Annotated in this window: 35 protein-coding genes and 3 pseudogenes (2 of these 38 cut by a window edge); 22 read left to right on the top strand and 16 right to left on the bottom strand. The window is 73.0% G+C overall.

Going from position 1 to position 57,671, the window contains the following annotated elements; all coding sequences use genetic code 11:
* On the bottom strand, positions 1–486 hold the 5' portion of the coding sequence (locus ACIQTO_RS12055) for an AfsR/SARP family transcriptional regulator (protein ID WP_402386464.1). Its footprint begins 2,445 nt before the window's first position; 486 of the gene's 2,931 nt are visible here — the first part of the coding sequence; its start codon is at positions 484–486; the stop codon falls past the left edge of the window.
* A 491-nt stretch (positions 487–977) separates the two neighbouring features.
* Between ACIQTO_RS12055 and ACIQTO_RS12050 the strand changes: the two genes are divergently transcribed.
* A complete protein-coding gene (locus ACIQTO_RS12050; RefSeq protein WP_402386461.1) occupies positions 978–1,403 on the top strand; it encodes a hypothetical protein in 426 nt (141 codons plus the stop codon).
* Positions 1,404–1,562: 159 nt separating this feature from the next.
* Here ACIQTO_RS12050 and ACIQTO_RS12045 read toward each other — a convergent pair whose 3' ends face one another.
* Positions 1,563–3,299, bottom strand: coding sequence for an amidase (locus ACIQTO_RS12045; RefSeq protein WP_402386459.1), 1,737 nt, complete (start codon positions 3,297–3,299; stop codon positions 1,563–1,565).
* 296 nt (positions 3,300–3,595) lie between these two features.
* Between ACIQTO_RS12045 and ACIQTO_RS12040 the strand changes: the two genes are divergently transcribed.
* Positions 3,596–4,153: a TetR/AcrR family transcriptional regulator gene (locus tag ACIQTO_RS12040; RefSeq protein WP_402386456.1), complete on the top strand. Its 558-nt coding sequence runs from the start codon at positions 3,596–3,598 to the stop codon at positions 4,151–4,153.
* Between the two features lie 178 nt (positions 4,154–4,331).
* Here ACIQTO_RS12040 and ACIQTO_RS12035 read toward each other — a convergent pair whose 3' ends face one another.
* Together ACIQTO_RS12035 and ACIQTO_RS12030 are read right to left on the bottom strand one after the other, a co-directional pair.
* Entirely contained in the window at positions 4,332–4,772 is a 441-nt protein-coding gene (locus tag ACIQTO_RS12035; protein ID WP_402386453.1) for a DUF427 domain-containing protein, read from the bottom strand.
* Positions 4,765–6,255 (bottom strand): MFS transporter, encoded by a 1,491-nt coding sequence (locus tag ACIQTO_RS12030; protein ID WP_402386450.1) that lies wholly within the window; start codon positions 6,253–6,255, stop codon positions 4,765–4,767. The genes ACIQTO_RS12035 and ACIQTO_RS12030 overlap by 8 nt, the downstream gene beginning before the upstream one ends.
* Before the next feature lie 140 nt (positions 6,256–6,395).
* Between ACIQTO_RS12030 and ACIQTO_RS12025 the strand changes: the two genes are divergently transcribed.
* Positions 6,396–6,929: a winged helix-turn-helix transcriptional regulator gene (locus ACIQTO_RS12025; protein ID WP_380575120.1), complete on the top strand. Its 534-nt coding sequence runs from the start codon at positions 6,396–6,398 to the stop codon at positions 6,927–6,929.
* Between the two features lie 127 nt (positions 6,930–7,056).
* On the opposite strand, the gene ACIQTO_RS12020 is transcribed toward ACIQTO_RS12025, so the two are convergent.
* The 7 genes from ACIQTO_RS12020 to ACIQTO_RS11990 all read right to left on the bottom strand — a co-directional run bounded on the left by ACIQTO_RS12020 (position 7,057) and on the right by ACIQTO_RS11990 (position 16,002).
* Positions 7,057–8,058 carry a methyltransferase gene (locus ACIQTO_RS12020; protein ID WP_402386447.1) on the bottom strand — a complete coding sequence of 334 codons (1,002 nt, stop codon included), beginning with the start codon at positions 8,056–8,058 and terminating at the stop codon, positions 7,057–7,059.
* Between the two features lie 49 nt (positions 8,059–8,107).
* Complete coding sequence (locus ACIQTO_RS12015) at positions 8,108–10,048, bottom strand: FAD/NAD(P)-binding protein (RefSeq protein WP_402386444.1); 1,941 nt, start codon at positions 10,046–10,048, stop codon at positions 8,108–8,110.
* Positions 10,045–11,505, bottom strand: coding sequence for a methylaspartate mutase (locus ACIQTO_RS12010; RefSeq protein ID WP_402386442.1), 1,461 nt, complete (start codon positions 11,503–11,505; stop codon positions 10,045–10,047). The genes ACIQTO_RS12015 and ACIQTO_RS12010 overlap by 4 nt, the downstream gene beginning before the upstream one ends.
* A 5-nt stretch (positions 11,506–11,510) precedes the next feature.
* On the bottom strand, positions 11,511–11,978 hold the full coding sequence (locus tag ACIQTO_RS12005; RefSeq protein WP_402386439.1) for a cobalamin-dependent protein: 468 nt from the start codon (positions 11,976–11,978) through the stop codon (positions 11,511–11,513).
* 161 nt (positions 11,979–12,139) lie between these two features.
* A complete protein-coding gene (locus ACIQTO_RS12000; RefSeq protein ID WP_402386436.1) occupies positions 12,140–13,474 on the bottom strand; it encodes a fatty acid desaturase in 1,335 nt (444 codons plus the stop codon).
* Between the two features lie 562 nt (positions 13,475–14,036).
* Entirely contained in the window at positions 14,037–15,026 is a 990-nt protein-coding gene (locus tag ACIQTO_RS11995) for a hypothetical protein (protein WP_402386434.1), read from the bottom strand.
* A 646-nt stretch (positions 15,027–15,672) separates the two neighbouring features.
* Positions 15,673–16,002, bottom strand: coding sequence for an ArsR/SmtB family transcription factor (locus tag ACIQTO_RS11990; RefSeq protein WP_402386431.1), 330 nt, complete (start codon positions 16,000–16,002; stop codon positions 15,673–15,675).
* A 192-nt stretch (positions 16,003–16,194) separates the two neighbouring features.
* On the opposite strand from ACIQTO_RS11990, the gene ACIQTO_RS11985 reads away from it, so the two are divergent.
* From ACIQTO_RS11985 to ACIQTO_RS11950, 8 genes and pseudogenes are all read left to right on the top strand, one after another.
* On the top strand, positions 16,195–17,619 hold the full coding sequence (locus ACIQTO_RS11985) for an MFS transporter (protein ID WP_402386428.1): 1,425 nt from the start codon (positions 16,195–16,197) through the stop codon (positions 17,617–17,619).
* A 93-nt stretch (positions 17,620–17,712) separates the two neighbouring features.
* Entirely contained in the window at positions 17,713–18,687 is a 975-nt protein-coding gene (locus ACIQTO_RS11980) for a quinone oxidoreductase family protein (RefSeq protein WP_402386426.1), read from the top strand.
* Between the two features lie 209 nt (positions 18,688–18,896).
* Positions 18,897–19,544, top strand: a complete 648-nt coding sequence (locus tag ACIQTO_RS11975; protein ID WP_402386423.1) for a pyridoxal-dependent decarboxylase — start codon at positions 18,897–18,899, stop codon at positions 19,542–19,544.
* Between the two features lie 418 nt (positions 19,545–19,962).
* A pseudogene (locus tag ACIQTO_RS11970) lies at positions 19,963–21,177 on the top strand (GH1 family beta-glucosidase); the annotation flags it as partial.
* A 65-nt stretch (positions 21,178–21,242) separates the two neighbouring features.
* The gene (locus tag ACIQTO_RS11965) at positions 21,243–22,760 is read left to right on the top strand and encodes a recombinase family protein (RefSeq protein ID WP_402386420.1); all 1,518 of its coding nucleotides are present in this window, start codon (positions 21,243–21,245) and stop codon (positions 22,758–22,760) included.
* A gap of 1,564 nt (positions 22,761–24,324) precedes the next feature.
* Complete coding sequence (locus ACIQTO_RS11960) at positions 24,325–24,891, top strand: TetR/AcrR family transcriptional regulator (protein WP_402386418.1); 567 nt, start codon at positions 24,325–24,327, stop codon at positions 24,889–24,891.
* An 8-nt stretch (positions 24,892–24,899) separates the two neighbouring features.
* Positions 24,900–25,184: a YciI family protein gene (locus tag ACIQTO_RS11955; protein ID WP_402386415.1), complete on the top strand. Its 285-nt coding sequence runs from the start codon at positions 24,900–24,902 to the stop codon at positions 25,182–25,184.
* Positions 25,181–25,444: a hypothetical protein gene (locus tag ACIQTO_RS11950; RefSeq protein ID WP_402386413.1), complete on the top strand. Its 264-nt coding sequence runs from the start codon at positions 25,181–25,183 to the stop codon at positions 25,442–25,444. The genes ACIQTO_RS11955 and ACIQTO_RS11950 overlap by 4 nt, the downstream gene beginning before the upstream one ends.
* 16 nt (positions 25,445–25,460) lie before the next feature.
* Here the strand turns inward: ACIQTO_RS11950 and ACIQTO_RS11945 are convergent, their stop codons facing one another.
* A complete protein-coding gene (locus ACIQTO_RS11945) occupies positions 25,461–27,341 on the bottom strand; it encodes an NAD-binding protein (RefSeq protein WP_402386411.1) in 1,881 nt (626 codons plus the stop codon).
* Between the two features lie 589 nt (positions 27,342–27,930).
* Here ACIQTO_RS11945 and ACIQTO_RS11940 point away from each other — a divergent pair.
* On the top strand, positions 27,931–29,319 hold the full coding sequence (locus ACIQTO_RS11940; RefSeq protein WP_402386408.1) for an amino acid permease: 1,389 nt from the start codon (positions 27,931–27,933) through the stop codon (positions 29,317–29,319).
* Positions 29,320–29,525: 206 nt separating this feature from the next.
* Positions 29,526–31,034 carry an ISL3 family transposase gene (locus ACIQTO_RS11935; RefSeq protein ID WP_402386967.1) on the top strand — a complete coding sequence of 503 codons (1,509 nt, stop codon included), beginning with the start codon at positions 29,526–29,528 and terminating at the stop codon, positions 31,032–31,034.
* Between the two features lie 476 nt (positions 31,035–31,510).
* Here ACIQTO_RS11935 and ACIQTO_RS11930 read toward each other — a convergent pair.
* The 4 genes and pseudogenes from ACIQTO_RS11930 to ACIQTO_RS11915 all read right to left on the bottom strand — a co-directional run bounded on the left by ACIQTO_RS11930 (position 31,511) and on the right by ACIQTO_RS11915 (position 36,801).
* Positions 31,511–32,488 (bottom strand): annotated as a pseudogene (locus tag ACIQTO_RS11930) (GlxA family transcriptional regulator).
* Between the two features lie 185 nt (positions 32,489–32,673).
* A complete protein-coding gene (locus tag ACIQTO_RS11925; RefSeq protein WP_402386406.1) occupies positions 32,674–33,852 on the bottom strand; it encodes a hypothetical protein in 1,179 nt (392 codons plus the stop codon).
* 325 nt (positions 33,853–34,177) lie between these two features.
* On the bottom strand, positions 34,178–35,842 hold the full coding sequence (locus ACIQTO_RS11920; protein ID WP_402386404.1) for an ABC transporter permease: 1,665 nt from the start codon (positions 35,840–35,842) through the stop codon (positions 34,178–34,180).
* On the bottom strand, positions 35,839–36,801 hold the full coding sequence (locus ACIQTO_RS11915; protein ID WP_402386401.1) for an ABC transporter ATP-binding protein: 963 nt from the start codon (positions 36,799–36,801) through the stop codon (positions 35,839–35,841). The genes ACIQTO_RS11920 and ACIQTO_RS11915 overlap by 4 nt, the downstream gene beginning before the upstream one ends.
* A gap of 117 nt (positions 36,802–36,918) precedes the next feature.
* On the opposite strand from ACIQTO_RS11915, the gene ACIQTO_RS11910 reads away from it, so the two are divergent.
* The 9 genes and pseudogenes from ACIQTO_RS11910 to ACIQTO_RS11870 all read left to right on the top strand — a co-directional run.
* A complete protein-coding gene (locus ACIQTO_RS11910; RefSeq protein ID WP_402386399.1) occupies positions 36,919–37,422 on the top strand; it encodes a GbsR/MarR family transcriptional regulator in 504 nt (167 codons plus the stop codon).
* Between the two features lie 124 nt (positions 37,423–37,546).
* Complete coding sequence (locus ACIQTO_RS11905; protein ID WP_402386397.1) at positions 37,547–38,731, top strand: cytochrome P450; 1,185 nt, start codon at positions 37,547–37,549, stop codon at positions 38,729–38,731.
* A gap of 359 nt (positions 38,732–39,090) precedes the next feature.
* Positions 39,091–41,940: an ATP-binding protein gene (locus ACIQTO_RS11900; RefSeq protein ID WP_402386395.1), complete on the top strand. Its 2,850-nt coding sequence runs from the start codon at positions 39,091–39,093 to the stop codon at positions 41,938–41,940.
* A 148-nt stretch (positions 41,941–42,088) separates the two neighbouring features.
* Positions 42,089–42,592 (top strand): hypothetical protein, encoded by a 504-nt coding sequence (locus ACIQTO_RS11895; protein WP_402386392.1) that lies wholly within the window; start codon positions 42,089–42,091, stop codon positions 42,590–42,592.
* A gap of 90 nt (positions 42,593–42,682) precedes the next feature.
* Positions 42,683–43,192, top strand: coding sequence for a hypothetical protein (locus ACIQTO_RS11890; protein ID WP_402386389.1), 510 nt, complete (start codon positions 42,683–42,685; stop codon positions 43,190–43,192).
* Between the two features lie 41 nt (positions 43,193–43,233).
* Entirely contained in the window at positions 43,234–44,649 is a 1,416-nt protein-coding gene (locus ACIQTO_RS11885; RefSeq protein WP_402386387.1) for a PfaD family polyunsaturated fatty acid/polyketide biosynthesis protein, read from the top strand.
* Positions 44,646–45,512 carry an ACP S-malonyltransferase gene (gene fabD / locus ACIQTO_RS11880; RefSeq protein WP_402386384.1) on the top strand — a complete coding sequence of 289 codons (867 nt, stop codon included), beginning with the start codon at positions 44,646–44,648 and terminating at the stop codon, positions 45,510–45,512. Before ACIQTO_RS11885 ends, fabD begins: the two co-directional genes overlap by 4 nt.
* A 91-nt stretch (positions 45,513–45,603) precedes the next feature.
* Positions 45,604–45,885: pseudogene (locus ACIQTO_RS11875) on the top strand (MaoC family dehydratase); the annotation flags it as partial.
* Between the two features lie 318 nt (positions 45,886–46,203).
* Positions 46,204–57,671 carry the 5' portion of an SDR family NAD(P)-dependent oxidoreductase gene (locus ACIQTO_RS11870; protein ID WP_402386964.1) on the top strand. The gene runs 235 nt beyond the window's last position, so 11,468 of the gene's 11,703 nt are visible here — the first part of the coding sequence; it begins with the start codon at positions 46,204–46,206; the stop codon falls past the right edge of the window.

Below are 57,671 nucleotides of genomic sequence, written 5' to 3'. Positions count from 1 at the left end.
GCTCAGCTCGGCGACCGACTCGGCCCACCGGCCGCCGTCGACCTCCGCCTCCAGGCACGACTCCGTGACGGCGAGCCGCCGTTCGTCCCACTCCCGGCGCTGGCGCTGCGCGTAGGGGCCGGGCAGGCCGGACACCGGCTCGCCGCGCCACAGCGCCAGTGCCGCCCGCAGCGCGGCGGCGGCCTCGGGGTGGCGCCCGTCCGCGCGCAGCGCCCGGGCCTCGCCCACCAGCGCCTCGCACCGCCCGGTGTCGAGGCCCCCGCCGACCGCGAGCAGGTACCCGCCGCCGACCGAGGTCAGCGCCTCCGCCCCGAGCACCCGCCGGAGCCGGTGCACGTACGTCCGGATGACCCCGGTGGCCCTGGCGGGCGGCTCGTCGCCCCACAGGTCGTCGATCAGCTGGGCTCCCGAGACGTGCCGGCCCGACCGGAACAGCAGGGCCAGCAACAGGCTCCGCTGTTGCGGCGAACCGAGTGGGAGCTCCACCTCTCCCCGCCACCCGCGCACCGGCCCGAGCACCGCGAACCGCAGCCCCCCCGAGGTCCCGCCCTCGCCTGTCAACCGACTCCCCCTCCGCCCGACGACACGCCCCCGGTGGCATGATACCGATCGGTAATCACCCTGCTCGGGCCGCGTTCGGGCACGGTTCGGCGACGGAGGATGCCCGGTGGGCGGGGCCCGGCCCACCGGAACCCCCGGGCCCGTGCGGGCACCGGCGGTACGGCGGCGGGCGCGGGCCGGGAGGTGGCCGGTCGGGTTCGGCACCACCGCGTGTCACCCGCGTGTCAGTGCCGGGGTGGCGCCCCCCGGTTGGGCGGGGTGTCGGTCGGCCGGTGGACGGGGGACCGGTGAACTCGATGGGTCGCCGCTCCCGTTGGTACCGGTGAGGGCCCGCCGGGCGGTGCCGGGCGGGCTGCGGCCCGGGTGCCCCGGGCGGCGGCCGGTGAGGCCCGGTCCCCGACCAGTCAGGAGCAGACATGAACAAGATGAAGGCCGCCGTCGTGGCCGCCGCCGTCCTCGCCGGAATCGGGCTGAGCGCGGCCCCCGCGTCGGCGGGTGACATCGACGTCCCCTCGCAGTGCAGCAACAACCAGTTCGGCGGCACGTTCCTGTGCGGCGGCGACTACGGTGGCGGCGCGACCTACTTCACCTTCCGGGACGGCACCAGCGAGATCTTCGTGATCGGGACCGACCACGCCGTGTGGACGCGGTGGACGACCGGCAGCTCGGGCAAGCTGAGCTCCTGGACCTCCATGGGCGGCTACTTCACGAGCAAGGTCGAGATCACCCGCCAGACCCTCGGCGGCGCCTTCACCATCACCGCACGCGGCAGCGACTACAACCAGATGTGGTCCCGCGACCGTGACCAGAACGGGAACTGGAACGGCTGGCACAAGTTCTGATCGTGGTGGGGGAGTCCCGGAGAACCGGTCGCCGGCCGCTCCGGGCCCCCTCGGCCCGCTCGTCCTCCCGGCCGAGCCGGCGGGCGGCGGGGCGGGAAGAGTCCCACCCCGCCGCCCGCCGTCGCCCGTTCGCGCCCGACGTGCCGCTGCGCCGTCACATCACCGGGCCGGCAGGCGCGGGGTGCGCGGCGGCTCCGTGCGCCGGTTTCCGGTGGCCTCGAAGGCCGCGCCGAGGGTGAGCAGGGCGTTGTCGTCGTAGGCGCGGCCGGCGAAGGTCAGTCCGACGGGCATGCCGGTGTCGGTCATGGTGCCCATCGGGACGGTCACCGTGGGGATGCCGAGGTGGCGGGGTACCAGGTTGCCGTTGGCGACCCAGACGCCGTTGCGCCAGCCGAGGTCGGCGGACGCCTCGGAGACGTCCATGTCCGCCGGTCCCACGTCCGCGACGGAGGGGAACACGACCGCGTCCAGGCGCAGTTCGTCCATCCATACCTCCAGGTCGACCCGGCGGGTCTCCTCCAGCCCGCGCAGTCCCTCTTCGAGGTGCGGCATGTCGGTGAAGGAGGCGTACGGGCGCTCGCGCACCAGGCGGGGGTAGTCGCCGATCGTGTCGTCGAAGCCGGCGTAGCGGTCCGGGAGTTCGCCCTGCTGCTTGGGCCAGACGGCGGCGCCGTCGACCTCGGCCAGGGTGGCGAGCGCCGGGTCGCCGTTGGCGCGCAGGAAGTCGTCCCACGCCCAGGCGGACAGGTCCTCGATCTCGACGGTGAGGAAGTCGCTTCCGACCAGGCCGCGGGTGGAGAGCGAGGGCGCGCCGGGGCGGTCGGACTCGTAGTTCGACACGACGGGGAAGTCGACCTCGACGACCTCGGCGCCGGCGGCCTCCAGGTCGCGGCGGGCGGCCTCCCACAGGGCGATCACCGAGGGGCGGGTGTCGATCCGCTGCCCGGTCTGGCCGCCGATGCCGCCGTCGGGGTTGGTGCCGGCGACGGGGTCGGCGTTGATGTACATCGTGGGGACGCCGACGCGCTTGCCGGCGAGCGCGGCGCGCGCCGACGCGGTGTCGGCGGGTGCGAGCGCCGGGTAGGAGGCGGGGCGTACCCGCGAGGGCGCGGGCAGCGGCACCCACGGCTGGGCGCGCCACAGGTCGCCGCGGGTCTCCGGGTCGTCGGCCACGATGACGTCGAGCAGTTCGAACAGGTCGGCCATGGTGCGGGTGTGCGGGACCACGACGTCCATGGTCGGTACGAGCGGCCAGTTGCCGCGCACCGAGATCACGCCGCGGCTGGGCGTGTAGGCGCACAGCGCGTTGTTCGAGGCCGGTGCCCGGCCCGAGGACCAGGTCTCCTCGCCGAGGCCGAAGGCGCCGAACGAGGCCGCCGTCGCGGTGCCCGAGCCGTTGGAGGACCCGGAGCCGTAGGCGCTGGTGAGCCAGTCGGCGCTGTACGGGCTCTCCGCGCGGCCGTACACGCCGCGCTGCATGCCGCCGTTCGCCATCGGCGGCATGTTGGTCAGGCCGATGAGGACGGCGCCGCCCGCGCGCAGCCGCTCGATCGCGAAGGCGTCGCGCTGGGCGACGAGGTGCTCGAACGCCGGTGAACCGGCCGCGGCCGTCAGTCCCTTCGCGAGGTAGCTGTCCTTCGCGGTGTAGGGGATGCCGTCCAGCGGGCCGAGCGTCTCGCCGCGCGCGCGCCGGCCGTCGGAGGCCTCCGCCTCGGCGCGGGCGTCCGGGTTCATCACGACCATCGCGTTGAGCGCGGTGGGGGTGCCGGCCCGGTCGTACGCGTCGATGCGCGCGAGGTAGGCGTCGAGCAGCCCGACCGCGGTGGCCTCGCCCTTCTCCAGCGCCGCGCGCAGGTCGGCGATACAGGTCTCCACAACGTCGAATCCGCGCGTCATGCGGGTGTCTCCTGAGGGTTGGGGCGGACAGGCGAACCGCTGGGCGTCCCGGCCGATCGCGCACACGCGGCCGTCACGCCTTCCGGCGCACTGACTAGATTTTCAGTCTAGACTACTGATCTAGATCCCAGAACCGAGGTGAGGCCGTGCCGATGCCAGAGTCCGAGCCCACGCGGCCGCGGCGCCTCCTTCCGCCCGAGAACGCGCCCGCGGCGAGCGCCCCGCCGGGGACCGCCACGCCGGCCCCGGCCGACCGGAAGCGCCGGCCCAGCGGCGACGAGGCGCGGGGGAGGGCGATGCGGGCCGCCATCACCGCGATCGCCGAGAAGGGCGCCGCCGCCGTGCGGATGTCGGACATCGCCGCGCGGGCCGGGATGAGCACCGGGCACATCCTCTACCACTTCGGCAAGAAGGACCGCCTCCTGCTCGAAGTCCTCGCATGGAGCGAGGCGGACCTCGGGGCCCGGTTCCAGCGGGCGGCGGACGAGGCGGCCACCCCCGCCGAGAAGCTGGCGCTCTTCGTCCGCTTCTACCTGCCCCGCCATCAGGGCGACGAGCGCTACGCCCTGTGGACGCAGGTCCTGGCCCAGCGTCACGACGACGCCGGCCGGCGACTGCTCACCGAGCTCTCCGAGGTCTGGGAGGAGCGCCTGGAAGCCATCCTCGTCGAGGGCCGCGCCCTGGGAGAGTTCGCCGACGTGGACCCTCCCGAGTTCGTCATCAGGGCTGTGGCCATGCTCAACGGGCTCTCCGGGGACGTGATGTTCGGACGGCCGCGCTGGCAGCACGCCTCCGCGAACGCGTTCGCCCTGGCCGCCCTCGCACGCGAACTGCGGCCGACCGGACGGGCCTGACGGCGTGGCCCGACGCCGCTCGGGGGCTGCCGCGAAGCCGCCCCGGTGGTGGTCGCGGATCGCCGTGTCGAGCGCGCGGGACATCGCCGCGGCCCGTCCCCCGGCGGGGACGTGAGATGCCGCCAGGCCCGGCCCCCGGGTGGGGGCGGGCCTGGCGGCATCGGGCGTGACCGGGTGGTCAGTGGGACGGATCGACGTCGATGTCGACGCGTTCCTGGTAGAAGGCGATCAGCCCGGTCAGGGCCTCCATGCCACGCAGCGGGACGGGGTAGGACCAGGCGATGGCGCCGCCGTCGCCGTGCGGGGCGAGCGCGAAGTGCACGGCGTTGCCCTTGTAGGGGCAGTAGGTGGTCTCCCAGGAGGGGACGAGCAGTTCGCGGCGCACGTCCTCGGGCGGGATGTAGTAGCGGACGGGGTAGCGGCCCTCCAGGACCACGATCGGCCGCTGGCAGTCGGCGAGCACGACGCCGCCGGCGCGCACGATGATCCGGCCGCGTCCGGGCTCCACCAGGATGCCGGCGTTGACGTGGCGCACGGGGCTGTCGGAGGGGGCGTCGAAGGCGGCGGCGGGGCGTATCGCGTCGGGCCGGGCGTCGTGGTCGGGTCGCTGGTCAGCCACGGGACACCGCCGGGCGCTGCGCACTGCCCGCCGCGCTGCCGGCGGCGTCCGCGCCACCTGCCCCGCCGCCCGGCGGCGGCGGTGCGGCGGCCGGGGTGCGGCCCTCGGCGATGCGCGCCCACAGTGCCACGCCCGCGCCGACCGCGCACAGCGCCGCGGCGACCAGGACGGCGTGGTCGGTCCCGGCGGCCATCGCGTAGCGCGGCCCGCGGTCGTCGGCGGCCTGGCCGGCGACGGTCAGCGTGATGGCGACGCCGAGGGCCGAACCCAGGTAGCGGGCGGTGTTGTTGGCGCCCGAGCCCATGGCCGCGCGGTCGGCGGGCACGCTGCTGACGGCCAGGCGGGCGAGTGCCGCGTTGAGGACGCCGCTGCCGATGCCGGCGAGGACGAGACCGGGGGCGAAGTGCGTCCAGGAGCCGTCGGGGCTCATGCCGTAGAGGGCGGCCTCGCCGATGCCGCACAGCAGCAGGGAGGCGGCGACCTGGGTGGTGGCGGACATCCGGGTGGCGAGGCGGCGGGCCTGGAGGGCGGAGACGACCGACAGGCCGGACCAGATCGCGAGCACCAGGGAGGCCACCAGGGGGGTTTCCCCGGCGGACTTCTGGAGGGCCATCGGCAGGTAGCTCATCAGGCCGACGATGGCCAGGCCGGTGAACAGGGCGCCGCCGCTGGAGGCGATGAAGCCGGGGCTGCGGAACAGCGCGAGGTCGAGCATCGGTTCGGCGATCCTGGCCTCGACGAGGACGAACAGTACGAGCAGCAGCACGCCGAGGCCGAGCAGGAGCAGGACGGGGGCGCGGCCCCAGCCGTGCCGGCCCTCGGCGAGCCCGGCGATGAGGCAGGACGCGCCGGCGGCGAGGGTGGCGACGCCCAGCAGGTCGAGCTTGCGGGGCCGGTCGTTGCGGGACTCCTGCAGGCCGTACGCGGTGAGCGCGATCAGCAGGGCGGACAGTGCGGAGAGCACCCAGTAGACCGAGCGCCAGCCGCCGGCGCGCTCCAGCAGTGCCGCGTAGACCGGGCCGACGGCGATGCCCAGGCCCACCGAGGCGCCCCACATGCCGAGCGCCCGGACCCGGCCGGGGCCGACCGGGTAGACGTGGCCGATCAGGCCGAGGGTGGGGGCGAGGACGGCGGCCGCGGCGCAGCCCTGGAGGACGCGGCCGATCAGGAACATGGCGGGGCCGGTGGCGGCCGCGGAGACGGCGGTGGAGATCAGGAGCAGGACCGCCCCGGCGCCGAAGACCCGTTTGCGCCCGTAGTCGTCCGCGGCGCTGCCCATGGTGAGGAGCAGGGCGGCCAGGCCGACCAGGGTGCCGGTGAGCACCCAGGTCTGGGCGGAGGAGCCGAGGCCGAGGTCGGCGGCGGTGGGCGACAGGGTGGTGAGCGGGGAGGTGTAGTCGACCAGGACGAGGAGTGTGCCGAACGCGGCGATCGAGAGGGTGAGGGCGGGGCGGCGCCCCTGGGGCGGTGGGCTGGGCGTCATCGGGGTGGTCCTCGCTGCGAGGGGAGGGGGAGAGGGGCTCCGACCGGAGGTCTGTTCTCCGACCTAAGGTCTGTTCATTGAACTCAACTGAATCTATCACGCCGGGTTCGGTGAAGGAACCTTCGGCTAGACTGGCCCGCATGGCGCTGGGAACCGATTACGCACAGCAGGACTGCTCGCTCGCCCGAGCGCTGGAGGTGGTCGGGGAGCGCTGGAGTCTGCTGATCGTCCGCGACGCCTTCTACGGGGTCCACCGCTTCAACGACTTCCTCGCTCATCTCGACATCCCGCGCGCGGTCCTCACCAGCCGCCTGCAGGCACTGGTGGCCGCGGGCGTGCTCCGCAAGGAGCCCTACCAGAGCTCGCCGGTGCGGCACGGCTACGTCCTGACCTCGGCCGGGCGTGAGCTGTGGCAGCCGATCTACGGGCTGGCGCAGTGGGGGGAGCGCAACGCCTCCACCGGCGGGCCGCGCACGGTCTTCAGTCACGCGGCCTGCGGGACGCGGCTCGACCCGGTGGGCGCCTGCCCGCTGTGCGGCGGGGCGGTGGCACCCGAGAACATCACGATGCAGCCGGGCCCGAGCGCGCAGGGCCGGCTGCGGCAGGACCCGGTCTCGCGCGCGCTGGCCCGTCCGCACCGGCTGTTGACGCTGGTGTCGCCCGACGCGGACTGACCCGCCCGCCCGGGGCGGACGGACACACCCGCCCGCCCGGCCCGGGGGCAGGGCAGGCGGGTCAGGTGCCGCTCCGCCCGGCCGCGTGTCCGCGGCCGGGGCTGGGGTCGGGGTACGGGGTAGGGGGTCAGCGGGGTTCGGCGACCAGCAACTTGCTGTCCAGCGGCAGGTCGTGGACCGCCGCGAGGGTGAAGCCGGCGCGCTCCAGCAGACCGGCGTACTCGGCGCTGGTGCGCTCGAAACCGCCGGCGATGGTGAGCATGTGGACGTCGAACCAGGCGGCCAGGGACGGGGTGCCGTCCTCGGAGATGACGCGTTCGATGATCAGCAGGGCGCCGTCGGCGGGCACGGCCTCGCGGATCCGCTCCAGTACCCGGACGCACGCCTCGTCGTCGCGACCGTGCAGGACGCGGGAGAGCAGGTAGACGTCCCCGCCGGCGGGGACCTTCTCGTAGTAGTCGCCGCTCTCGTAGCCGATGCGCCCGGCGTCGGGGGACTGCGCGAGGTCGGTGCGGGCGGCGTCGACGACGTGCGCGGTGTCGAACAGGACGCCGGACAGCGCGGGGTGGGCGCGCAGCACGGTGGTGAGCAGGGCGCCGTTGCCGCCGGCGATGTCGACGACGGTACGGGCGCGGGAGAAGTCGTACAGGGCGGGGACGGGTTCGAAGAAGGAGGAGCTGGCGGCCATCGCGCGGTCGAAGCGGGCGGTGAGTTCGGGGGTGCGGGAGAAGTAGGGGTACATGGCGGCGCCGTGGACGTGTTCGAAGGCGTTCTCGCCGGTGCGCACGGTGTGCAGCAGCTGCCCCCAGCCGGCGTAGAACTCGTCGCCGTAGAGCAGCGCGAGGTCGCGCATGGAGCCGTGTTCCTCGGTGCGCAGGGTGCGGCCCAGCTCGGTGGTCCGGTAGCGGCCGTCGGGGTCGGTGGCCAGCACGTCGAGCTCGACGAGGAAGCGCAGCAGCCGGGTGAGGGAGGGCTGGTGGGTACCGGTGCGGTCGGCGAGTTCGGCGGCGGTGGCGGGCTCGGCGGCCAGGAGGTCGGCCAGGCCCAGGGTGGCGGCGGTGTGGACGGCCTGGGTGGCCCAGGGGCCGATGAGCAGGTCCATCATGCGGCGGGCGGCGGTGTCGGTCATCGTGGGACTCTCCTGCGATCGGGGGGACGGGGGCCGAAGGGGTGTGCGGTCAGGCGAGGGCGAGGGCCTGCCGGCGCAGGTTCTCCACACCGGTGTGCAAGCAGCCGCGGGCGATGGCGTCGCCCTGGATGAGGGTGCGGGAGCCGACGTGGGGGCGGGCGCCGATGGCGGTGACCCATTGGACGGATTCGACCGGGGGGCCGTAGGAGAAGCGACCGCGGTGGGCGGTGCCCCGGGTGTCGAGCAGGCGGAAGGAGACCTCGGCGACGTCGAGGCCGCCGGTGGTGTAGGGCTCGCCGTGGGCGTCGGGGATGACGTGGGGGCGGGCCGCGCCGGAGTCGAGGATGTGGCGCAGCAGCGGGTCGGTGGCGCGGCGCACGTCGGTGAGCGCGAGGTGGGCTTCCAGCAGGGCCTCGGCGGCCAGCGGCGCCTCGTCGACGAGGGGGGAGGAGACCAGGAAGCGCCCGGTGGCCTCGTCGGCCTCGACGCGCATGCTCGGGCCGACCAGGTGGACGGTGCCGGCGCGCACCAGGGCGTCGAGTTCCTCGACGCGGGCGGTGGGGGGTCCGCTGGCGATGTAGTTGTTGAGGCCGCTGAACCAGCGGTCGACGTGGTCCCGGTAGGAGCCGCCGCGCAGGCCCTGATGGGATATCACCTGGCGGATCTCGTCGCGCAGGTCGCGCATGATGGCGGCGGTGGCCTTGAAGGGGCTGCGGGCGGGGCCCGCGGCGGACTGTTCGAGGTCCCAGCCCAGGCGGCCGGCGATCCAGTCCCGGTAGGCGGCGCGGTCGGTGAAGCGGCGCTCCAGGCTGGGGCGGTCGACCTGGTCCCAGTCCCAGTGCTGGTCGGGGTCCTCGAACCGGTCGGTGATCAGCTCCCGCATGGCGGGGGTGTCCCAGTCCAGGTCGGCGTAGGCAGCCAGGAAGCTCTCGCGCTCGGCCTCGGGGGCGTCGGCGAGGCGGCTGCGGTAGTAGACGTAACCGACCTCCTTGGCGATGTAGGGCCACAGGTCGGCGCGGAAGTCGAGTTCGCCCTGCCCGGCGGTGCGGCGCAGGCGGGCGATGACCTCGGCGGTCAGGAACCGCGGCTGGTAGCGGGGGACGACCTCCAGGTGCACCTCGGCGCGGGCGAGGTAGGGCACGCCGCGTCCGGAGCCGGCGTACAGCAGCGGCTCGCGGCCGGAGGAGTGGTAGTGCAGGCGGCCGTCCTGGTCGCGGTCGAAGCGTCCGCCGCGGCCCTGGGTGAAGAGGGTGACGTAGTCGTAGAAGCTGAGGCCCAGGCCGCGCAGGACCAGGGGTCGGCCGGCGGGGAAGGCGTCGAGGTCGCATTCGGCGGGGCTGAGGGGTTCGCGGTAGAGCAGGCCGTGGCGGTCGGCGAAGTCCTTCAGATGCTGCTGGCCCTTGGTGGGGGAGACCTCGAAGTGGCCCTGGGCGAGGATGACGGCGTCGCACTCCAGGGGCTCGTCCTCGCCGTCCAGCCGCAGGAGTTGGGTGCCGCGGTCGGTGTCGTCGACGGCGGTGGCGCGGGTGGTGTGGACGTGGACGGAGACCTGGGCGGGGGCGGTGCGGATGATCTCCTGCAGGGCCCAGCGCAGGTAGGCGCCGTTGAAGGCGCGGCTGCCGTAGGACCAGGGCAGCATGCCGGTGGCCTCCTGGCGTTCGGCGTCGGTGACGTCGGTGACGCGCCCGTCGGAGACCATGCGGGCGAACTGGTACTGGGTGGGGCCGGGCAGGATGGGGCCTTCGCAGGGGACGGACTCGTCGGTGAAGACGGTGACGTCGGAGGCGACGGTGTTCATGAGCAGGGAGCGGTCCTGGTCGCGTCGCCAGACGCGGCCGCCGCCGGCGGGGTACGGATCGACGAGGTGGACCTCGACGGGGATCGCGGGCGCCACCAGCGCGGCGTTGGCGCACAGCCGCTCCAGGGCGACGACGCCGCGTGGTCCGGCGCCCACGATCCCGACACGGAGGATGGCTCGGCTGGTGGTCACAGGGCGGGTTCCTTTCCCGGGGTGGAGGTGGCGCTGTCGGCGGTGGTGCTCCCCGGGGTGGTGGTGCTTCCCGGGGCGGTGGTGTCCGGGGGGAGTTCGCCGAACAGCAGGGGGAAGTAGTCGATGTCGCGGCGCAGGGCCTGGAAGAGGTCCGCGCCGGGCAGGCCGGTGGTGCCGGTGCCGCCGCCGGTGCGGGTGGGGCCGTCGAGCAGGCGGCGGTTGCGTGCGGTGCTGGCGCGTGAGAGCGGCAGGCGGCCGGCGGAGTGGTAGCGCACGGCGCCGTCGCCGTCGCGGCGGGGGATGACCTCGGAGCGGGCGTGCCGGCTGGCGCTGAAGGGGATGTCGAGGCGGCCGGCGGCGAAGGCGGTGACGATCGCGGTGTCCAGCCGCGGGGCGGCGAGGACGGGTTCGACGATCTCGGCGGTCTCGCGCAGGATCCACTCCAGTTCCTCGGCGACGGCTTCCTCGTCGACGGTGATGAAGTCCAGCAGGGGGGAGCGGGCGACGGCGGCCAGGCGCAGTCCGGCGGCGTTGGCGGCGGCATCGGGGATGCCGTGGGCCTCCTGGTGGGTCTTGGTGATGAGTTTGGAGGCGCCGCCCAGGCGGGCGGTGAGGGCGCCGTAGAAGATGAGGTCGTCGGCGTGGTGGCGCCGGCGGGGGAAGACGCCCATGAACTCGTGGAGCACGGCGTGGACGTCGGTGCCGGCGGGCAGGTAGCGGGCGGCCAGGACGGGAACGGCGCGCAGCGCGGCGATGTCCTGGGCGAGGTGGCCGCTCTGCGGGTAGGAGACGCTGATGCAGCGCACGCCCGCGGCGGCCGCGGCGACGGCCTCCAGCACGCTGACCGCCAGGCTGATGGACGGCGGGACCAGGACGGCGGTGAGGGTGCCGAACAGCTCCCGGTCCATGACCACGCCCAGGCCGGCGAGTTCGCCGCAGACCTGGTCGACCTCGGCCCAGGCGGCCAGCGAGTCGGCGAGGGGCACGTCCTTGGAGTAGGGCAGGTTGTAGGAGATGCCGCCGCCCTCGAAGGAGGTGATGCCGCAGGCCACGGCGGTGGCGAAGAGTTCGCGCGGGTCGGGGGAGCCGTGCCGGATCTCCAGCGGGACGGCGACCAGTTCGTTCAGCTCCCGTCCGCGCTGCCAGCCGTGGGTGACCAGCGGGTAGCCGTTGAGGGTGCGGTGGTCGGTGCGCAGGGCCCGGGCGGCGTGCTCGAAGCGGCGCAGCCGGGTGTGCGAGTCGATGGTGAGGGTGAGCAGGTCGGGGCGGCCCTCGGTCTCCAACTCCTTGAGCAGGAGGGCCATCTCGCGGTGCCCGCCGACCCCGCAGCGCGGCTGCAGGGCGGTGCGTCCGCTCTCCCGGGCGCGGGTCAGCACCTCGGCGGCGGTGGGCTTGCCGAGTTGGGTGATGTAGGCCGCCGACTCCTTGAGCGTGGGCGGGGCGGGGGCGGGGGGCACGGGGGTCACCGGGCGGCGGCGGCCGGGACGCAGTCGGGCGCGGTGGTGGTGTGCAGGGCGTCGAGGGTGGGGACGAGGTCGACGGCGCTGGCGAGCACCCGGTCGACGCCCAGGTCGTAGAGGCGGGTGACGGAGGCCTCGTCCTTGACGCTGCCGACCGAGAGGTTGCCGCCCACCAGGACCGGGCAGTGGATGCGCCCGGAGCGCTTGGCGTCGGCGAGGTCGTGCAGGTCCTCGTGGATCTGTCCGTTGAGGCTGCCGATGAGGACGGCCTCGGCGTGCGGGTGACGCTCGCACGCGTCGGCGAACTCGGCGACCGGGGTGCAGGTGCCGAGGTTGACGACGGTGAAGCCGTCGGCGCGCAGCGCGTGGGCGATCAGGTGGTTGGCGACGGCGTGGCTGTCGCTGGCCGCGACGCCGAGGATCACCAGGCGGCCGTCCCGTTCGGGTGCGCCGGTCGGACGGGTGGGCATGGGCGCGGGTATCGACATGGGCGCGGGTATGGACATGGGCGCGGGCGTAGGCATGGGCGTGGGCATGGGAAACCGCCTATCCGTGGAGTACGGGCGGGTACGGGGTGTGGTGGTACGGAGTGACGCGATGACCTGACGGACCGTCACCCAGGGGTGGACGGTCAGTCGTCGAAGGCGGCGAACAGCTCGCGCTTGCTGACCGAGCGGATCCGGGCGACGTCGAACTCCTCGGGGTCGGCCGCCGAGAGCGAGTCGAAGACCCGGTTGATCGCGGCGACCAGGCCCCACTCGGCCGTGTAGGCGGGCCAGTTGCGGTGGCCGTCCACGAGGTCCTGCTGGCGGGCGAAGATGTAGTCGTGCCACTGCCGGCTGGCGGGGTAGCGGTGGTGGAAGTCGTGGACGACGGTGTCGCCGGTCAGCACCAGGTAGCGGGTGGGGAAGTGCACCAGCGCCATCCGGGCGCTCCAGCGCAGCCAGCGCAGCGGGGCGGTGGCGGCGGGCAGGCCCGGGGCGGGTGCCGCCTCACCGATGAAGATCGCGTTGGTCAGGCTCCCGAAGTACTCGCGGCCGCGGCGCACCGTGGTGCCGGGCGCGGGGAAGGTGTGCTTGACGCACAGCCGCAGGGTGTTGCTGATCTGGTAGAGCACGCCGATCGGCACGAACCAGACCACCAGCACGGCCGGCCAGGCTCCCAGCAGCACGGCCGCAGCCCCGCCGCCGCCGTACAGGGCGAGGGCGACGGCCTTCTCGGCGGCGGCGCTGTCGTGCCAGAAGGAACGCACCCGGGAGATCGCGAAGGCCAGGTGGAAGCGGGGGGAGAGGGTCTTGAGCAGTACCCGCCGCCACATCCGGCGCCGCGTCATGCCCGGGTGCAGGTCGAGGCTGATCAGGAAGGCCTGGACAGTGGGGTCGCGCAACGTCATGTGGTGGACGGCGTGGTGGTCGGCGACATGTTCGCGGCTGTAGCGCTCGAAGTTCTGGATCACCAGGAGGGCGGAGATGGTGTGGCCGACGGCGGCGTCCAGCCGGCGGTGCCCGAACATGTTCCGGTGCGAGCACTGGTGGTAGACCATCATCCGTAGATTCCGCTGGCCGTGCAGGGTCATCGCCCAGCCGGGCAGCAGCAGGAACAGGAACCAGGAGCCCAGGACGAACCCGATGGCGGACACGGCCGCGCCGGCCAGCACGGACAGCGAGGCGGTGGCCAGGTGGAAGCCGGGCGACAGGGTCACGGGGCGCTGACCGGCCAGCGGGCGCCCGGTCAGGAAGGTGAGCGGCAGTTGGAGCGGGCCGGGCAGGCGCCGCATGCTCTCCCGCACCGGGTCGGCGGCGGTATCGGCGCCGGCCGGGTCCGGTGTGGCGGCCGGGTTCGCGGTGGCTGTGGTGGTGTGCGGTGCGGTGGTGGCTGTGGTGGTGTGCGGTGCGGCGTCGGGGGCGGTGTCGGAAGCGGCGTCGCGCGTCGTCGGAGAGTGCGACGCGGTGTTGCCAGGTCTCATGGCGGGCGTGCCTTTCTGCTGGGCGGCAGCACGACGCGTCGCCCGCCCCGCTCCGTGGCGTACGCGGGCAGGGCGGAGCGGGGCAGGGCGGTGGTCGTGAAACCGCTGTTCGAACAGCACACAGGTCTGGACAACGGGTGGCGCGAGGGAATGCCCGGCCCACGGCCGCTCAGGCCGGATGGTCCGGGAAGAACATGGGGGCGGCCCGAGGGTGGACGTCCCGGGCGGCGAGCGGCGGGCGGCGCGGCGCCATAGTGGCGCAACCTTGTCATGTCGCCTGCGGTCAGTGCGGCTTCACGCTAACCACGCCTATCGGATCAAGTCAAGCGGCAGCCGAGTGGCGAGTGACATCCCGTCAGCTCTGGCCAGTGCGAACGCGAATGGGTTACGCTCCCCAGAACTGGTGAACGAACCTGACTGGCAGTCAGGAGGCGACTCTGCCGGCGACCGAGGGAACGCGGCGGGGTCCATCCGAGTGCCTGGAGGTACGCGAGGGGGCCCTGCCGAGGGGTCCCCATGGGGGAAGGAAGTCACAGTTGCAGACCACGCGACAGCCCTCTGGTCAGGCCGGCTTCAGGCCCGAGGCCGACGTCTTCCGCGCGCCGGTCACCAGATCCAGATGCCCCGCGTCCTTCGCTTCCGCCGCTCGCGGCCTTGTCCGGCCCCGCTCCTTCTTCGCGTCCAGCGCCGGCAGACGGCAGCCGTACGACAGCTGCGCACACCAGCGGTCATGAAGAGTCAGCAGGTCCTTGATCCGCGCCCCGTCGACGGAGGACGGTGCGCGGTCGTGATCCCCTTCCGCCCGGCACGGCCGAACTCGCAGGAACGGCAGGAGCAGCAGGAACGTCCCCTGCCCGGAACCGCCCGCCAGGTCCGGCGCCCGCCGTGCCTCGGTGATCGGCGCGCCGACCCCCTCGGTGTGCCCGCTGTGCAGTCGCGGCGCGTCCGTGGCCGTTCGCAGTCGCGCCCGGCCCGCCGGGTCGTGGTGGCTGACGTGGCTGTGGTCGGTGTGGTCGCTGTCCGGGATGTCCGGCGTCCGGCTCTGCGTCTGGTCCAGCGGCCGGACGCTCTCCGCGGCGCGTCCCTCCCGGCGCCGCGTCCCCGCGTACGTCCAGTGCGTCGGCGCGGGCGCCAACTGATCGGCGCGAGCAGACAGTTCTCGCACCTGTTCGTCTCGCACCAGTTCGGTGGCCCGGTGCCGCGGGCCGTCCTTCGTCCCGACCGTCGCCATCGATCCCGGTACCTGTTCGGCCGCGGGTGCGTGCCGGGGCACCCGTACGGCCTCCCGCCGGTTCCCGACTCCCACCGGCAGCTGCCCGACCGTGCGCTCCACCGCCCAGGGCTCCGCCGGCAGCGTGGTCCGCGCGGTGTCGGCATCCGCCCGGTCGGCGCTGCGCTCGGCCGGTTCGCTCGGCACCCGCGCGCACGCGGTGCCGCTGTTCTCCGTCCCCTCCGTCCCCTCCGTCTCGGCGAGGTGCCAGGACAGGTCCCGGCCCCAATCGAAGGGCGGGTCGTCGGAGGTCTCGGAGGCCTCGGCCGTCGGCGTGATCACCCGAGGCTCGTGGCCGTCGCACCGGGCCGTGACCGCCTCGGCAGACAGCGCGTCCGGTCCCGGCCTGCGCGCGTGCGGCGCTGTGCTGCCGGCCGTTGGCGCGGCGGGCTCGGGTTGTCGGGGTGCCGTTGGCGCGGCGGGCTCGGCGGCGGGGTGATGGAGCGGTCGCGGCGAGGGGAGGCGGTGGTCCGTCTCCGGACGTGAGAGGTGGCCGGTCGACACCGGGCCGACGGCCAGTTCCGCCTGCCGGGTGCCCCGCTCCAGGCGGAGCCGCCTCATTCGGCGACTCAACGCCGGCTGCTCCACTGCCGTCACCACTTCACCTCCGTCACCACTCCCGTCACTGCCCCCGTCACCGTCACTGCTCCGTCGCCGCGCGCTTCCCGTCAGGAGGAACCCTCGATGCCGGCCTCGTCAGACGCATGCGTCACTCGCGTTCCGGCTCCGTTCGCCGAAGGGTCTCGGGCCGGCGCGGTGCGGCCCCGAGGGCGGCCGCGGGGCGGTGCCGCGGCCGGTGGTCGGGCTCCGCTGACCTGGAAGGGTCCCGGGTCGGGCCCCGGCCCGCCGTCGCCCCACGGTGGGTCCCGGTGCTGCCGGTGGCCGTCCCCGCGCGTCCGTCGTTGTGACAAAGCTATGGCAGGTTTTGTCAACTGGCAATGACCGGACCGAAGTCGGCGTCGCCGGAGGGTCTGTCGGCGCCGGTCGGGTCCTCCGCGAGGACGAGGGCGAGCAGGCCGGGGAACTGCGCGTCGAACTCGGCCCGGCGCAGCCGGTTGTACCGCCGGGCGCCGGCGTCGCGCTGCTCGACCAGGCCGCTCTGGCGAAGCGCCGTGAAGTGGTGACTGCGGGTGGCCTTGCTGACGCCCAGTTCGAACGTGCCGCAGGCGCGGCTCCAGTCCGCACTGCCGGCCAGCTCACGCACGATCGCGCGCCGCACCGGATCGGCGAGCACCTGCAGCACCTCGTGCAGCGTCACCTCCGCCGGGTCCGTGTGCTCCAGGCCACGCGCGCGCCGGGAGCGGCTGTCACCCGCCGGAGTCAACGCACTTGACGAACTGTCACGGATGCGACTTTCATTCATGGTGATCGACCTCCATCGAACACTATAGACCGCGAAGGCCCTTCGCGGACCGGTACCGACGACTTCCATCTGAACGGGGGCTGCCTGATGAGTGAAGCCATCGAGACCCCCGGGCGCGCCCGGTCCCCACGCCGCCGCCCGGGCGCTCCCGTGCGCCGGCCCGGTGCCGGCGAGCCGCCCGGCACCTCCGGGCCCGGCGCGGGCGCCCTCGGTTCGGTCTGCCTCGGCTTCTTCATGGTCCTGCTCGACGGAAGCGCGCTCAACGTCGCCCTGCCCGATCTCAGCGCCGAATTCGGCGGCTCGCTGGCCACCTTGGAGTGGACGGTCAACGCCTACACCGTCGCCATGGCCGCCTGTCTGCTCGGCGGCGGCGCCCTCGCGGACAAGCTCGGTGCCCGCCGCCTCTTCCAGGTCAGTCTGCTGCTCTTCGTCGCCGCCTCCGCCGCCTGCGCGGCCGGGCCCACCATCGGGGCCCTGATCGCCGCCCGCGTCGTCCAGGGCGTGGCCGCCGGCGGTCTGCTGCCCGCCTCGCTGGCCGTCATCGCTCACATGTACCCCGAAAGCGCGGCCCGCGCCCGGGCCTTCACCGTCTGGGGCGGCGTCAGCTCGTTGGCCCTGGTGGCCGGCCCGGTGGCGGGCGGCGCGCTGACCGCCGGCGTCGGCTGGCGGGCGATCTTCCTCGTCAACGTCCCCATCGGACTGGCGGCCGCCGTGGTCTGCCGGCGCAAGGTCGCCCCTTCGCCGGTGCGCGCCGTCCGACTGGACGTGCTCGGCCAGCTCGCCACCGCGGCCCTGGTCGGTTCCGGGATCGGCACCCTGGTCCAGGCCGGGGCCCTGGGCTGGAGCGCGCCACTGACCCTGGTGCTCGCCGCCGCCACCCTCGCCGCCGCCATCGCCTTCGTTGCCGCCGAACGCTTCGCCACCCACCCCGTCCTGCCCCTGGACACCTTCCGCCGCCCCGGTTTCACCCCCGCCCTCACCGTCGGCGCGCTCTACCAGTTCGGCGCCTACGGCGCTCAGTTCGCCATTTCCCTGCACCTGCAGCGCCACTGGGGGCGTGACGCGCTCGGCGCCGGCCTCGCCTTCGTCCCCTTCGCGCTCTGCTGGAGCCTGGCCTCCTTCGTCCTGGCCCGCGCCGTCCACCGCACCGGGGTGCGCGCCCTGCTGACCACCGGCGCCGCCACGGCCGCCGCCGGTGCCCTCGCCCTCCTGCCGCTGGCCGACACCCCCGACTGGTGGCTGTTCACCGCCGGGAGCTGCCTGCTCGGACTCGGCGCCGGTCTCATGGGCCCCTCCCTGCCCACACTGGCGCTGCGGTCCCTGCCCCCCGACCGGTCCGGCCTCGCCTCCGGCTCCCTCAACGCCTTCCGCCAGATCGGCGGAGCGGTCGCGATCGCCCTGTTCGGCCCGGTCCTGGCGGCCACGGGCGCCGGCGGCCTGAGGGTCTGTCTGGCGCTGGTCGCGGCAGGCTTCCTGGCCGTCACCTGGGCGGTGCACCGCAGCGTGCACTGACCTCGGTGGCCCGGTCCTGCCGACCAGGCCGTCCCGACCCGACCTTCCGTCTCCGACCCACCCCGTCCGACGATCCGAGGAGAACGAACACTCATGCGCGCAGTGGTGGTCCACCAGCCCGGCGGCCCCGAGGCCCTCACCCCCGTTGAACTCCCCGACCCGGTCCCGGGCCCCGGCGACGTCCTGGTCCGCACCGGCGCCATCGGTGTCAACTTCAAGGACGTCTACGAACGCGAAGGGCGCACCGGCGCCACCGCGCCCTTCGTCCCCGGCTGCGAGGGCGCCGGCACCGTCGTCGCCACCGGGCCCGGCGTCACCTCTCCCGCCGTCGGTGACCGCGTCGCCTGGTGGGCGGCCCCCGCGAGCTACGCCGAACTCGTCGTCGTGCGGGCGGGCGCCACCGTGCCGGTGCCCGACGACATCCCCGACACCGACGCCGCGGCCGTCCTCCTCCAGGGCCTCACCGCCCACTACCTGACCACCACCACCTGGCCCACCCGCAAGGGAGCCACCGCCCTGGTCCACTCCGCCGCCGGCGGCCTGGGCGCCCACCTGACGCGCCTGCTCGCCGCCGCCGGCGTCCGGGTGATCGGCACGGTCTCCAGCCCGGCGAAGGCCGCCGCCGCCACGGCGGCCGGCGCCGAGGAGGTCGTCGTCCGCACCCAGGAGGACTTCGCCGCCCGGGCGCGCGAACTGACCGGCGGCCACGGCGTGGACGTGGTCTTCGACGGCATCGGCCGCGACACCTTCGAGGCCGGTCTGACCTGCCTGGCCCGCCGCGCCACCTTCGTCCTGGCCGGCGCTGCCTCCGGCCCCGCCCCCGCCCTCGACCCCCAGTCCCTCGCCGCCCACGGCTCCGTCTATCTGACCCGCCCCACCCTGGTCGATCACGCCACCGACCCCGCCGAACTGCGTGCCCGCGCGGCGGAGGTCTTCGACTGGCTCCGCCAGGGCCGCCTCACCCTCACCATCGCCGCCCAGCATCCGCTCGCCGACGCCGCCGCCGCCCACACCGCCCTGCAATCCGGCCTCACCACCGGCAAGCTCCTCCTGCTCCCGTCCCCCTGACCGCTGTACGGGCTCCTCTTGCCACCGGCTCCCCGACCGTGCCGGGAGCGCCTCCCCGGTCGGGGGGCGTCTCGGGACGTCGGGGCTGTCGGGGGCGTCACGGGGCGTCACGGGTGTTGGGGTGCCCGGGGTGTCGGGGTGCACGGTGAGGCTGAAGTCCGGACCTGACGTTCGGGGGGTCTCCGTCCTGCCGGTCCGCGGCCGCGCCCATGGACTCGGCCTTCCAGGCCGGCATGGGCCGGCGCGTCGGGATGTGGCATCACGCGGACGGGGACTGGGGCGGGCTGGGAGCCGCGGTCCCGGCCCTGGCGCCCCTCCACCAGGGCGTCGATGAGCTCGACTCGACGACCGTGGACCCGCACCAGACGCTCAGCGTGCCGGTGGAACGCGGAGCGCTGCTCGTCCCGGACCCCGAGCACCTGCCCACCGCCTGCGCGCACCAGGCCTGCTACCTCACGGCCGGTGAACCGGGCGTGCTGCCCTGGCTCTCCCACGCCACGATCGAGCTGACCCGCCCCGGTGCGCGGGCCCTGACCCTCTGGGCCACCCGCAGTACCTGGGCCGCGACGGCGTCACCGACATCATCGAGCACGACCTGCGCCTCGCCGATCTGTTGCGCGACCGGATCACGAGCGAACCGCGACTGGAACTGTTGGCGGGCGGCCCGTGGCCGGTCGCCTGCTTTCGCGTCACCGACCCGGAGTGCGGTGACCTGGACGCTCTTCAAGCCCGGGTGGCCCGCCGGGTCCAGGAGAACGGACGCGCCTACCGCGCCACCGTCGCCGTGCGCGGCCGTACCGTGCTACGCGCCTGCCTGTGCAACTACCGCAGCACCACCGCCGACCTCGACGTGCTGATCCGCGAAGTCCTCCACGCCGGCGAGACCCGTCCGCCGCCGGCCCGCCGCCGGCGAGCCGGCCGACGACGTCCGCGTCGCCGTCGACACCGTGCTCGCCCGCGGCCACGACCGCCTCGCCGCGGCCTACCGCGACGCACCGCTGTTCGGCGGCTGAACGCCCGCACCCTGAGGAGGACGGCCAGTCACCGCAGGCGTTTCACCGAGAAGCCTCACCGCCCCGCCGCACGCGTTGCCTTGGCGGCCCGCACTCGGGCGCGGACAGCCGGGTCGGTTGTTCCGCAAGTCCGGCACGGTTGGCGCTTGGAGCCTTCGCGCGACATCTGGTGTTTCGTCGGTCAGTCGCTAACATGAGGACTCCTCATATTTTATGCCTCCATTGAGTGCCTAGTCATCGCCATCGCGAGCAAGGAGCGGCCGTGCCGAACCGACTCGACCTCCCGGCGGGCTTCCGCTGGGGTGTCTCCACCGCCGCCTACCAGATCGAGGGAGCCGTCGAGGAGGACGGACGCGGCCCGTCCGTCTGGGACACCTTCACCGCCCGGCCCGGCACCGTTCGCGACGGACACACTGGGGCGGTGGCGTGCGACCACTACCACCGGTATCCCGAGGACATCGAGCTGATGCGCGGCCTCGGCCTGGACGGCTACCGGTTCTCGATCGCCTGGTCACGCGTGCTGCCCACCGGTGCGGGCCCGGTCAATCCGGCCGGACTCGCCTTCTACGACCGCCTGACCGATGCCCTGCTCGCCGCCGACATCACCCCGCTGCCCACCCTCTTCCACTGGGACCTCCCGCAGGCCCTGGAAGACACCGGCGGCTGGCTGAACCGCGAGACCGCGTACCGCTTCGCCGAGTACGCCGTGATCGTCGCCGACCGCCTGGGCGACCGGATCCCCACCTGGATCACCCTCAACGAGCCCTTCGTGCACATGGTCTACGGCTACGCCCTCGGTACCCATGCTCCCGGCCACGCCCTGATGCTCGACGCCCTGCCGGTCGCCCACCACCAGCTCCTCGCCCACGGTCTCGCCGCCGCCGCGCTGCACGAGCGCGGCCTGGAGGTGATGATCGCCAACAACCTCACCCCGGTGTGGCCCGCCTCCTCTTCGGATGCCGACCTCGCCGCCGCCGACGCCTATGACGCGCTCCACAACCGCCTGTTCACCGACCCCCTCCTCCTCGGCCGCTACCCCGACCTCGCCGCCTACGGCGTCGGGCCCGACCTCGGCGGCTGCGTCCACGACGGCGACCTCAAGCTCATCGCCGCCACCCCGCTCGACGGCCTCGGCGTCAACTACTACAACCCCACCCGCATCGCCGCTCCCACCGACCCCGGCCTCCCCTTCGCCGAAGCCCCCATCGAAGGCGTCCCCCGTACTGCTTTCGACTGGCCCGTCGTCCCCGACGGCCTGCGCGAACTCCTCACCGGCCTCCGCGACCGCTACGGCGCCGCCCTCCCGCCGATCACCATCACCGAGAACGGCTGCTCGACGACCGCGGCCATCGACGACCAGCCCCGCATCGACTACCTCGCCGGCCACCTCGACGCCCTCGCCGAGGCCGCCGCCCAAGGCGTCGACGTCCGCGGCTACTACACCTGGTCCCTGATGGACAACTTCGAGTGGGCGGAAGCCCGTCGAACGTACTGTCATTCGACGGCCGCGCCCAATCGCGGTCCTCCCGGAGGATCCGGTCCATGCCCGCGTACAACTACGAACCACCGAGCAAGCACTCGTCGACGGACCCGGCCGACTGGCCGGAGATCGACCTGTACCTCCGCAAGTCCAAGGTCGTGCGCGAGGGAGACAAGCGCGACATCACCTCGATCAGGGCCCAGGAGGCCGAAGGACGGGAGTGGGCCGCGAGGAACCACTACCGCGTCCGGAAGGTGTGGATCGACAACCTGTCCGCCTGGTCGGACATCGCCCGCCCCGGCTTCGACAACGCCCTCGCCGCGGTACTCGATGACCAGGTGCCCGCTCTCTGGTGTTTCGCGCTCGATCGCTTTTCCCGCAAGGAAATTGACGACATCGGCCCGGTGATGGGAAAGGCCCGGGTCATCTTCTATTGGGAGCGGCTCGACAGCTCCGCCCCCAACGACCGCCGCTGGATCATCGACCGGGCGGAGCAGGCCCGCGAGTACTCGGAACGCCTCAGCTACAACATCCGCGTCACCAAGAAGAACCAGCTGAGGAACGGCCAGTGGTCGAGCCGGCCGCCGTACGGGACCGAGGCGACCAAGGACCGCAAGCTGACCAACGGAGACCTGTGGCCCGTCGTGCTGCACATCTTTCGCAGCCTGGCCGACGGGATCAGCGCGCGCAGCCTCTGTCTGGCGTTCAATTCCGGCCCGAATCGGATGCTGTCCCCTTATGGCAAGGAGTGGCAGACATCCACCATCTCCTACATGGTGTACAACCCCGTGCACGAAGGCTGGCAGACGATCAAGCACCCGGACAACAAGAACAAGCCGATCCCGTATCGCGACGAGTCCGGGGAACGGGTCCGGGTCTGGGTCGAGGGAGCGGAGCCCGTTCCGCACGAACTGGCCGTACGGGCCCGGCAGATGCTCACGGCGGGCAACTTTCCGGGCCGGCGGACTTCCGGAAGCCGAAAGCGGCACCTGCTGACGGGCCTCGCACGTTGCTCCGGGTGTCGGAACGCCGCGTCGGCCAGCGGGCTGAACCACCACTGCAACCGGCCGACAGTGGGGCAGCTCTGCCCGGCTCCGGTGTCGGCCAGCCGTAGGCTGCTGGAGGAGTGGGTGATCGAGGCCTGGTTCGCCAGGCTGAACGCAGCAGACATCGACGATCCTCTCCTGGCCGTCGCAGCCGAGCGGTGGGCCGGCTACCAGCACCCGGAGACGGCGGAGCAACTCGCCGACGCCGTCGCGGCGCTCACCGCTGCGGAGACCACCGTTCAGCGCCTAGCGAAGCAGCAGGCGGAAGGCTTCTTCGAGCCCCTCTTCGACACCCGCCTCCCCAAGCTTCAGGCGGAGGCCAGGGCCGCATTGATCGCCGCCAAACAGACCAAAGCGCCTCGACGTCAGCTGGCTCCTGGAGGACGAGACCATCCGCAAGGCGTGGGCGGATGCCGACCACGAGCTTCGGCGCGAGCTGCTCCGCCTCCTGGTGCGGCGCGTGGTCGTTTCGAAGGGCCGCCGTGGGGTCCCGTTCGACGGCAAGTCCCGGGTCGAGATCCACTGGCTGGATGAGCCGGATCCGTGGGCTGCCCCGGGAGAAGCTCTGGCGGGAACGCGAGGCTGACGGTTCGGTCCACCGCCGGGGCGACTGACTCGGGGCCGGGCTGGTGAGCGACGAGCTCGCTGCCCGGCCCCAACGCCGTCAGGCAGGCCAGTGCGGCCCCTACCAGAGAAGCCCGGCCTCGCCAAGCCGCTGCTTCCCCGGACGATGCGGGAGTCCTGCTCCACGGAATCCCGGAGGCCTCGTTGTTCACCGCCGCGCCGACTGACGCTCTTTCTGTCCTTCGCAAGGGTGCTTATGACAACTGGTGCTCGGAACCTGCCGTGGGGCGGTTCCACGTGTGCGGACCTCCGGGCGACACGGCAGCCCCGGACCCCGGCTGGCGAGTCTCCACGCCATCATCGGAGGGGGCGGCCGCCCTGGCGCGGTTGCTCGGTGACGACATGAGGGTGAAGCAGCCTGGCGCCGAGCTGATGACCGGCCGGGATAGCTTCCTGATCACTCTCGACGGGCCGCAGGCCCTGGACTTCAGGATGACCATGCGGGGACGTCAAGGCGCCCACGTTTGCGACGGAGCTCGACTGCTGGTGCCGGCAGCGGTCGCGGGAGCGGCCTGTGGCTGCCCGCCTACCTGGAGGCAGCGCCGTGCGGCGTCCAGGACTGGACAGGGGCCGAAGCCGGCGATCACTGTGAGGTTCCGATTGGCGGAGGCCTTGGAGATCGGGCATTTCGACCTCGTGTCGTCCTCCTGGGCGTTGATGAGGGACGTGGAGGCGGTAGCCGCAGCCCTGAGCGCGATCGGCTCTCCGGCGACGGCTCGTCTGGGCGTCGATCGAGGGGTGTTCACTACAGCGGGGGGCGTGGAGGTCACCGGTCGACGTCGGGCAAGGGTGATGACTCTCCTCCCCTCGGTCGGCCTGGTCTCCTGGATGAAGGGCGCAGCCTCGTCGCCGGGCCTGGCAATCTCGAACTGACCGTTCATGTCGGGATAGCTGGGAAACGGATAGAAAGGATCTCCTTCGCTGGGAGCTGCGCTCGCGGCGAACTGGGTGAAGACCGAGGGGTACACGACCGGCGTCGTCGCTCCGTGGAACTGGTAGCCCTCGTAGGGGCCGGCCGAGATGCGTGTAAGCGTCGGCGTGCCGGGAGTGGCCGTCGCGGACGTCGTTGCCGGGGAGGGGGCGCGCCCAGCACCGCGAATATCGATGTCATGGCGCCCACGGCGGCTGTACGCCGAACCCACCGCCCACCCGTACGTCCCCTACGATTCCTCTTCACCGAAACCCCCATCAAGCCCTCGGCGGGGCGAACCCAGTTGATCCGGTGCGCCGTGACGAGGATCAGTACACACCGCGGCCACGCACATGCTGGGGCAGGTGAGGCGGCTGCCATGGTTCCGTAAGCTCTCCGGCCGTCAACCTCCAGCGGTGTGGCGAACATCGTAGGACAGTCACCCCAGGGCACCGTCACGCCGGGTCGTCCGCCTCCGTGGTGTCAACGGCTTGACGATCTAGGACAGCTGACCTACGTTGTGGCTCTAGGTCGACTGTCCTACGGCATCGGAAGGGGATCACCGTGACTGCTGTGGCGACCCGCGAGCAGATCGTGGCGGCAGCGGACCGGCTGTTCTACCACCACGGCTACGAGCACACTTCGTTCGCGGACATCGCCGGGGCCGTCGGGCTGTCGCGGGGCAACTTCTACTACCACTTCAAGTCCAAGGACGCGATCCTGGACGCGGTGATCGACGCCCGCCTGGCCGACACCCGGCGGATGCTGGAGCAGTGGGAGGCCGAAGCGCCGACTCCGGTCGGGCGCATCATGCGGTACATCGAGATCGTGCTGACCAACCGCGCCGACATCCAGGACTACGGCTGCCCCGTGGGCACCTTGACCACGGAGCTGGCCAAGCTGGAGCACGCCATGCTCGGCCAGGCGGGGCGGCTGTTCACCCTGCTCTGCACCTGGCTCCGCGAGCAGTTCGCACTGCTCGCACCCGCCGAGCAGGCCGACGAGCTGGCGATGCACGTACTCGCCTTCAGCCAGGGCGTCGCCGTCATGGCCAACGCCTTCCACGACGAGGCGTTCATCCAGCGCGAAGTCGGCCGGATGCGCGACTGGCTGCACACCTACGAGAAATGAGAGATCGCATGTTCGTGGTCCTGCTTCGCTTCTCCGACAACAAGCCCGCCGCCGGCCAGCACATGGCCGGCCACCAGGAATGGGTCAAGCGCGGCCTGGACGACGGGGTCTTCCTCCTGGTCGGCAGCATCCAGCCGGGCCTCGGCGGCGCGGTCCTCGCCCACAACACCTCGCCCGAGGACCTGCGCAAGCGCGTCGACGAGGACCCGTTCGTCGCCCAGGACGTCGTCACGGCGGAGATCACCGAGATCGCGCCGGGCATGGCGGACGAGCGGCTGAGCTTCCTGCTGTGACGGCACCGTTCCTCGGCCCCGACGGTGCGCCGCGCTGCCCGTGGAGCACAGCCGCACCGGAGTTCCTCGCCTACCACGACACCGAATGGGGCTCCCCGGTCGCCGACGCGACCGGCCGGCGCCGTGAGGAGATCGCCCGTATCGTCGTCTCCATGTCCGCACACCAGCGGGCCGGCCTGATCGACGCGCTGCACGCGTTCGCGGAGGCCGCCGGCGAGCCGTCCGCACCGGCGCGCCAGCTCGGTCTGGTCGGCTGGTGACGTCCCGGCCGGCGGCTCAGGGCCTCGTGGTGTCCGGACGTAGGAGCAGCCCGAGCCCCTCGCGGGTCGCGGCGACCACGACCAGGTCGCCGTCGACGAGCATCCGTGTCTCCACCGGTGTCCAGAGGAGTTCGGGCGTGGCGAGGTAGGGGTTGGCGAGGTCGGGTGTGCGTTCGGGCGGGTCGACGAGGTCGACGGCGAGGACGCGCCAGTGGCCGGGGCGCTGGGCCTCGGCCACCGTGCGGCCGGACAGGTACGGGTTTCCTGATACCTGGACGGCGGCGATCAGCACGACCTGGCGGCCGACGGCGAGGGCGCCGATCACTTGGCGGCCCATCATCGCCGAGGCGAACGAGGGCGCGGCGAGGAAGGAGACGCTGCGGCTGCGGGTGGCGGCGCGAGGGTAGGAGTCTCGAAGCGCCTGGTAGATGTCGCCCGCGAAGTCGTCGTCGAACAGCCGGAGCACCACCCGCAGTTCGGGGCTGCACTCCCGCCCGTACAGGGCCGCTTCCAGATTGGTGCTGTCATTGCTGGTGAGCGTCATCAGGGCAGCGGCCCGGTGGACCTTGGCAGCCTCCAGGACACCGTCCTGGGTCGCGTCCCCGATCACCACGGGAACGCCGTAGGAGCGGGCCCGGGCGATGCCCCGGGCGGTCGGCTCGGCCTCGACGCAGACCACGGGAACTTCCAGTTCCCAGAGGCGTTCCAGCACCCGGCTGCCCACCCGTCCGAGTCCGACCAGCACGATGTGCCCGGACAGCCCGCGCGGCGGCCGGCGCAGCGCGGAGACGCTGCGGAACGCCCCGAGTGCCTCCAGTGCGAGGGCGATCAGCAAGGGCATCAGCAGCATGCCGCTGATGGCTGTCAGGATCTGCAGTACCTTGCGGCCCGGCCCCGCCTCGTCGGCCGGATCGGCGATGCCGAGCACGTCCAGCGTGGTCAGCCATGCGGCACGGGTGGGGGACTGTCCGGTGATGGCCCACGTCAGCGCGGCGAACACGAAGACCAGTCCGGCCAGTGCGGCCAGCGCCCACCGCAGCCGCGGCGAGAACAGCGTGGACAGTGGCACTCCCGACAGGCCGGGAAGCCTGCGCGTGCGAGCCGGAGCCTGTGCCCGTCCGAGCAACTCCAGCACCACGCGCTCGGCACCCGACGCCACCGACGCGGGGTCCGGCAGGAGGCCACCCTCGGGCTCCGGGTGGGCGGTGTCCGGCGTCACGGCGAGGGTCGCCACCTCCTGCCCGCGCGCGGGCGCGCCGGGCGACACGACGGACAGACGCAGCAGCCGCCCATCGACGTGCACCACGTGGCCGCGCCCGGCCACGGCGGCCGCCACGAGCGCGGGGGCGGCGGTCGCGGACGCCGACAGCACGGTGGTGGACGCCTGCAGGGCCGCCGGCGACAGCCCCGGGTGGTGGGCGCCGGCCGCACGGTCCAGCAACTGCTCGATCCGGCCGCCGAGGCGGCGGTTGTAGACGCGCAGCACGAGCCGCAGGCCCGGGTTGATCCGCCGGGCGCGCAGCGCCGCCTGGATGTTGGCCTGATCGTCGTCCGAGGTCAGCGCGAGGGCGGCGGCCTCGCGAACGCCGACCGCCCGCAGGGTCGCCTCATCGGGTTGCTCGGCCTCGACGGCCGTGACGCTCACCCCTTCGTCAGCGGCCAGGGCGGCGATGTGCGGACCGTGTCCGTGCCTAAGGGACGGCAGGACCACGGTCACCCGCCGGCCGTAGAGCGTCGCGAGTTCGACCGCGAGCCGATGCGCGAGGGCGTCGTCGCCGAAGACGACCATGTGTCCGGTCGGAGCGTCGCCGGCCGGGCCGGCCTGCGTGGGCACCGGTGCGGGCCGGTCCGTGGCCGGCTCCGCCTCGCCGGACTGCTGGAGGGAATGAGTGGACATCGCGCCAGTCTGCCCGGCCGGACTCACGGGCCGGCCACCGGTCGGACATCGTTGACGAACCGTCATTCACATGGCTCGCGGGCGCGTCGGTCGGTCGGGACGCGCGGCACCGCTCGTACGCTGCCCGGCCCGGCCGGTTTGCGGCTGCCCCGGGAGCTGCGAGCTGAGGCCATCCGCGCTGTTGCGGTGTCGGTGCCGTGAGGGCGGGAGTGGCGTCCGAACCGCGACGGCGATCGCGACGGCGCGTGGCCGGTGCTCGGCGAACACACCGGTGTCACAGGAGCGCGGGCCGAGGAGGTCGAAGCAACAGGTCGCGACAGCCCTGCCGGATGAGCCGGAGCAGGCGCTCGCGCGCGGCATCGACCGCCGGCAGGTCGAGATCGCCGCTGATGTGCACCATCGTCCAGCCGTGCCGTTCACTGTAAGTCGCGTTCGCTGCGCCCACGCAGGGCCTCGGTGGAGAGCGAAGTCCTTAACGCGTCCTTGACGCTCTTCTGTCGCGTTCTTGACGTATCGTTTCCCTCCGGTGAGCCGGGAAGCCTGGTCGGCACAGTGATCGACAACACCCTTCGGTGAAAGGCCTGCTGCCGTGGTATCTCCCGCTGCCGTCACACCCGCCCCGTCGGCTCCGTCCGGCCGCGGGCCCCGGCGCTCGGTTCTCTTCTTCGCCTTCGCCTTCGCCGTGATCGCGGACCCGGTCTCCTCGGTCGCCTACGCGATCGAGGCCGCCCTGCACGCCCTGCACGGCGACCTCGCGCTGCTGCTGCCGACCATGGGCCTGGTGGTCGGCCTGGTCGTGGTCGTCACCGCCAACTACTGGCAGCTGGTGCGACGCTTCCCCAAGGGCGGCGGCGCCGCAGCGGCGGCCGGGCGCGCCTTCGGGCCCCGGTGGACGTTCCTGCCGATCGGAGCCCTCGTCGTCGACTTCGTCCTCACCATCGGCATCTCCATCGCCGCCGCCACGAGTGCGGTGATCGCGCTCGTCCCGGGCCTGGCGTCGATCCGCATACCGCTGGCACTGGTCCTGCTGGTCGTCGTGGCCGCACTCACCTGGTTCGGGCACGGCGGGCGGCTCCTGTTCGCCGCGATGACCGTCGTCTTCGTCGCCGTCGCCGTCGCCGTCGTCGTCCTCGGCTTCACCGCCCCACACGCCATGGGCACGGCCCCGGCCCACACCGACCCGGGACGCTCGGCCGCACTCGCCGTCGTGCTTGCCTTCCCCGTCGCGATGGCCCTGGCCACCGGGGTGGAGGCGCCGTCCACCGCGATCGCCCAGCTCGGCCAGCTCGACGACACCCACCGCCGCCGCTTCGGCCGCGGCACCCTCGCCCTGCTGCTCGTCATCGTCGGCGGCCTCACCCTCGCGCTCACCGCCCTCGCCGTGATGCTCCACATCGGCCTGCCTGGCGCCGACTCCACCCAGATCGCTGACATCGCCCACGCTGCGGTCGGCCCCGGCTGGCTCTACGGCGCTTTCCAGCTCACCAGCTCCCTGCTCCTGCTCGCCGCCGCCAGCTCCTCCTTCCAGGCGGGCCCCGGTCTCCTCAAGGCCCTGGCCGGAACCGCGAAGAACCCCGGCGTCCTGCCCGCCGTCCTCGGCCGGACCAACAAGCACCACACCCCGTACTGGTCCGTCGTGGTCTACCTGGCCGCAGCCGCCGTGATCATCGTCGCTGCGGCCGGCCAGGAACAGGAACTGGTGCTGTTCTACGCCGTGTCGGTCTTCGTCAGTTTCCTGGTCGGCCTGCTCGCGATGACCCACTTCGCGCGCAGCGAGCGCAAGCCCCTCGTCGCCGCCGTCAACGCCCTCGCCGCGGTGGCCGTCGCCTTCACCCTCGTGGTGAACCTGCTGCGCGGCTGGCCGGTGCTGTCCCTGGTCGCCACCCTGCTGATCGGCGGCGGCCTGTACATCCGCTGGGTCCGCGCCGGCAGTCCGAGTGGCATCGAGGACGTGGAGCGCCAGGCCGAGACGGTCTGACGCGCCGGCGGGCGCCGGCTGCCCCGGCTGGAGAGCATCGGTGTCGTCGACGGTGCGAGCAGTCCGTGCGTCCGACACCGCTTCGACAACGGGAGCACGCGGCTGGGGTCTGTCCAGCGAACGGCTCTGTCCCGTCATCGGTGGTAACGAAGGGTGACGGTCGTCGTTGTTGTTACGTGCGAGATGCCAACGAGCTTGTGAGCATAGTGTTTTCAGGGCTGTCGGCGCTGGTCGTCCAGGACGTGGTGGACGAGGGCGAGGTCATCCGGGTGTCGGCCCGGACCCAGGACGAGCCTGTGCCGTGCCCAGCGTGCGGGCAGCCGACGCCGCACGTACATGGCTTCCACCATCGAGTGGTCGCGGATGTGCCGGTGGACGGTCGGCGGGTCGTGGTGTCGGTGCGAGTCCGACGCCTGACCTGCCCGGTTCTGGGATGCCCGCGCCAGACGTTCCGTGAGCAGGTCCCCGGCCTGATCGAACGCTACCAGCGGCGCACGCGCCGTCTCGCCGACCAACTCGGTGAGATCGTCAAGGAGTTAGCGGGCCGGGCGGGCGCCCGCCTCTCCCGGGTCCTGGCTGCGACGGTCTCCCGCTCGACCGCCCTGCGCGTGCTCATGCGCCGGTCGGTGCCGCGGCTGCGCGTCCCGCGCGTGCTGGGCGTCGACGACTTCGCCCTGCGCCGGCGTCAGCGTTACGCCACCGTGCTCATCGACGCCGAGACCGGCGAGCGGATCGACGTCCTGCCCGACCGCACCACCCAGACTCTGGTCGCGTGGCTGTGCGAGCACCCCGGGGCCGAGTACGTCTGCCGCGACGGCTCCGGCTCCTACGGCGAGGCGATCCGCCAGGCCCTCCCCGAAGCGGTGCAGGTCAGCGACAGATGGCACGTGTGGAGCAACCTGTGTGGCAAGGTCCTGGCCGAGATCCGCTCCCACGCCGCCTGCCGGGCCACCGCCGTGAACCCGACCCGGCCCGGAGGCGTACGCGAGCAGACCACCCGCGAACGCTGGCACCAGGTCCACAAGCTGCCCGGCCAGGGCGTCGGGCTGCTCGAATGTGCCCGCCGCCTCGACGTCGCACTGAACACCGTCAAGCGGTACGCCCGTATGAAGGAGCCCACCGGCGACCGCCGGGCACCCCGCTACAAACCCACGCTGGTCGATCCCTACCGCGACCACCTGCGCCGGCGCAGGGCCGAGGACCCCGCGGTGCCCGTCACCCACCTCCTGCGCGAGATCAGGGAGCTCGGTTACACCGGGAGCGCGAACCTCCTGGTCCGCTACGTCACCCAGGGCCGCGCCGATGGTGACAGGCCCGTCACCACCCCGCGGCGCTTCGCCCGCCTCCTCCTCACCCGTCCCGAGAACCTGCGAGACAAGGACACCGCCCTCCTGAGGGAGCTCACCCAAAGCCGTTCCGAGATGACCGAACTCGCCCGTCTCACCGGAGAGTTCGCGCAACTACTGGTGCCGGCCGAGAACAACGACGCCAAGCTCACCGACTGGATCACATCAGTTCGCTCCGTCGACCTGCCCCACCTGCACTCCTTCGCGAACGGCCTGGAACTCGACCGGGCCGCCGTCGACGCCGGCCTCACCCTCCCGTTCCACAACGGCCGCACCGAGGGAGTCAACACGCGAACCAAACGGATCATGAGACAGATGCACGGCCGAGCCGGATTCTCCCTGCTCCGCCACCGCATCCTCCTCCAGTGATCATCACCCAGCGCTACCACCGATTACGGGACAGAGCCCGCGATTCGGGATCTATCACGTGACCCCCGATGACCGCCTTGCGGGCGACGAGCAGGGGGCGGCGCAGAGCGGCACGGATCGTCGCGAGAAGCTCCTCCGATGAGACCGGCCCGCTGATGAAGTGGTCCGCACCCGCATCCAGCGCTCTCACCGCCTCCTTGGTGTTCCGGCGTGCGCAGAGGACGATGATCGGCGCCGCGGTCGCGCGGCGCACTGCGTCGACCGTGTCGGTGAGGGAAGGGGACGCCGTGCTCGTCTGCACGATGACAGCGGCGGCGTGACAGTGGTGGGCGGCCGAGGGAGCCTCGCTGGGGTGAGGTACGTGGACGGCGCCCTGTCGCAGGTCGGCCGCCCGCAGGGCTCCGTACGCTGCCGGGTCCTGCGACAGGCCGCGGAGCACGGAGGCCAGTTGGTCCTTTCCGATGGCGACGTGGACGTCAGAAGCGGCGGCGGTACTCGGCCGGGGTGGTGGCCAGGCGTCGCTGGAAGGAGCGGTGCAGTGTGTCCACGGAGCCGAGGCCGCTGGCGGCGGCGATCTCCGGGAGGCTGAGGTCGCTCTCCTCCAGCAGTCGGCGGGCGGCCTCCAGCCGGGCGGACTCGACGTAGGCGGCCGGTGTGGTGGCGGTGCGTTGGCGGAACAGTCGGGAGAAGTGGCGCACGCTCAGGTGCAGTTGTGCGGCGAGGGCGTCGGCCGAGAGGTCCTCGGTCAGGTGCTCGGCGATCCACATCCGCAGGTCGTCGATCCGGTCGCCGTCGGCGCTCTGGACGGAGAGCGGGACGCTGAACTGGCTCTGCCCGCCGGAGCGTTTGACGTACATGACCATCATCCGGGCGGTGGCCAGTGCGAGTGCCTGACCGTGGTCCTCGGCGACCATGGCCAGCGCCATGTCCATTCCGGAGGTGACACCGGCGCAGGTCCACACGGTGCCGGCCCGGATGAAGATCGGGTCGGGGTCGACCATGACCTGCGGGTGCTCGGCCGCCAGGCGGGCCACGGTGAGTCAGTGGGTCGTGGCGGGCCGGCTGTCGAGCAGCCCCGCCGCGGCGAGCAGGTGTGCGCCCGCGCAGATCGACCCGACCCGGCCGGCCCTCGGGGCTGTCCTGCGGAGCCACTCGGTGACCGTCCGGTCGATCACCGGTTCCACCCCGTCGTCGACCAGCGTGATCGCGCCGGCCACGAGCAGGGTGTCCATCCGGCCGTCCACCGCGTCGAGGGTGAGGTCGGCCATCAGGCGCACGCCGCTGGAGGTCGCGACCGGTGCGCCGTCGGCGGTCGCGATCTGTACGACGTAGCCGGGCCGGTCGGGTCCGGCGACGCGGGTGGCGACGGAGAACACCTCTGCCGGTCCGGTGACGTCGAGAAGTTCGACGCCGGGGAAGGCGGCGACGACGACTCGGTGGGGCGACTGGGGCATGCCGACATCATGTCGCCCGGCCCGCGGTGGCTGCGATGACGAGGTCGTCGCAGATCCGGCCATGGGGCCGGCGTGGGAATCGAGAACATCGAGCGGCAGGCTGAAACCGGCTGACACGGCTCCGCCCGCACGGCTGCCGCGCCTTGCCCGGTCTGGCGACCGCGATTTCCTCGTGGTCCACCTGTCTACCCCGGGGTGACCGGCGGTGACGCGGTCCTGTTCGGGCGGCCGCCGGACCGGACCCAGTACAAGTGAAGGAGCAGCCCGACCACCGGGCCGGCCGCGGCCGACATCAGTGGCCAGCCGGTGCGGGCTTCCCAGCAGAGGGCGATGACGACCGCGGCAGCCGACGAGGCGTTGACGGCGGCGGCGACCGTCCTGCCCCTGCGCCGGGCCAATGAGGCCAGCGCAAGGCAACTGATCAGGAGCGCCAGGAGCAGCGTGCCCGCGTGCATGGCGAGAAACGGTGCCTCTTTACCGCCGGCGACCGTGACGACGACTGCCACCACTGCCAGATGCGCGGTCGGTGGCCGATAGGGCGTTGCCGGGGAGCCGGCCGGCCCAAGGCGTGCCGAAGCTCCGCGGACGGAGGCGGCCGCGGTCGTCAGGAGGAGGACGACGGTAAGACCGAGTGCGATCCGGAGCAGGCCGTGGTCGCCTGGAAGTGCGGCGGAACGGCACATCGGAAGCAGGCTCGTGGGAGTGTTCGCAGTGATCCACCGGCAGGCCGGCGGGCCCAGCGCGATCGCGACGACGCCCACGGTGGCGAGAGCGGAGATGAACGCGATGCCGCCCAGGCGCGTTCTGCGGGGCAGCCGCCGGCTGAGCTCCGCGCTCACCCTGACGGGTGAGTCCAGACCGGTGACGGCGGGCAGGCAAGCGGCGACGACGAAGGTGACGACGGCTGCGATCGGCTGCGCGCTCTCCGGTACCGGGCAGTCGTGCCAGGGAGCGGGCGTCAGGGCGCAGGCCGCTCCTTCCGCCAGGGCGAGAGCTGCGGCGGCGGCGCCCACGAGTGGGACGACCCGTCGGCCGACGCTCCTGTTTCGCGCGATCCAGGCGACCAATGCGATGAGGGACAGGGCGACTTGGAGGCGTATGGGGACGAGTACCGGGAAGAGCGAGATCACGGCGCCCGCGGTGGCGGTCACAGCCGTGCCGACCGCCAGGGTGAAGCTCGCCGCCAGGACGCCGATGGCGCAGAACGAGGCACCGGGGCCCAGCCCACGTGCGGCGGCGGCGCCGATGCTTCCTCCGCCGGGGAAGAGCCGGGTCAACTGCCAGATGTTGGCGGCCGCGACGGTCAGAAGCCCGACGACGGTGATGGGCACCGGGGTTTGCCCGCCGCCGCGCAGCGCGTGCACGGCCGCGAGGACGGGAACGACCAGGAGGGCGGCCGGGGCGGCGAGGGCGATCGGGAGGCCCGAGGACAGGCCGTCGTGCCGACGGCGCCGCTCGGTGCCGGGCATTCTCCTGGCCATGGCAGCCGCACCTTCGGCTCGGTGATCGGGGCAGGCCGAACTCATCGCCGACCAGACTTCCCGGCACACCGAGCAGAAACTATACGGAGTCAGATGTATGACGTGGCGTCATCAATCCAGCCATTGCGCGCGCCCGCAGGCGCGGGCGCGCGGTGCTGTCCGGGCCGCCGCACATCGGCCCGGACAGCACCGCCGTCGCCCGAAGGGGCTACTTCATCTCCAGGTCACGGCGGTTGAAGCCGGCCACGCCGAGGGCGACCAGGGCCGCTCCCAGAACGGTGAGGATCACCAGGGGTGTCCAGTCGACTGCCGCGGCGGGGAGGCGGGGGACGTGCCCGAACGGGGACAGGTTGTTCATCCACTCGGGAAGCTTGAGGAGCGGGCCCAGGTACCCGATGACGAAGGCGTAGCCCGGCACGATCCAGGCCGCCGCCACGGCCCGGGGGAGCCAGCCGTAGACGGTGACGGCGAAGCCGACGGTCACCCAGAGGGCGGGGGCGTAGGCGAGGGCGGCGCCAGTCAGGCGCAGGAACGCGCCGCCGTCCTTCAGTGAGGCCGCGCCGGCGATACCGAAGCCGATTCCGGCGGCGAGCATGAGGGCGGTGGAGCCGGCCAGCGCGACCGCCAGGTGGCCGGCCAGCCAGCGGGTGCGGGAGAGTCCGGTGGCGAGCAGCGGTTCGGCCCGTCCGCCGGTTTCCTCGCCGCGCGGACGCAGAGTGGCAAGGACGGCGTACACGGCGACGATCACGGCGATCACCAGCATGGTGATCGCGGCCAGGGAGTCGGCCATGGTCGTCCCGCCGACGCGCCGGAGCGCGTCCTTGAGCTGGTCGACGTCCTTCAGCATGTCCTCGGCGTTGCCGAGGATCGACCCGTACATCAGCCCGAGCAGCAGTGCGGCGGCGCCGAAGCCGGCCAGCATGCCGCGGTGCAGCCGCAGTGCGAGGCCGTACGGGCTTCCCAGTGCCTCGGAGGCGGTCGGGCTGCCGGGCCCGGTGGCCCGGAGGCCGGCGCCGACGTCACGCCGGGTGCTGAGCGCGAACGCCCCGGCGCCGGTTGCCGCGGTCAGCAGCAGCACGAGCAGTAGTGGCCACCAGCGGTTGTCGACGAACACGTAGGTGCGCTGGAGCCAGCCGATGGGCGATGCCCAGGAGAGCCCGTTGTCGCCGGCGTCGCCGGCGGCGCGCAGCGCGTAGGCGGCGCCGAGGACGGCGAGGGCCATGCCCGAGGCGGTGCGGGCGTGTGCGGAGATCTGGGCGGTGACACCCGCGACCGCGGCGAACAGGAGCCCCGCGGCCGCGCAGGAGAGTCCGTAGAGCAGGGCGGAACCGGCGGTGATGCCCTCGACGCCGAGGCCGCTCAGGCCGACGGTCAGGAGGAGGGTGAGCGCGAGGTTGGCGATGGTCGCCAGGGCGAATGCCGCCGCGAGGTGGGCGTGCCGGCCGACGGCGGCCGAGCGGACCAGCTCGGCGCGCCCGGTTTCCTCCTCGGCCCGGGTGTGCCGGGTGACGACCAGCACGCTCAGCAGCGCCATCAGAACAGCCGCCAGGCCGAGCAGCCGGTGGCCGAGCATGGCGCCGTAGGTGTAGTCGTCGAGGTAGTGGTGCGGGCCGGTCATGGCCAGTACGCCGGGGTTGTCCGAGGAGCGGGCGACCGAAGCACGGTCCTCCGCCGTCGGGTAGAGCGTCTTGACGTTGTTGGCGGTCGAGACCGTGACGAGGAAGACGAGCAGGACCCAGGCCGTGATCCTGATCCGCTCCCGCCGCAGGTTGAAGCGCAGGAGCGTCCCCACCCCGGCGAAGTTGTCGCCCACCTGCCGGTGTGCGGCCGTTCCGCTCGGTGCTGTGGTGTCCGTCGTGGTGGCGCTGGTCATCGCGCACCGCCGCGGATCCGCGAGAGGCGGCTGCGCCCGGCGGCCGGCTCGTCGGTGTGATGGCCGCTCACGGCCAGTTCGTCGCCGTAGTGGCGCAGCATCAGCTCTTCCAGCGTCGGCGGGTGGCTGACCAGGCTGTGCAGTCCGGCGTCGCCGAGTCGGCGGACTGCCGCGTCGAGGTGTCCGCCGTCGACGGAGAAGTGCACCTTGGAGCCCTCGATCCGGACGGCGTGCACGCCGGGCAGGGTCTCCAGGCCGGTGACCGGGCGGAGGGTCTCGGCCTCGACCGTGGTCCGGGTGAGGTGCCGCAGTTCGCCGAGGGTGCCGGTCTGGACGACCTTGCCGCGGCGGATGATGCTGACCCGGTCCCCGAGCTTCTCGACCTGGGCCAGGATGTGGCTGGAGAGTAGGACGGTCCGCCCCTGTGCTTTGGCCTGGAGGACGACGTCCTGGAAGACGACCTCCATGAGCGGGTCGAGGCCCGCGGTGGGCTCGTCGAGCAGGAGCAGTTCTGCGTCGGAGGCGAGTGCGGCGATGATGGCGACCTTCTGCCGGTTGCCCTTGGAGTAGGCGCGGCCCTTCTTGGTGGGGTCGAGGTCGAAGCGTTCGATCAGTTCGTCGCGGCGGCGCTTGTCGAGGCTGCCGCGCAGCCGGGAGAGGAGGTCGATGGCCTGGCCGCCGGTGAGGCTCGGCCAGAGTTCGACGTCGCCGGGGACGTAGGCGAGGCGGCGGTGCAGCTCGACGGCGTCGCTCCAGGGGTCCTTGCCGAGCAGTCGGGCGGAGCCGCCGTCGGCCCGCAGCAGGCCCAGCAGGACCCGGATGGTGGTGGACTTCCCGGCGCCGTTGGGGCCGAGGAAGCCGTGCACCTCGCCGGTCTCGACGGTGAGGTCGAGGCCGTCCAGCGCGGTGGTCCGGCCGAAGGCCTTGCGCAGGCCGGACAGAGTGATTGCCTTCGTCATGCTCCGGAAGGTACCGTAAATTCACAAACTTGTGAATATCAAGAACACGTTAAAGTTGACGCGACAGGACGACCGAGCTGGTCACGAGGCTGACGGGCGGAAAACGGGGAGGATGGCATGCAGGCGGAGCAGCGGCAGGTGCAGGAGGGGCGCGACGTGGAGTCGGTGTCCGGGTTCGTCGAGCGCTTCGCGGCGGAGCTGGCGGCGGCGGGGGTGCCCCGGATGCCCGCGCGGATCTTCTCCTGTCTGATGGCGGAGGAGACCGGCGTCCTCACCTCGGCCGAGCTGTCGGAGCGGTTGAAGATCAGCCCCGCTGCCGTCTCCGGTGCGATGCGCTACCTGACCCAGGTGGGTCTGGTCTCCAAGGAGCGTGAGCCCGGATCGCGTCGTGATCGCTTCCGGGTGCTCAACGACGTCTGGTACGAGTCGCTGACCCGGCGGGACGAGGTGCTGGTGCGTTGGGTGCGGGTGCTCAAGGAGGGCGAGGCCACCCTTGGGGCGGAGAGTGCGGCCGGCGGGCGGCTTGCCGAGAGCGCCGAGTTCTTCGAGTTCATGATCACGGAACTGGAGGGGATGCTGGACCGCTGGAAGGCGCAGCGCGCGGGAGGCGCGGAGGCCTGATCGACCGGCCTGCCGGCCTGCGGGCGGGTACTGGGGTCGGAGCTGGGGGTGTCACGGGTGCCGCCCGTCCGTCGGTCGGAAAGGCTGCCCCTGGTCAATCGCCCCGGTTCAGAGAGGTGACGGAGTGTCAAGCACGGAGATTCCGCCGCAGCCCAATGTCAACGACCCCGCCATCTACGACTGGTACCGGTTGATGCGGGACGAGCATCCGGTCCACCGGGACCCGGTGACGGGCTGGTGGGTGGTCTACCGCTACGCCGACGCCCGCAACGTCCTGACCCATCCCGAGACGTTCTCCTCCGAGATGCACCGGATGGGGTATCCGGAGTCGGGTCTGGAGAGCCTGCCGCAGATGGATCCGCCGCGGCACACCCGGGTCCGTCAGATCCTGGGGACGGCGTTCACGCCGCACTCGATCGCCGAGTTCGAACCGCAGATCGTGCGGATCACCAACGAGGTGATCGACGGGTTCGTCGGCAAGGAGCACGTCGATCTGGTGGCGGAGCTCGCCTACACGGTGCCGATCGCGGTGATCCTGGAGATTCTCGGGCTCCCGGCCGAGGACCGGGTCCTGTTCTACGACTGGGCCCGCAAGGTCATGAACGTCACGCCCGAGGAGATGGCGCAGGACGGATTCGCGGAGGCGCTCGGTGAACTCCAGCAGGAGGCCGTGTCGTACCTGCGGGCGAAGGTTCGCGAGCGCCGGAACAAGCCCGGCGACGACATGCTGACGGCGCTGGCCAACGCCCAGCTGGACGGTGATCGGTTGACCGAGGACGAGACGGTCAACTTCGCCAACGTCATGTTCGCCGGCGGGCACATCAGCACCACGATGACCATTGCCAACGCGGTGGATCTCTTCGACCTGAACCCGCAGGCGCAGGCGCAGGCGCGCGCCGACCTCTCGCTGCTGCCGAACGCGATCGAGGAGGTCCTGCGACACCGGCCGCCGATCACCACGGGACTGCGCGGCTCCACGCGCGACGTCGAGGTCGCCGGTGTGACCATTCCGGCGCACCAGCACGTGGCGGCGAGCTTCTGCTCCGCCAACCGTGACGAACGGATGTTCCCCGAGCCGGAGGCGTTCGACATCCATCGCCGGAGCGAGGGGCGGCACTTCGGTTTCGGGTACGGCACGCACCACTGCATCGGGAACGCCCTGGGGAGGCTGGAGGGACGCCTGGTGCTGCGGACCCTGTTCGAGCGGTTCAAGACGATCGAGGTCGACCGGGACGGCGACCTCGCCTGGGCCGTTCCTCCGCAGATGGTCGGCTTCGACAGGCTGCCGGTGCGGCTCGGCCCGGCGTAGACCGGTTCTGACCGGCCTGCACCGGCCCGACCTCGGCGTCGTCCTCCGCCACCCCGGCGGAGGACGACGCCGTGGTCTTTGCCGGGCTTTGATCGACCTGCAGCCAATCTGATCGCGAAGTGTCCTTGCTGGGAGTAGTTTTGACGCTTTCTTTACGGCTGTGGATCTCGTGGTCGCTGTACAGTCCTTCGAGTTGACCTGCCCTTTACGCCTTCCTTGATCAGCCATGACCCCCCACGGAAATCCGGCTGACCGGGATGCGCGATCAGTCTGTGTCCGTTCGACGGTTCGCCACCAGCCGATGGGGGCGGGGGTGAGCGAACCGGTCCACCGTCACGGTTCTCACAAGGGGTGTAGCGATGCGGCAGGACCTTCCTCGACTGTTGGAGCGCGAGCGGGAGACGGAGGTTGCCACCAGTGCCCTGCTTCGTACGCGTGCCGGTGAGGGCGGAGTGGTGCTGTTCGAGGGCGAGCGGGGCAGCGGGAAGACGAGTCTTCTCCGTCTCCTCAGGGACGATGCGCAGACCATGGGGTTCCAGGTGCTCCACGCGCGTGGCGGCGAACTGGAGCAGGGGTTCTCCTGGGCGATCGTGCGCCAACTCTTCGAACGCACTCCGGCCGAACCGTCGGGAGGCGTGCCCGACCCCTTCGGAGGCCCGGCCGCACTGGCCCGCTCGCTCTTCGACTACGACCAGGAGGCAGGGGGCCTCGCCCCCGCTCCCGAGGAGGAGGCCCCCGAACTGCATGCCGTTCTCCACGGTCTCTACTGGCTCTGCCGCAACCTGTCCCGGCATCAGCCGCTCGTGCTCGTGGTCGACGACGTGCACTGGGCGGACCGGATGGCCCTGCGCTTCCTCAGCTACCTCGTGAACCGCATCGACACGGATGCCGTTCTGGTGCTCCTCGCCGGTGAACCCACCACCGGGTCGGCGGCCCAGGACCTGCTGATGTCCGTGGTCGCCGCGCCGTCGGCCGGCTTCGCGACCCTCGGGCCGCTGAGCGTGGGCGCGGTCCGGGAGACCGCTGCGAGAATCCTCGGCGGCGAGGTGGACGAGTCCTTCGCCGAAGCCTGCCACTCGGCGACCGCCGGGAATCCACGGCATCTGCACGAGCTCCTGGCGGATGTGGCGGACCGGGGCATCGAACCGGTGGCGGCTGCGGCAACGCAGGTGGGCGCCCTCGCGCCGAGCAGAGTCGCCTGGGAGATCCGGCGCAGGGTCCGCCGGCTACCGGACGCCGCGACCGTGCTCGCGGGAGCGATTGCCGTGCTCGACACCGCGGCGGAGCCTAGACACGTGTGTCCGGTGTCGGGCCTCGACGAGGCCGTGGCGGCCGCGGCCGCCGGTCTCCTGCGAGACGCCAAGTTACTGCTTCCCGGGGTTCCGTACACCTTCCAGCGGCCGATCGTCCGTCAGGTGATCTACGACGCGCTGCCGGCTCAGGAACGCAACACCGCCCACCGCCGCTCGGCACGCCTGCTGTGGTCGGCGGGAGCCCCCCGGTCCGCTGCCGACCACCTGTGCAAGACGGACCCGGACGCCGACGCGTGGGCGGTCGACCTGCTTCGTGCCGCAGCCGAGGAGGCGGTCCGAAACGGAGACCCCAGAGCGGCGACGCGCTACCTGATCCGGGCCATGGCCGAGGCCCCCGGCGAGGCGGTGAGCGACCAGATCATGGCGCAGCTCGGTGCGGCGGAGCTCCGCGCCCGGGACCGGTCGGCTGTGTCGCACCTCTTCGAGGCCCTGCGCAGGGCACCCCAGCACGGGCTGCAACGCTCGGTCAGGCTCGACCTCGCACAGGCCCTCGCCGCCACCGATCGCTACGACGAAGCCGTCGTCATGGCCGGCGGGGCCTGGCGGACGGGAGAGCGCGCCGACGATCCGGCGGTGGTTCAGGCCCGGACGCTGACCTCCGCACTGGCCCGGCTGTCGACCGGGCGCGGTTGTCGCAGGCAGGCCTCGGCGCCACCGAGCCGGGACATCGCTCCCGACCGGGCCCACGCCGCGGCGGAGGCACTCTGCCGAGGGGTCCCGTCGATCCGGGTGGCGCGCCTGGCGAGCGGCGCCATCGCGGAGGGGATCCACCTCACGCCGCAGGACCTCGAGTTCCAGTCCGCCTCCCTGGCCGCCTGGACGCTCGCCCAGTGCGACGACTTCGCCGGGGCCGAGCGGGGCCTCACCGACATCCTCCGGCAGGCGGACGACCGGGGGCACGTCCTGGCCGCCATGGCAGCGCGCGGTCTGCGTGCCACGGTGCTGTTCGACACCGGGCGGCTGGCAACGGCCGAGAGTGAGGCCCGCGTCGTCCTGCGCCACCACGACAGCGCCTCGCTGACCGTCTGGGGCTCCCTGATCGCGGCCTCCACACTCGTTCAGTGTCTGATCGAGACCGGTAGGCCGGCCGAGGCCGAGGCGGTGCTGGAGCGGTACGGTCTGGCCGCGGAGCTGCCGGAATCGGCCCTGTACGGCCTCGTGCGGGTGGCCCGGGGCCGGCTGATGGTCTCCCTGGAGCGCTTCGAGGAAGGCGCACGCGACCTGCTGGAGTGTCGGCGTCTCGCGGGGGAGAAGGGATGGCAGCACCCGGCCGCGACGGCCGGATACCTGACCGATGCGGTTCGCGCCCTGACGGTGACGGAAGGATCACGGGCGGCCCGGAAGCTGGCCTTCGAGGAGGTGGTCCGGGCCAGCTCGTTCGGGGCGGGCAGGCCTCTCGCGGTGGCTCTGCGCACCTACGGCGAGCTGGTGGGCGGGCGAAAGGGACTCAGCCGTATCGAGTCCGCGGAGGAACTGCTCTGCGGGTTGCCGAACACCCTGGAGTGGGCCCGTACCCTGGTCGCCCTCGGCTCGGCGCTGCGTCGGATGGGTAGCCGCACCGAGGCGCGCCAACGACTCACGGCCGGGATGGAACTCGGCGGACGCTTCGGCGCGACCGGCATCGTGGAGTCCGCCCGGGCCGAACTCCGGCTGGCCGGCGCCCGCCTCACGCAGACGGCCGAGGGCACGGCGCCCCTGACCCCGGCCGAGCAGCGGGTCGCGGCGAAGGCGGCCGAGGGCCTGAGCAACCGGGAGATCGCGCAGCGGCTGTTCATCACGGTCAAGACCGTCGAGTGGCACCTGCGTCAGACCTACACCAAGCTCGGCATCAGCAAGCGCTCGGAGCTCGTCCGGGCGCTCGCGAAGGTTCCCGCCATGGTGCCGCGGAGCGCCTGAGCTGCGACGACGCGCGTGCTGGGGTGCGGTGCTGGGGGTTCTCCGGGGGTGCTGCGCAAGCGGGTCGGACAGGCTGATCGTCGTTCAACCGCTGAGGGGCCGAGGCTCCCGCAGCGGACCGACCAGTCGCACCGGAAGGCGGGATGCAGTGGGCAACGCATCTGGCGGGAGCCGCTACGAGACCCTGACCAAGGCCGAACGCTCGTTCGTCGACGAGGTGGCCCGGCACTACCACGAGGCGCACGGTGTCACGTGGGAGAAGGGCCGGGTGATGGCCTGGATGATCATCAGTGATCCGGCGGAGCAGAGCCTCGACGAGATCTGCGCCGCCGTGGACGCCACCCCGGAGGGCATCGAGCAGCTCATCGAGCAGTTGAGCCTCGCCGGCCTGTACCGCCGGGTCGAGCAGCCCGGTGAGCCGGTCCGCTACCGCCTCGTCGACAACGGCTACCCCAAGGCGGTGGCCGACACCTTCGCCAGTTGGCCGGAGTACCACCAGATCTTCCGCCACGGCCTGGAGGTCCTGGCCGACGCGCCGGCGGCGCGCACCCGGCGGATCGCCGAGATCGAGGAGCTCTTCGGCCACATCGTCGGCGACCTCGCGGACCTGACCAGGCGCTGGGAGGAGCACCTGCGGAGCGTCTCCACCTGAGCCCCGCACGATCCGCCGCCGTGCCGCGCCGAGGCATGACGAGCCCAGCCGTGACGAGCCCTCAACCGTGACGCGCAGAGAGGAAACCGCGTGACCACCGAAGCCACCGCCCCGACCGAGGGCGAGCGGTCCTTCGTCGAGAAGGTCGCCCAGTACTACTACGAGAACGACGGCATGCCGCACGAGCGCGGCCGGGTCGTCGGCTGGATGATGATCTGCGATCCGCCGGTCCAGTCCGCGAGCGGCATCTCCCGAGCCCTCGGAGTGCCGCGCGCCGCGATCGACCGCATCGTCGACCAGCTCACCCCGGACAACGACCCGGTGAGCGTCTTCGAGCGCACCGGGGCGCTGACCGAGGACTACACGATCCGCCTGCGGGAGAACAGCTGGGGGCCGAAGGTCCGCGGGATCTTCTCGGAGTTCCCCGACTTCCACCAGGTGGCCAGGACCGGGCTGGACGGGCTGCGGGCCGAAGGCGTCTCCGAGGAGCGGCTGCTCCGGCTGGCGAACATGGAGCGCTTCCTCGGCTTCGTCAGCGCCGAGATGCCGGCGATCCTCGACCGTTACGAGAAGCGGCGGGCGGCGGCCGGCGAGAGCTGACCCGAACCCCGAGGACCGGAACCGGAGAGGAGGAGCAGGAGATGGGTACGCTGGCGCACCACCGACCGACCGGTACGCAGCAGGCCCTGGTCGGTCCTGAGACACTGGGCAGCGCCCGGTTCAGGGCCGACCACGGTGTGCGGTACGCGTACGCCGCGGGGTCGATGTACAAGGCGGTCGCCTCGGAGGACCTCGTGGTCCGGATGGGCCGGGCGGGTCTGCTCTCCTTCTTCGGGGCCGGCGGCCTCCGGCCGGAGCAGGTCGTCGCCGCGATCGGGCGCTTCCGACGTGAGCTCGGCGACGGCCCGTACGGTGTCAACCTGCTGGCCAGCGCCGAGAATCCGGCGAGGGAGGAGGAACAGGTCGACGTCCTCCTCCGGCACCGGGTCCGGCTGGTGGAGGCGGCGTCGTTCGTCCTGCCCACGCCGAGCCTGGTCAGGTACCGCCTGGCCGGGCTGCGGCGGGACCGGGACGGTTCGGTGCACGTGCCGAACCGCGTGATGGCCAAGGTGTCCCGCCCGGAGGTGGCGCAGGCGTTCCTCGCGCCCGCACCGCGTGCGTTGGTCGAGCACCTGCTCGACCGGGGGCGGATCACCGCGGACGAGGCGGAACTCGCGCAGTACGTTCCGCTGGCGGACGACCTCTGTGCCGAGGCCGACTCCGGTGGCCACACCGACCAGCGGCAACTCGTGATCGTCCTGCCCGACACCGTGCGGCAGCGCGACCGGGCGGCCCGCGGCTTCCCTCCCGCTGCCCGGGTGAGGGTCGGAGCCGCCGGCGGGCTCGGCGATCCGCACGCGGTCGCCGCGGCGTTCGTGCTCGGCGCGGACTTCGTCCTGACCGGCAGCATCAACCAGTGCACCGTCGAGTGCGGAACGAGTGACCGGGTCAAGGACATGCTCCAGACGGCCGAGGCGCACGACATGGCCACCGTGCCGGCCGGGGACATGCTGGAGACCGGTGCCCGGGCACAGGTGTTCCGGCGGGGCCTGTTCTATCCCGCGCGGGCCAACAAGCTGTACGAGCTCTACCGCCGGTACGACTCCCTGGAGGATCTCGACCCGGCGACCGCCGAACAGATCCAGCGCCGGTACTTCGGCCGCAGCTTCGAGGAGGTCTGGCAGGAGACCCGGGAGTACTACGCGCAGGCCAACCCGGCGAGCCTGGAGCTGGCCGAGCGGGACCCGAAGCATCGGATGCTGCTGGTCTTCAAGGCGTACTTCGTCCACTCCATCCGCTCGGCCATGGGCGGTTCGGAGCGGCACCTGGTCGACTACCAGATCAACTGCGGCCCGGCCATGGGCGCGTTGAACGGCTACCTGCGCGGGACCGGTCGGGAGGACTGGCGCGACCGGCACGTCGACGACCTGGCCGAGCTGCTCATGCGCGGAGCCGCCGATCTGCTGTCCGAGCGGTTCGCGGCCTGGGCGGCTCCCGATGCCTGGAGGCAACCGTGACCGTCGTCCACCTCTTCCCCGGCCAGGGTTCCCAATGGGTGGGCATGGGGCGCGCGCTGCTTGCTTCCTACCCCAATCTGGTCCGGCAGGCCGACTCGGTCCTCGGCTACTCGGTGGCCGAACTGTGTGTCGAGGGGCCGGCCGAGCGCCTCGCCGACACGCGGTACACCCAGTGCGCGATGTACGTCGTCGACGTCCTCTCCTACATCGACGCGGTGCGCACCGGCGGCGAGATACCCGACCTCGTCGCGGGCCACAGCCTCGGCGAGTACGCCGCCCTGTTCGCCGCCGGAGTCTTCGACTTCCGTACCGGCCTGGAGATCGTGGTCAAGCGGGCGGAGCTCATGGCGGCCTCCGGAGCCGGGGCGATGGCGGCCGTGATCGGTCTCGACGAGGAGGCCGTGCGGGCCGTGCTGGAGCGCACCGGCCGGCCCGTCGACATCGCCAACCTGAACGCTCCGGACCAGACGGTGCTGTCCGGCCCCGCGGAGGGCATGGCCGAGGTCTCGGCGTTGGCGGTGGAGGCCGGGGCCACGGTCGTGCCGCTGAAGGTCAGCGGCGCGTTCCACTCCCGCTGGATGGCGCCCGCGGCAGCAGAGTTCGAACGCTTTCTGAGCGGCTACGTCCTGGCCCGGCCCAAGATCCCGGTGCTCGCCAACACCACCGCGCGCCCTCACGAGCAGGGCGAGCTCGCCGGCGCCCTCGTGCGGCAGTTCACCCAGCCGGTCCGCTGGCACGAGTCGGTCGAGTACTGCCTCGGCCGGCCGGACGCCGAACTGCGCGAGATCGGCCCGGGCACCGTGCTGACCGGCCTGACCAGGCGCATCGTCGCGGCCCGCCGGGAGCCGGCCGCGACACGCTGACCGCTCGTCCGTCCCGGGCGCGGCCGTCGCGTCCGGGAAACCGGCCTGCCCGCGTACGACCGAAGACCCCGATGCGTCCCCTGAGAGGAACCAAGTCCGCATGGACCCGCAGACCGTCACCGGCAGCCTGGTCGTGCCCCGCTCACAGGTCGAGGAGTTCGCGGCGACAGCCGGCGACCGGAGCCCTTTGCACGTGGACGACTCCTACGCCCGGCGCACGCCGTTCGGAGAACCGGTCGCGCACGGTGTGCTCGGCCTGCTGCGGGCGCTCGCGACCGGTCCGGTACGGCCCGGCCTGACGCTCGCCCGACTGCGCGTCCGCTTCCCGGGGCCGGTACTGCCCGGTCAGGAGTACCGGTTCGCCTGGTCCGAGGACGAACCCGACGTACGCACCGGTGTCGTCGGCGCCACGGTGCGCATCCTCGACGGCGACCGGCCGCTGCTCGACGCGGAGGCGGAGTACACCCCGGGCGAGGTGCCCTCCGGTCCGGCACGCCCGGGGCGGCCGCGGTTGCGGACCACCGTGGCGGCCGTCCCGGTGGAGAGCCTCTCCCCGGGGCGGGAGGTCGGAGCCGAGTACCGGCCCGACTGGGCCGGGCTGCGACGGCTGGTGGACGGCCTCGGCCTGCCCGAGCGGGGCGTGGGCCCCGCTCATGCGGCCGTCCTGGCCTGGTGCAGCCAGCTGGCCGGCATGGAGGTCCCCGGTCGCGCGGCACTCGTCAGCGGCATCGAAGCCGAGTTCGACCGGTCGGCGTCGACGAAGGGGTTCACCGCCCGGGGCCGCGTCGCCGACGTGGACACCCGCTTCCGGACCGTTCGGCTGACGGGCGAACTCACGGCGGGGCGCCTCGCGGCCCGGGCCGAGGTCCGGGTCTTCGCACGACGGGAGGGGACGCCTCCCGAGCCGGGGACGATCCGGGCCCTCCTTGCCGACGAGCCCGGCGCCACCGGGCTGGCCGGGTGCGTCGCCTTCGTGGCGGGCGGCAGCCGGGGCCTCGGCGCGGCTGTCGCCCAGGCGCTCGCGGTGGCCGGCTGTACCGTGCACATCGGATTCCGGGACAGCCACGACGAAGCGCGTGCCCTGGTCGCGGGCCTCGGACCGGACGGCGAACGCGTCCGCCTGCACCCGGGCGATGTCGGCGACCCCGAGTGGTGCGTCCGGACCCGTGAGCTGATCGCGGCCGAGGACGGCCCCGTCGAGCTCCTGGTGCTCTGTGCCGGCCCGCCGGCGCAGACCCTGGACCTGCACCCGGCCACCGTCGCCAGGGCCGCCGCCCACATCGGCCGGGCGGTGCAGTTGGCCGAGGCGCCTCTCGCCGCGTTCGCCGACGATCTGGTGGCCACCGGCGGGCGCATCGCGGTGGTGTCCTCGGCCTACGCCGAGGAGCCGCGTCAGGGCCTCGCCCACTACAGTGCCGCCAAGCGGGCGGTCGAAGGCGTTCTGGAGGCCTTCGCGGCGGAGCGGCCGCAGGTCGGTGTCCTGATCGCCCGGCCACCGCGGCTCGCCACCTCCTTCACCGACAGCGTGGCCGGCCAGGACGAGGCACTGGCGGTGGAACCGGTCGCGGTGGCGATCGTCCGGGGCCTGGCGGTTCAACCCGCCGGGACGTCGAGCGTCGTGACCGACTTCGCCGAACCCGCGCGCACCGCGCCTCCAGCTGAGGAGGTCGAGGAGCGCGAGGCGGCCGTGGTGCCCGCGCCGCCTCGGCGCGGGGTGCTCGCCGTCGCCGCCACCTTCACCACCGACCCGCTCCGCCCCGTCCTGGAGCACTGGATCGACCGGCTCGGCCTCGGGCTGGACGTCCGACTGACGCCCTACGGCCAGGTCTTCCAGCAACTACTCGACCCGGCATCCGAGTTCGCCCGCAACCGGCAGGGCTGCAACGTCGTCCTGGTCAGGCTCGCCGACTGGCCGCAGGGCAGCGAGGGCAGCCGGACGGTCGACGAGTTCGCGACCGCCGCCGCGGCCGCGGCGGCCACCAGCGCCGTACCTCTCGTGATCCTGCTCTGCCCGGCACCGCCTGCCATCGCGAGTGCCCGCGAGGCCGAACTCGGCGCTGCACAGGCGCGGTTGCGGGCCGCGGTGGACGGTTCGGCCGGCCTCCACCTGGTCGAGGAGGCGCACTGGAGCGGACCGTACCCCGTACCCGACCACTACGACGCCGCGCGCGAGGAGCACGCCCACATCCCGTTCACCCCGCCTGCCATGGCGGCACTCGGTACGGCAGTGGTCAGGCACGTCCACGCCCTGATCGCACCGCCGTTCAAGGTCCTCGTGCTGGACTGCGACAACACCCTCTGGGCCGGAGTCTGCGGTGAGGACGGGCCGGACGGCGTCCGGCTCACCGCCGCCCACCGGGCGGTGCAGCGGTGGGCGGTCGACCAGCACGACCGCGGAGTGCTGCTCTGCCTGTGCAGCAAGAACTCCGAGGAGGACGTCGACGAGGTCTTCGCCCGCCGGGCCGAGCTGGAGTTGCGTCCCGAGCACATCGCCGCCCGCCGGATCGACTGGCAGCCCAAGCCGGCCAACCTGACGGCGCTGGCCGCCGAGCTGGGGCTGGGCCTGGACAGCTTCGTCTTCCTGGACGACAACCCGGTGGAGGTGGCCGCCGTCCGGGCGGCGCACCCTCAGGTGCTGGCGTTGCGCCTGCCCGCCGACGCCGATCAGGTGCCGGGCTTCCTGCAGCGGATCTGGGCGTTCGACCGGCCGACGGTCACGGCGGAGGACCGCAGGCGGACCAGCATGTACCGGGCGGGCCGCGAGCGCGAGCGGCTCCGCGGCAGCGCCGCCACCCTGGCGGACTTCGTCTCGGGCCTTCAGCTGCGGACCGACATCCACCGGGCCCGGCCCGACCAGTTCGACCGGGTCGCCCAACTGACCCAGCGGACCAATCAGTTCAATCTCTCCGGAATCCGGAGGACGGAGACCGAGCTGCGTGCCGCACTCGCCGACGGAGCGGACTGCTGGGTGGTCGAGGCGGCCGACCGCTTCGGGGACTACGGGTTGGTGGGCGCGGCGATCACCCGGCCCCGACCGGAAGGCCTGGAACTCGACACCTTCCTGATGAGCTGCCGAGTGCTCGGCCGGGGTGTCGAGCACGCCTTCCTGGCCGGAATCGCCCAGGGTGCGGCAGCCGAGGGCGGAGCCGGCAGCCTGGTGGCGACGCTCCGTCCGACCGGTCGCAACACTCCGGTCCGCCCCTTCCTGGAGGAGGTGTTCGGGGCGGGCCCGGGTAGGGCGGAGGCCGACGGCACGGTGGTCCACCGGGCCTCGCTCACCACGCTGGCCGGGCTGTCCTTCCGCCCCGATGAGGCGGGGCTGCCGCAGGAGCGGCCCGACGGCGCGGACTCTCCGGTGCTCCCTACGACGACGGGTGACCCCGTTCGAGTGGCGGCCCTGGCCGAACTCGCGGCCGAGCTGACCGACGCCGAGGCGCTTCGCCGGGCGATCGACGGGGACCACCGCGATCCGGTGCCCCTCCCGCGGACCGTCGCCGCCGGCACGCCCGCACCCCTGGACGCGGTCCGGCACGTGCTGGGCCGGCTCCGGCGGATACCCGCCGCCACCCTTCGGGCGGACACCACGCTGGAGTCGCTCCGACTGGAGTCGCTGGAGGTCGTCGACGCCACGGTGGCCCTGGAGAAACAGTTCGGTCGGCTACCCGCGGCTCTGTTCTTCGAGCACCGGACGCTCGGTGAGCTGGCCGGGGCCCTGGCCGGTACGGGAGAGTCCCCCCGGCCCGAATCCCCCCGGTCCGCACAGGAGGCCGCCCCGGTGCCCCCGCGCCTCGCTGCCCGACCCGCCGGGGAGACGGCAGGACCGGAGGACGGCATCGCCGTGGTCGGGATCGCCGGACGCTACCCGGGTGCCCGCGACACCGCCGAACTGTGGCGGAACCTGACGGCAGGCACCGAATCGATCACCGACGCGTCCGTTCGCTGGGAGCACGGCCGGCATGTCGATCCGGCCGGTGGCCCGGACAAGACGTACACGGCCGCCGGTGGACTCCTCGACGGCGTCGACGAGTTCGACGCGCTCTTCTTCAACCTCGCCCCGAGCGAGGCGGAGACGATGGACCCCCAGCAGCGGCTGTTCCTCCAGACCGCGTACCACGCGCTGGAGGACGCCGGGCACACCCCCGAGAGCCTGGGCCGCAACGTCGGTGTCTTCGTGGCGTCGATGGGGCCCGACTACGCCGTGCTCAGCGCGAACGCGGCGCTCACCGGCGACAGCCGCTACCCCAACAGCGACCTCTACCAGATCGCCAACCGGGTCTCGTACTTCATGGACCTCACGGGGCCGAGCATCGCCCTCGACACCGCCTGCTCCGGCTCGGGCGTCGCACTCCAGCTGGCCTGCGACGCGATCCGCGGCGGCACCGTGACCGCCGCGATCGCCGGCGGGGTCAACCTCATCCTCCATCCGGCGCGGCGCATCCAGTACGCCCAGCTCGGCATGCTCTCCCCGACCGGTCGGTGCCGGCCGTTCGGGGCGGGCGCCGACGGGATGGTCACCAGCGAGGGCGTGGGCGCGGTGCTGCTGCGACCGCTGCGCGCCGCCCTGGCCGACGGCGACCACATCTACGGCGTCATCAGGGCGGCCGGCACCAACAGCGGCGGCCGGACCGGCGGGTTCACCGTGCCGAGCCCGAAGGCACAGGCGGCGCTGATCTCCGACACCCTCAGTCGCGCGGGCCTGCGCCCCGCCGACATCCACTACGTCGAGGCACACGGCACCGGGACCCCGCTCGGGGACCCGATCGAGATCAGGGGACTCACCCGGGTGTTCGGCGGTGCCACCGACGGGCCGCTGCCGGTCGGCAGCATCAAGAGCAACATCGGGCACACCGAGGCGGCCGCGGCTGTCGCGGGCCTGACCAAGGTCCTGCTCCAACTCCACCACCGCACGCTCGTGCCCTCGTTGCACGCCGAACACCCCAACCCGGCGGTCGACTTCGACCGTACGCCGTTCCACGTCCAGCAGCGGACCGCCGAGTGGCGACCGCCCGCCCCGGGCGTACCGCTGCGGGCGGCGCTCAGCTCGTTCGGAGCGGGGGGAGTGAACGCGCATCTGGTCGTGGAGGAGGCGCCGGAGCGCCGCTCCACCGAACCGTCCCCGGCGGCGGGTCCGCACCTCGTCCTGCTCTCCGCCCTGGACGACGACCGTCTGCGTGAGCAGTGCCGGCGGCTGGCCGCCCGGCTGCGCACCGACGGGAACCCGACGGTTGCGGACATCGCTTTCACCCTGCGCGCCGGCCGAGCGGAGCTCGACCACCGGCTGGCCCTCGTCGTCGCCGACCGGGCCGAACTCTTGGCCGCGCTCGAACTCCTCGCCGACGCGGCGGACATCGCTCAGGCCGTGCGCGCGCTGGGCGCCGCCGCGCACGGGCGGACCGGCTCCGCACAGCCGTCGGCGGTGGCCGAGTTGTTCGACGGGAGTGCGGAGGTCACCGATCTGCTGCGCGGCCTGGCGCGGCGCAGGGACTACTTCCGGCTCGGTGGCCTCTGGTGCCAGGGCGCCCGGGTCGACTGGGCCGAGGTCCTGCCACGTGGCGACTGCCGGCGGGTGCCGCTGCCCGGCTACCCCTTCGCCCGTGAACGGCACTGGCTGCCCGACCCGGTGGCGGTTCCGGCCCGCGGGGCGGAGCCCGGACGGCCCGCAGCAGGGACCGCTCTGTTCAGCCCGGAGTGGGAACCTGCGGGAGCCGCACCCGCTCGGCCCGGCGCTCCTTCGCAGCAGCTCGTCGTCGCACTCGGTGGCGACGCGCTCTGGGCGGCCCCGGCCGAGCTCCGGTACGACGGGCCCGGGCTCCCCGCACTCCCGTCGGCGGACGGCCGGGAGCTGGTGGTCGTCGACCGGCGCGCGCTGGACGACAACGGATCGGCAGAACGCCCGGAGGCCCTGTACACCGCGGTGGCCCTCGCCCGGGAGGCGCTGAGCAGCGGCCGCCGCACGGTCTACGTCTGCCTCACCCGGCCCGCGGACCAGGACCCGCTCTCCGCCGCGGTCTCCGGCTTCGGCCGGGCCTTCGCCCAGGAGAGCCCGCTGCTGCGGACCGTCCGGATCGAGGTCGGCGGCGATCACCGGGGGATCACTCTGGCCGAGGCGCTGGCCGAGGCGGGCCACGGCGCCGCCGAGGTCCGCCGGGCCGGTGACCGGCGCCTGCTCAGGCGCTGGCGGGCTGTGCCCGCTCCCACCGGGGGCGGTCTCCGGACCGGCGGCCACTACCTGGTCACCGGGGGCGCCGGGGGTGTCGGGAGGCTGCTCGCCGCTGCCCTGGCCGAGCGCCACGGAGCGTCGGTGACGCTGCTCGGACGGTCCCCGGAGCCCGCCGGGGCTTCGACGGCATCCCGGCGGATCCACTACGCGGTCGCCGACGTGACCGACCGTCCGGCACTGGCCGCCGTCCTCCGCGAGGCGCGGACCAGGTCCGGTCCGCTGACCGGGGTGATCCACGCGGCCGGAGTCCTGCGTGACGGGCTGCTGCGGGCCAAGTCGGACGAGGCGCTGGACCAGGTGCTCGCCCCCAAGGTGACAGGGACGGTCCTGCTGGACGAGCTGACCGCCGACGACGACCTCGACTTCTTCCTCCTGATGTCCTCCTACGTCGGTGTGTTCGGCAACGCGGGCCAGACGGACTACTGCGCGGCGAACCGGTTCCTCGACGCCTTCGCCGAGCAGCGCAGCGCCCGCGCGGCCCGGGGCGAGCGGCGCGGCCGCACGGTGTCGGCGCTGTGGCCGCTCTGGGCCGACGGCGGGATGCGGATGCCGGCGGCCGTACGTCGGCTGGCCGCTACCTCGCTGGGGTTGGAGGCCATCGGCACCGAGGAGGCGCTGCGGGCGTTCGAGGCCGTCGTCGCACTCGACCGGCCGGTCGTGCTGATCGGCAGCGGGGACGAGCGGCGCCTCGCCGAGGCCCTGGCCGGGCTGGAGCCGGAGGCCGCGGTGTTCGCGGCTCCTGACACGAGTACGGTGGCCGACGCCGATGCCGGCGGCGAGGCGGTCGTCGCCTGGCTCCGCGACCGCGTACTCGGACAGGCCGCCGAACTGGCGAAGGTCCCGGTGGAGCGGATCGACCCGGGCGCGGAACTCGGCGTCTACGGGTTCAACTCGCTGCTGTTCACCGACCTTGCGAACCGGCTGAACGACGTGCTCGGCACCACCGTCACCCCGGTGCTCTTCTTCGAGAGCCCGACGGTCGAACGGCTCGCGGCCGAGCTGTACCGCCGTCACCCGGCCGAGACGGCCGCGGCCGTCACGGCGTCCGCCGCCACGGCGCCTGCCGGTCCGGCCTCGGTCGACGGCCCGGGGACGAGCCGCTCCCGGACGGTCACGGTCGCGTCCCAGACCGCGCCGGTCGTCCGGGCCACCGAGCGACCCGGCTTCCCGGTCGCGGTCATCGGGATGGCCGGGCGGCTCCCGGGAGCGCCCGATCTCGCCACGTACTGGGCCAACCTGACCGCTGCTCGGACCTCGGTCGGCGAAGCGGCGCCGTGGCGCAGCGACGGGGACCGCCTGCGGGGCGGATTCCTCGACGACATCCTCGCCTTCGATGCCGCCTTCTTCGGAGTCTCGCCCCGAGAGGCGCGGCTGATGGACCCCCAGCAACGGCTGTTCCTGGAGACGGGATGGCACGCGATCGAGAACGCCGGGTACGACCCCCGCGCGCTGGGCGGTACCGCCACCGGCGTGTTCGTGGGCGCGACACTCACGGACTACGCCGAGCTGCTGGCCAAGGAGTCCGAGCGGATCACCGCCCACTCCGTCACCGGGCACGTGCAAAGCATCATCGCCAACCGGCTGTCGTACCTGCTCGACCTCAGGGGGCCGAGCGAGGTGGTCGACACCGCCTGCTCCAGCTCGCTCACCGCGTTGCACCGCGCGCTGGGCGCGCTGGAGGCGGGGGAGTGCGACCTGGCCGTGGCCGGCGGGGTCAACGCCCTGTTCTCCCGGACCTGGTTCGAGTCGCTGGGCAAGGCCGGCATGCTGTCCGCCACCGGCCGGTGCTGGACCTTCGACGAGCGCGCCGACGGCTTCGTCCGCGGGGAGGGAGTCGGCGCGGTGGTGCTCAAGCCGCTCGACCGGGCGCGGCGCGACGGCGACGACATCAAGGCGGTGATCCGGGGCAGCGCCGTCAACCACGGCGGTCGCGCCCACTCGCTGACCGCACCCAACCCCGGGGCACAGGCCGACGTGGTGGCGGCGGCGCTGCGCCGGGCCGGCGTGGAGCCGCGCACGGTCTCCTACATCGAGACGCACGGAACGGGCACCCGGCTGGGCGACCCGATCGAGGTGGCCGGCCTCCGGGCGGCCTTCGCCCGGCTCGGCGCGCCCGACGGCGAGCCGTGGTGCTCGCTCGGCGCGGTGAAGACCAACATCGGGCACCTGGAGTCGGCCGCCGGAATTGCCGGCCTGCTCAAGGTGCTGCTCGCCCTGCGCCACCGGACGCTGCCGCCGAGCGCGGCGGGTGAGCGGTCCAACCCCCACCTCGACCTTGCCGGTGGACCGTTCCGGGTTCTCACGGCCGGACAGCCGTGGCGGCCCATGGACGGGAACGGCGCGCCGCTGCCGCTGCGAGCCGGGGTCAGCGCCTTCGGGTTCGGCGGCGCCAACGCGCACGTCGTGGTGGAGGAGGCGCCGGCCGCCGCTCCCGGCCCCGTCGACGACGGCACCGAGCACCTCTTCGTCCTGTCCGCGGCGGACCAGGAGCGGCTGCGCGCCTACACGGAGCTGGTGCGCCGGGCCGTGGCGACCGAGCAGCCCGAGCTGGCCGACCTCGCCCACACCTCGCGGACCGGTCGCCCGGCGCTCGCCGCCCGGCTCGCGATCGTGGCGACGACCCGGGCGGAACTGCTGGAACGCATGGATGCCCGGCTGGCGGGCCGAGCCGCGACCGGCCTGTACCCGGGCGCGGAACCGACCGGTGAGTCCGGCCCGTTGCGCGAGACGGCCCGGCGATGGGTGGCGGGCGAGTCCGTCGCCTGGCCGGCCGACCCGGCCCGCCGGAAGGTGGCGTTTCCCGGCTACCCCTTCGACCACGCGACGGCCCACGGTCCGCTCCGGAACCCGGGGCCGGACCGCGAGCCGGAGGCCGTACTCGTTCCCCGGCTCCTGGCCCGGACCTGGGAGGCGGCTTCGGAGTCCGACACCGAACCGGCCGGCCGCAAGCGCTGGCTGCTGGTCGGGCGCACGGCCGGGCCGGCCCTCCTGGAGGACCTGGCCGGCGAGGAAGCCGACTGGATCGTGGTGCGGGCGCCGTCCGCCCTCCCGGCGCTGGCCGCCCACGAGTACGAGACGGACCTCGACGACCACGGGGCGGGCCGGCGGATCGCCGAGGAGCTGCTCACCCGGCACGGCCGGCCCGAGGCTCTGGTCGATCTGGTGGACGTGACGGGCGGCCCCACCGGAGAAGCAGGCCGGGTCGGCCTGCTCCAGACGCTGGCGGGGCGGCGTGACGGCGGAGATCTGCGTCTTGTCCATGTTCGGCGGACCATTGCGGAATCCGGTGCCGAGGGCGAGCGGATGGCCGCACTGGTGCGGGCGGTCGGCGCGGAGTACGCCGCCGTACGGGCGGTCACCGTCGATACCGACGGGCCGGCGGACGGCGAGCACGGTGCCCTGCGAACGGCCCTGCGGGAGCTCGCGGCGGCGGGTACCGAGCCCGAGGTGCGCTACCGCGACGGCGTGCGGGAGGTCGCGCGACTGGCCGAGCTGACGGCGGCGACCGGTGGTGGGACAGCCACGCTGGGCCTCCACCCGATCGACCCCGACCGGGCCTACGTGATCACCGGCGGCACCGGCGGCCTCGGCCTGGCAGCGGCGGAACTGCTCGTCGAGCGCGGTGCCCGCCGCATCGCGCTGACCGGACGCCGACCGCTGCCGCCCCGCGAGCAGTGGCCGCTGCCGGGGCGGGCTCCGGTGGAGGGCGGGCCCTGGTGGCACGAGCGCGTAGCGGCGGTGCGGCGCCTGGAGGCGGCCGGGGCCGAGGTGATGCTGCACAGCGGTGACGCCGCCGCGACCGCGGGCTTCCTGACCGAGGTCCGCCGCCGGCTGGGACCGATCGCGGGCGTGCTGCACTGCGCGGGGGCGGTGGGCCCCACCCCCGCCTTCGTCCACAAGCCCTACGACGAGATCACCGACTGCTGGGCGCCCAAGGTCGACGGCCTGGCCGAACTCGACCGGGCGCTGGCCTCGGACGACCCCGACTTCGTCGTCCTCTACTCCTCGATCTCGGCGGTGGTGCCCGCCCTCGCGGTCGGCCTCGCCGACTACGCGGCCGCCAACGCCGTCCTCGACGCCCATGCCGCCCGGGCCCAGGCCCGGGCGAAGGAACGCGGATCACGCACCCGGTGGCTCGCGATCAGCTGGGGGAGCTGGGCCGGGCCGGGCATGGGGGAGGTCACCAGCCCCCGCTACCGCGACCTCGGACTCGGCGGGCTGCGCCCGGACGAAGGCCTCGGCCTGCTGGACACGGCGCTGGCCACGGTCGGTCTCACCGGAGTGGTGGCGGTCGCAGCGGGGTCGGACGCCGCCGGTCGGCTGCTGCCCGGCACCCGGTCGGCCGTGCTGGTACCGCCGGCGCCGGCCGTTTCCCCGCCGGTTGCGTCGGGACACGACGAGCCGAAGGGCACGGAGGGCCTCACCGAGCTGTGCGCCGCTCATCTGACGGACGTGCTGGCCGATGCCCTCCTGCTGGACGCCGCCGGGATCGGCAGGCACACCCCGTTCGCGGACCTGGGAGTCGATTCGATCCTGATCGCCGGCATCGTGGCCGGGCTGGAGGAACTGACCGCCGCCCCGCTGGAGCCGTCCGTCGTCCTGGAGTACCCGTCGGTAGCCCGATTGACCGACCATCTGATGACGGCGCACCAGGACGCGTTGGAGCGGTGGGCCGCCGGCCGGCGCACCGTGGCCCCCGGCCGGGAGGCCCCGGTGACCGCCCCGGCCGCGCCGGTTCCAGCAGTGCCGACCGGTGCCTTCCCGCTGGCCGTGATCGGCATGGCGGGCCGCTTTCCCGGTACGACGAGCACCACGGAGTTCTGGGAGCTGCTGCGCAACGGCCGCTCCGGCGTGCGCGAGGTGCCGCGCTCACGCTGGGACGTCGCCACCCTGTACTCGCCCGAGTACCGGGAGGGGCGCAGCATCAGCAAATGGGGCGGTTTCCTCGACGGCATCGAGGACTTCGACCCGGAGTACTTCGGAATCCCCGAGGCCGATGCGGCGCACCTCGACCCGGTGACCCGGCTGTTCCTGGAGTGCGCCGAGCAGACCTTCGCCGACGCGGGGTACACCGGGGACGACCTGGCCGGGCGTCGGGTCGGAGTCTTCGTGGGGTCCGGGACGGGCGACTACGGGTCGCGGATCGAGATACCGGGCCGGGCCACGGCCACCGGGCTGAACCAGAACTTCATCGCCGCGCACCTGGCCCACTTCCGGGACCTCCGCGGCCCCAACCTCGTGGTGGACACGGCCTGCTCCTCCTCGCTGACCGCCCTTCATCTGGCCGGCCAGGCCCTGCGACTGGGAGAGTGCGACCTGGCCCTGGCCGGCGCGGCCGACCTCATCCTCGACGAGCGTCCCTACCTCTCGCTGAGCGCCGCCAGGGCGCTCTCGCCCGACGGGGCCTGCCACGTCTTCGACGCCGGGGCGAACGGGTTCGTCCCGGGGGAGGGCGCCGGCGCGCTGTTGCTCAAACCGCTCGACCGCGCGCTCGACGACGGGGACCGGATCCTCGCAGTCGTTGAGGCCACCGCCGTGAACAACGACGGCCGCACGATGGGGCTGACCACGCCCAATCCACTGGCCCAGCAGGAGGTCGTGCGGGAGGCGCTGCGCCGGGCCGGGGCGGACGCCGCGAGCGTCTCGTACGTCGAGGCGCACGGGACCGGCACCATGATCGGCGATCCGATCGAACTGCGGGCCCTCACGGAGGTGTTCCGGGAGCGGACGGCGGAGCGCGGGTTCTGCGCGGTGGGCAGCGTCAAGTCGAACGTCGGTCACCTGCTGATGGCGGCCGGCATGGCGGGCCTGCAGAAGGTGGTGCTCTCGCTGATGCACCGGGCCCTGCCGCCCACGCTGCACTGCGAGCACCCGAATCCGCGGTTCGCCTTCGAGGAGTCCCCGTTCCGCCCCAACACCGAACTGCGGGAGTGGCAGCC

The sequence above is a fragment of the Kitasatospora sp. NPDC091207 genome (assembly GCF_044768625.1).
Classification (GTDB): Bacteria; Actinomycetota; Actinomycetes; order Streptomycetales; family Streptomycetaceae; genus Kitasatospora.
This window is presented reverse-complemented; position numbering and strand designations above follow the sequence as displayed.

Coding starts and splice junctions, on each gene's coding strand:
- ACIQTO_RS12050 (WP_402386461.1), top strand. CDS start 978: ATGAACAAGATGAAGGCCGCCGTCGTGGCCGCCGCCGTCCTCGCCGGA.
- ACIQTO_RS12045 (WP_402386459.1), bottom strand. CDS start 3,299: ATGACGCGCGGATTCGACGTTGTGGAGACCTGTATCGCCGACCTGCGC.
- ACIQTO_RS12040 (WP_402386456.1), top strand. CDS start 3,596: ATGCGGGCCGCCATCACCGCGATCGCCGAGAAGGGCGCCGCCGCCGTG.
- ACIQTO_RS12030 (WP_402386450.1), bottom strand. CDS start 6,255: ATGACGCCCAGCCCACCGCCCCAGGGGCGCCGCCCCGCCCTCACCCTC.
- ACIQTO_RS12025 (WP_380575120.1), top strand. CDS start 6,396: ATGGCGCTGGGAACCGATTACGCACAGCAGGACTGCTCGCTCGCCCGA.
- ACIQTO_RS12020 (WP_402386447.1), bottom strand. CDS start 8,058: ATGACCGACACCGCCGCCCGCCGCATGATGGACCTGCTCATCGGCCCC.
- ACIQTO_RS12005 (WP_402386439.1), bottom strand. CDS start 11,978: ATGCCCACCCGTCCGACCGGCGCACCCGAACGGGACGGCCGCCTGGTG.
- ACIQTO_RS12000 (WP_402386436.1), bottom strand. CDS start 13,474: ATGAGACCTGGCAACACCGCGTCGCACTCTCCGACGACGCGCGACGCC.
- ACIQTO_RS11985 (WP_402386428.1), top strand. CDS start 16,195: ATGAGTGAAGCCATCGAGACCCCCGGGCGCGCCCGGTCCCCACGCCGC.
- ACIQTO_RS11980 (WP_402386426.1), top strand. CDS start 17,713: ATGCGCGCAGTGGTGGTCCACCAGCCCGGCGGCCCCGAGGCCCTCACC.
- ACIQTO_RS11975 (WP_402386423.1), top strand. CDS start 18,897: ATGGACTCGGCCTTCCAGGCCGGCATGGGCCGGCGCGTCGGGATGTGG.
- ACIQTO_RS11965 (WP_402386420.1), top strand. CDS start 21,243: ATGCCCGCGTACAACTACGAACCACCGAGCAAGCACTCGTCGACGGAC.
- ACIQTO_RS11955 (WP_402386415.1), top strand. CDS start 24,900: ATGTTCGTGGTCCTGCTTCGCTTCTCCGACAACAAGCCCGCCGCCGGC.
- ACIQTO_RS11945 (WP_402386411.1), bottom strand. CDS start 27,341: ATGTCCACTCATTCCCTCCAGCAGTCCGGCGAGGCGGAGCCGGCCACG.
- ACIQTO_RS11920 (WP_402386404.1), bottom strand. CDS start 35,842: ATGACCAGCGCCACCACGACGGACACCACAGCACCGAGCGGAACGGCC.
- ACIQTO_RS11915 (WP_402386401.1), bottom strand. CDS start 36,801: ATGACGAAGGCAATCACTCTGTCCGGCCTGCGCAAGGCCTTCGGCCGG.
- ACIQTO_RS11910 (WP_402386399.1), top strand. CDS start 36,919: ATGCAGGCGGAGCAGCGGCAGGTGCAGGAGGGGCGCGACGTGGAGTCG.
- ACIQTO_RS11900 (WP_402386395.1), top strand. CDS start 39,091: ATGCGGCAGGACCTTCCTCGACTGTTGGAGCGCGAGCGGGAGACGGAG.
- ACIQTO_RS11885 (WP_402386387.1), top strand. CDS start 43,234: ATGGGTACGCTGGCGCACCACCGACCGACCGGTACGCAGCAGGCCCTG.